This window comes from Micromonospora sp. LOL_025 (assembly GCF_048060285.1).
GTDB lineage: Bacteria > Actinomycetota > Actinomycetes > Mycobacteriales > Micromonosporaceae > Micromonospora.
Map to the genome: position 1 here is coordinate 1 of NZ_JBHMIR010000012.1, position 57,671 is coordinate 57,671.

The 57,671-nt window shown below is 75.2% G+C and carries 31 protein-coding genes (1 of these 31 running past the window's edge); 25 read left to right on the plus strand and 6 right to left on the minus strand.

Annotation, left to right across the window (positions count from 1 at the left end; genetic code table 11):
• Window positions 1–17: 17 nt before the first annotated feature.
• The 7 genes from ACFHW0_RS17085 (at window position 18) to ACFHW0_RS17115 (ending at window position 20,911) form a co-directional block, all read left to right on the plus strand.
• Entirely contained in the window at window positions 18–14,450 is a 14,433-nt protein-coding gene (locus ACFHW0_RS17085; protein ID WP_416608771.1) for an amino acid adenylation domain-containing protein, read from the plus strand.
• Window positions 14,450–15,433, plus strand: a complete 984-nt coding sequence (locus ACFHW0_RS17090) for an ornithine carbamoyltransferase (protein ID WP_416608773.1) — start codon at window positions 14,450–14,452, stop codon at window positions 15,431–15,433. The genes ACFHW0_RS17085 and ACFHW0_RS17090 overlap by 1 nt, the downstream gene beginning before the upstream one ends.
• Entirely contained in the window at window positions 15,430–16,830 is a 1,401-nt protein-coding gene (locus ACFHW0_RS17095; RefSeq protein WP_416608775.1) for an MFS transporter, read from the plus strand. The genes ACFHW0_RS17090 and ACFHW0_RS17095 overlap by 4 nt, the downstream gene beginning before the upstream one ends.
• 56 nt (window positions 16,831–16,886) lie before the next feature.
• A complete protein-coding gene (locus ACFHW0_RS17100; RefSeq protein WP_416608777.1) occupies window positions 16,887–17,822 on the plus strand; it encodes a TauD/TfdA family dioxygenase in 936 nt (311 codons plus the stop codon).
• Between the two features lie 26 nt (window positions 17,823–17,848).
• On the plus strand, window positions 17,849–18,655 hold the full coding sequence (locus ACFHW0_RS17105) for a thioesterase II family protein (protein WP_416608779.1): 807 nt from the start codon (window positions 17,849–17,851) through the stop codon (window positions 18,653–18,655).
• Between the two features lie 36 nt (window positions 18,656–18,691).
• Window positions 18,692–19,870: a class I SAM-dependent methyltransferase gene (locus tag ACFHW0_RS17110; RefSeq protein WP_416608781.1), complete on the plus strand. Its 1,179-nt coding sequence runs from the start codon at window positions 18,692–18,694 to the stop codon at window positions 19,868–19,870.
• A gap of 237 nt (window positions 19,871–20,107) precedes the next feature.
• Window positions 20,108–20,911 (plus strand): SGNH/GDSL hydrolase family protein, encoded by an 804-nt coding sequence (locus ACFHW0_RS17115; RefSeq protein ID WP_416608782.1) that lies wholly within the window; start codon window positions 20,108–20,110, stop codon window positions 20,909–20,911.
• 182 nt (window positions 20,912–21,093) lie between these two features.
• On the opposite strand, the gene ACFHW0_RS17120 is transcribed toward ACFHW0_RS17115, so the two are convergent.
• Window positions 21,094–21,483, minus strand: a complete 390-nt coding sequence (locus ACFHW0_RS17120; protein ID WP_416608784.1) for a hypothetical protein — start codon at window positions 21,481–21,483, stop codon at window positions 21,094–21,096.
• 586 nt (window positions 21,484–22,069) lie between these two features.
• On the opposite strand from ACFHW0_RS17120, the gene ACFHW0_RS17125 reads away from it, so the two are divergent.
• From ACFHW0_RS17125 to ACFHW0_RS17190, 14 genes are all read left to right on the plus strand, one after another.
• Entirely contained in the window at window positions 22,070–25,321 is a 3,252-nt protein-coding gene (locus tag ACFHW0_RS17125) for an amino acid adenylation domain-containing protein (protein ID WP_416608786.1), read from the plus strand.
• Window positions 25,314–26,381 (plus strand): TauD/TfdA family dioxygenase, encoded by a 1,068-nt coding sequence (locus tag ACFHW0_RS17130; protein WP_416608788.1) that lies wholly within the window; start codon window positions 25,314–25,316, stop codon window positions 26,379–26,381. Before ACFHW0_RS17125 ends, ACFHW0_RS17130 begins: the two co-directional genes overlap by 8 nt.
• On the plus strand, window positions 26,378–27,394 hold the full coding sequence (locus tag ACFHW0_RS17135; RefSeq protein ID WP_416608790.1) for a TauD/TfdA family dioxygenase: 1,017 nt from the start codon (window positions 26,378–26,380) through the stop codon (window positions 27,392–27,394). The genes ACFHW0_RS17130 and ACFHW0_RS17135 overlap by 4 nt, the downstream gene beginning before the upstream one ends.
• Window positions 27,391–32,718 carry an amino acid adenylation domain-containing protein gene (locus ACFHW0_RS17140; protein ID WP_416608791.1) on the plus strand — a complete coding sequence of 1,776 codons (5,328 nt, stop codon included), beginning with the start codon at window positions 27,391–27,393 and terminating at the stop codon, window positions 32,716–32,718. Before ACFHW0_RS17135 ends, ACFHW0_RS17140 begins: the two co-directional genes overlap by 4 nt.
• On the plus strand, window positions 32,711–33,463 hold the full coding sequence (locus tag ACFHW0_RS17145; protein ID WP_416608793.1) for a thioesterase II family protein: 753 nt from the start codon (window positions 32,711–32,713) through the stop codon (window positions 33,461–33,463). Before ACFHW0_RS17140 ends, ACFHW0_RS17145 begins: the two co-directional genes overlap by 8 nt.
• Window positions 33,460–34,164 (plus strand): thioesterase II family protein, encoded by a 705-nt coding sequence (locus tag ACFHW0_RS17150; protein WP_416608795.1) that lies wholly within the window; start codon window positions 33,460–33,462, stop codon window positions 34,162–34,164. Before ACFHW0_RS17145 ends, ACFHW0_RS17150 begins: the two co-directional genes overlap by 4 nt.
• Window positions 34,157–34,999, plus strand: a complete 843-nt coding sequence (locus ACFHW0_RS17155; protein ID WP_416608797.1) for an SDR family oxidoreductase — start codon at window positions 34,157–34,159, stop codon at window positions 34,997–34,999. The genes ACFHW0_RS17150 and ACFHW0_RS17155 overlap by 8 nt, the downstream gene beginning before the upstream one ends.
• Window positions 34,996–37,785 (plus strand): amino acid adenylation domain-containing protein, encoded by a 2,790-nt coding sequence (locus ACFHW0_RS17160; RefSeq protein ID WP_416608798.1) that lies wholly within the window; start codon window positions 34,996–34,998, stop codon window positions 37,783–37,785. The genes ACFHW0_RS17155 and ACFHW0_RS17160 overlap by 4 nt, the downstream gene beginning before the upstream one ends.
• The gene (locus tag ACFHW0_RS17165) at window positions 37,785–39,560 is read left to right on the plus strand and encodes a condensation domain-containing protein (protein ID WP_416608800.1); all 1,776 of its coding nucleotides are present in this window, start codon (window positions 37,785–37,787) and stop codon (window positions 39,558–39,560) included. Before ACFHW0_RS17160 ends, ACFHW0_RS17165 begins: the two co-directional genes overlap by 1 nt.
• A gap of 12 nt (window positions 39,561–39,572) precedes the next feature.
• Complete coding sequence (locus ACFHW0_RS17170; protein WP_416608802.1) at window positions 39,573–44,546, plus strand: amino acid adenylation domain-containing protein; 4,974 nt, start codon at window positions 39,573–39,575, stop codon at window positions 44,544–44,546.
• Complete coding sequence (locus tag ACFHW0_RS17175) at window positions 44,539–45,417, plus strand: AzlC family ABC transporter permease (protein ID WP_416608804.1); 879 nt, start codon at window positions 44,539–44,541, stop codon at window positions 45,415–45,417. Before ACFHW0_RS17170 ends, ACFHW0_RS17175 begins: the two co-directional genes overlap by 8 nt.
• Before the next feature lie 5 nt (window positions 45,418–45,422).
• A complete protein-coding gene (locus ACFHW0_RS17180; RefSeq protein ID WP_132238343.1) occupies window positions 45,423–45,752 on the plus strand; it encodes an AzlD domain-containing protein in 330 nt (109 codons plus the stop codon).
• A complete protein-coding gene (locus tag ACFHW0_RS17185; RefSeq protein ID WP_416608806.1) occupies window positions 45,734–46,594 on the plus strand; it encodes a carbon-nitrogen hydrolase family protein in 861 nt (286 codons plus the stop codon). The genes ACFHW0_RS17180 and ACFHW0_RS17185 overlap by 19 nt, the downstream gene beginning before the upstream one ends.
• Before the next feature lie 122 nt (window positions 46,595–46,716).
• Window positions 46,717–47,892: a trans-sulfuration enzyme family protein gene (locus ACFHW0_RS17190; RefSeq protein ID WP_416608808.1), complete on the plus strand. Its 1,176-nt coding sequence runs from the start codon at window positions 46,717–46,719 to the stop codon at window positions 47,890–47,892.
• 20 nt (window positions 47,893–47,912) lie between these two features.
• Here the strand turns inward: ACFHW0_RS17190 and ACFHW0_RS17195 are convergent, their stop codons facing one another.
• On the minus strand, window positions 47,913–48,842 hold the full coding sequence (locus ACFHW0_RS17195; protein WP_416608810.1) for a diacylglycerol/lipid kinase family protein: 930 nt from the start codon (window positions 48,840–48,842) through the stop codon (window positions 47,913–47,915).
• A gap of 122 nt (window positions 48,843–48,964) precedes the next feature.
• On the opposite strand from ACFHW0_RS17195, the gene ACFHW0_RS17200 reads away from it, so the two are divergent.
• Both ACFHW0_RS17200 and ACFHW0_RS17205 read left to right on the plus strand, forming a co-directional pair.
• On the plus strand, window positions 48,965–49,285 hold the full coding sequence (locus tag ACFHW0_RS17200) for a hypothetical protein (protein WP_416608812.1): 321 nt from the start codon (window positions 48,965–48,967) through the stop codon (window positions 49,283–49,285).
• Window positions 49,279–49,572, plus strand: a complete 294-nt coding sequence (locus tag ACFHW0_RS17205) for a hypothetical protein (RefSeq protein WP_416608814.1) — start codon at window positions 49,279–49,281, stop codon at window positions 49,570–49,572. Before ACFHW0_RS17200 ends, ACFHW0_RS17205 begins: the two co-directional genes overlap by 7 nt.
• Window positions 49,573–49,646: 74 nt before the next feature.
• On the opposite strand, the gene ACFHW0_RS17210 is transcribed toward ACFHW0_RS17205, so the two are convergent.
• The 4 genes from ACFHW0_RS17210 to ACFHW0_RS17225 form a co-directional block, all read right to left on the minus strand.
• Window positions 49,647–51,068, minus strand: coding sequence for a GH1 family beta-glucosidase (locus ACFHW0_RS17210; RefSeq protein ID WP_416608816.1), 1,422 nt, complete (start codon window positions 51,066–51,068; stop codon window positions 49,647–49,649).
• A 4-nt stretch (window positions 51,069–51,072) separates the two neighbouring features.
• Window positions 51,073–51,912, minus strand: coding sequence for a carbohydrate ABC transporter permease (locus tag ACFHW0_RS17215; RefSeq protein ID WP_416608818.1), 840 nt, complete (start codon window positions 51,910–51,912; stop codon window positions 51,073–51,075).
• Window positions 51,905–52,894 carry a carbohydrate ABC transporter permease gene (locus ACFHW0_RS17220; protein ID WP_416608820.1) on the minus strand — a complete coding sequence of 330 codons (990 nt, stop codon included), beginning with the start codon at window positions 52,892–52,894 and terminating at the stop codon, window positions 51,905–51,907. Before ACFHW0_RS17220 ends, ACFHW0_RS17215 begins: the two co-directional genes overlap by 8 nt.
• 66 nt (window positions 52,895–52,960) lie before the next feature.
• Window positions 52,961–54,259, minus strand: coding sequence for an ABC transporter substrate-binding protein (locus ACFHW0_RS17225; protein WP_416608822.1), 1,299 nt, complete (start codon window positions 54,257–54,259; stop codon window positions 52,961–52,963).
• Window positions 54,260–54,479: 220 nt separating this feature from the next.
• Here ACFHW0_RS17225 and ACFHW0_RS17230 point away from each other — a divergent pair, with 220 nt between their 5' ends.
• Both ACFHW0_RS17230 and ACFHW0_RS17235 read left to right on the plus strand, forming a co-directional pair.
• Window positions 54,480–55,718, plus strand: coding sequence for an ROK family transcriptional regulator (locus tag ACFHW0_RS17230; RefSeq protein WP_416608824.1), 1,239 nt, complete (start codon window positions 54,480–54,482; stop codon window positions 55,716–55,718).
• A gap of 174 nt (window positions 55,719–55,892) precedes the next feature.
• A protein-coding gene (locus ACFHW0_RS17235) for a discoidin domain-containing protein (protein ID WP_416608826.1) crosses the window boundary here: on the plus strand, window positions 55,893–57,671 show its 5' portion. The gene runs 846 nt beyond the window's last position; only the first 1,779 of its 2,625 coding nucleotides appear in the window; the start codon lies at window positions 55,893–55,895; the stop codon falls past the right edge of the window.

A 57,671-nucleotide genomic window follows, 5' to 3' on the forward strand; every position in this document is an offset into this window, starting at 1 on the left:
AGCTGTATGTCGGTGGTGTGGGTGTGGCCCGTGGCTACGCGGGTCAGCCGGCGCTGACGGCGGAGCGCTTCGTCCCGGACCCGTTCGGTGCGGCGGGTGCGCGGATGTATCGGACCGGGGACCTGGTGCGTTGGCTGCCCGACGGGGCGGTGGAGTTCGTCGGCCGGATCGACCATCAGGTGAAGATCCGGGGTTACCGGATCGAACTCGGCGAGATCGAGTCGGTCGTCGGGGGCACCGACGGCGTCGGCGACGCGGTCGCCCTGGTCTCGGGCTCGGCCGTCGAGGGCGACGCCCGCCTGGTGGCCTTCTACCGGCCGACCCTGCCGGCGACCCCCGGTCTGCTCGACCGGGTGCGGCAGCGGTGCGCGGAACACCTGCCGGAGTACATGATCCCGGCCGAGTTCGTCGCCGTGGAGGCGATCCCGCTCAACGCCAACGGCAAGGTCGACCGGGCCGCACTCTGGGACGCCGCGGTGCCCGTCGAGCGGGCGCACGTCGCCCCGGCCACCGAGCTGGAGGAGCGGCTGGCCGGCATCTGGGGCCAGGTGCTCAACCTCGAACAGGTCAGCACCCAGGACAGCTTCTTCGACCTCGGCGGCGACTCGCTGCGCGCGGTCGCCCTGGTCGGCGCACTGCGCGCGGCCGGCTTCGGGGTGGCCGTCCGGGACGTCTTCGTGCACCGCACGGTCGCCGCCCTGGCCGGGCACCTCGGCGCCAAGGACGCCGCCCCGGCGGCGCCGGCCTTCCAGGCTGTCGCGCCCTTCTCCCTGCTGACCGCCGCCGACCGGGGCGCCCTGCCCGCCGGCCTCGTGGACGCCTACCCGGCCGTGCAGGCGCAGGTCGGCATGGCGGTGGAGATCCAGAAGGACCCGGGCAAGTCGCTGTACCACATCGTCCGCTGCTTCCGGGTGCACAGTGGACGACCGTTCTCAGCCGACGCGCTGCGGGCGGCGGTGCGGGACGTGGTCGGCCGGCACGAGACCCTGCGTACCTCGTTCGACCTCACGAGCTATTCGGTGCCGATGCAGCTCGTGCACGCCGAGGCGCCTGTCGACGTGCGGGTGACGGAGCTGACCGGCGGGGACGTCGAGGCCCGGCTGCGGGCGTACGTGGACACTGAGCGGGCGCGCCCCTTCGAGCTGGACCAGCCGGCGCCGCTGCTGCGGGTCGCCGCGCACCGCACCGACGAGCGGGGCTGGTGGCTCACCGTCGCCGTCAGCCACCTGGTCACCGGCGGCTGGGACCTGAACACCCTCCTGGTCGAGCTGATCGGCTGCTACGAGCGACGCAGCGCCGGCATGGTGCCCGAGTCGCCGGAGCCCACCGCCGTCCGGTACGCCGACTTCGTCGCCGCCGAACTGGCGGCGCTGAAGGGCGGCGAGGACGAGGCGTACTGGCGGGGCGTCGTCGGCACCTACGCCGGCTTCACCATGCCGGACGGCTGGGGCCGCACCGACGGCCCACGGGAGAGCCTGCGTACCCGGGTCAGCTACCAGGACCTGGAGCCGAAGCTGCGCGCGCTCGCGTCGACCCTCGACGTGTCGCCCAAGTCGGTGCTGCACGCCGCGCACCTGAAGGTGATGAGCCAGCTCACCGACCAGGGACGGTTCTACACGGGCCTGGTGTGCGACGCGCGCCCGGAGGTGCGGGGCGCGGAGCGGGTGCACGGGATGTACATCAACGTGCTGCCGTTCGCGCACGCCCGGACGGCGGGGACGTGGCGGGAGCTGGTGCGGTCGGTCTTCGACCGGGAGGTGGAGCTGTGGCCGCACCGGCGGTACCCGTTGCCGGCGGTGCAGCGGATGGCCGGTGCGGGGTCCCGCCCGATCGACGTCGTCTTCGACTACACCGAGTTCCGCCGCGCGGGTGCCGTCGCCGACGAGTCCGTCGACTTCGAGGCCATCGCCGGGGAGGGCGGCACCGAGTTCGCCCTCCAGGTGACCGCCGCCGGCGGCTTCCTCGACCTGGTCGGCGACAGCCACGTCTTCGGTCCCGCCGCGCTGGCCCGGGTGGGGGCGATGTTCCGCCAGGTGCTGACGGCGATGGTGGCCGACCCCGAGGGCGACGCGGTCGCCGTCCGGCTGCCGGCCGCGGAGCGCGACGAGATCGCGGGCTGGTCGTCCGGCGGCACCGTCGAGGTCGGCGGGTACGCCCCGGCGGCGTTCGAGGCGCAGGCGGCGCGGCGGCCGGACGCGGTGGCGCTCACCTGCGACGGCACCCGCGTGAGCTACCGGGACCTGAACGGCCGGGCGAACCGGTTGGCGCACCACCTGCGCCAGTTGGGCGTGGGGCCGGAGGTCCTGGTCGGGGTGTGTGCGCACCGGTCGGTCGAGCAGGTCGTGGCGATGCTGGCGGTGCACAAGGCCGGCGGGGTGTACCTGCCGTTGGATCCGTCGTACCCGGCGGAGCGGTTGGCGTTCATGCTCGCCGACGCGGCGGCCCCGGTGCTGCTCACCACCGCCGGGCTGCGTGGCCAGCTCCCGGCGGCCGAGGCGGTCACCGTCCTGCTGGACGACCCGGACGCCTGGGCGGGCCAGCCGGCCACCGATCCCGAGCCGCGCACCCATGCCGACAGCGGCTGCTACGTCATCTACACCTCCGGCTCGACCGGCCAGCCCAAGGGCGTCCTCGTGCCGCACCGGGGGATGGTCAACCGCTCCGCGTACGCCGGCCGGCGGATCAACCGCCTCGACGAGAAGGCGGTGCTGCTCCAGAAGACCGAGATCGGCTTCGACGTCTCCCCGGCCGAGGTCTACGCGGCCCTGTCGGCGGGCGCCCGGATCGTGGTGGCCCGCCCCGGCGGGCACCGGGACCCGGCGTACCTGCGGGAGCTGATCGTCCGCGAGGGCGTCACCGCCGTCGAGCTGGTGCCGAGCATGCTGTCGGCGCTGCTGGCCGAGGGGATCGGCGCGTGCCGGTCGCTGCGGTCGGTGGCGGTGGGCGGCGAGGAGATCGCCGTCGACGTGGCGCGGGCGTTCCTGGCCGCGCTGCCCGGCTGCGAGCTGCACAACACGTACGGCCCGGCCGAGACCACCGTCGACGTCACCAGCTGGCTCTGCACCGCCGACGCCCTGCGCGGGCTGTCCCGGGTGCCGCTCGGCACCCCGTTCACCAACCTCACCGTCCGGGTGCTCGACGAGCACCTGCAACCGGTGCCGGTCGGGGTGCGCGGCGAGTTGTGCGTCGGCGGACTCGGGCTGGCCCGGGGCTACCTCGGGGCGCCGGGCACCACCGCGCAGCGCTTCGTGCCGGACCCGTACGGCCCGCCCGGGTCGCGGCTGTACCGTACCGGGGACGCGGCGGCGTGGCGGCCCGACGGGACCGTCGACTTCCTGGGCCGCATCGACTCGCAGGTCAAGCTGCACGGCGTACGCATCGAGCTGGGCGAGATCGAGACGGCCCTGCGGGCCTGCCCCGGGGTGACCGACGCGGTCGCCGCGGTCCGCGAGCAGGACGGCCGGCGCACCCTCGTCGGCTACCTCGTCGTCGACGGCGGATCCGCGCCCACCCCCGGTGAGCTGCGCGAGCGGCTGCTGGCGGAGCTGCCGGAGGCGATGGTCCCGGCCGCCTACGTCGCCATCGACGCCGTGCCGGTGGACCCGCACGGCAAGGTCGACCGGCGGCAACTGCCGGCACCGGACGCGCGGTCCTACGCCCGGGGCCGCTACGAGCGGCCCAACGGCCCGGTGGAGTCGGCGATGGCCGGCGTCTGGTCGTGGGTGCTCGACCTCGACCGGGTCAGCGTCACCGAGAGCTTCTTCGACCTGGGCGGCGACTCGATGACGGCGGTGACCCTGGTCGGGTCGCTGCGCGCGGCCGGCCACGACGTCACCGTGCGGGACATCTTCGCGCACCGCACGATCCGCCGCCTGGTCACGGCCCTCGCCGAGGCCGACACCGCCAAGGAGGGGGCCTTTCGCCCCGTCGAGCCGTACGCGCTGATCGGCGCCGCCGACCGGGCCAGGCTGCCCGGCGGGCTGGTCGACGCGTACCCGGCGACGCAGGCCCAGGTCGGCATGGCCGTGGAGATCCAGAAGGACCCCGACAGGCCGCTCTACCACATCGTGCAGTCGATCCGGGTCGACGACGGGTGGCCGTGCGACGCCGACGCGCTCCAGGCGACGGTCGACGCGCTGGTCGCCCGGCACGAGACGCTGCGTACCTCGGTCGACCTGACCGGCTATTCGGTGCCGATGCAACTGGTGCGCGCCAGCGCCGCCGTGCCGGTCGCCGTGCACCCGGCCGCCGGCCACTCCGCGCACCTGGCCGCCGAGCGGCGTACCCCCTTCGACCTGGAGTCGGACGCGCCGCTGCTGCGGGTCGCCGCGCACGCCGACGACGCCGGGGCCTGGTGGCTGACCCTCGCGGTGAGCCACCTCGTCACCGGCGGCTGGGACCTCAACGCCCTGCTCGCGGAGCTGCTCGGCGAGTACGCCCGGCGCAGCCGCGGCGAGGCGCCGACGCCGGTCGAGCCCCCCGCCGTCCGGTACGCCGACCACGTCGCCGGTGAGTTGGCGGCGCTGCGCTCGACGGAGACCGCCGAGCACTGGCGGGCGGTGGTGACCGGCCGGCCGAAGCTGACCCTCCCGGACGCGTTCGGCGACCGCTCCGGCGCGGCGGCGGTCTGCCGGTACACGGTGGACGTCGACGACCTGGACGCGGCGGTCCGACGCCTCGCCAGCGACACCGGCACCTCGGTCAAGGCGGTGCTGCACGCCGCGCACCTGAAGGTGATGAGCCAGCTCACCAGCGGGTCCGCCTTCTACACGGGCCTGGTGTGCGACGCGCGGCCGGAGGTGCGGGGCGCGGAGCGGGTGCACGGGATGTACATCAACGTGCTGCCGTTTCCGCACGCCCGGACGGCCGGGACGTGGCGGGAGCTGGTGCGGTCGGTCTTCGACCGCGAGGTGGAGCTGTGGCCGCACCGGCGGTACCCGCTGCCGGCCGTGGCGCGGATGGCCGACGCCGGGTCCCGCCCGATCGACGTCGTCTTCGGCTACGTCGAGACCCGGCAGGACGGCACCGGGGCGGCCGGGGCGTCCGCCGCCGGCACCGACCTCGTCGAGGTCGGCGGACCCGGGGCCACCGAGTTCGGCCTGTCGGTCGGGGCGGGCGGCGGCACCGTCCGCCTGGTCAGCGACAGCCGGACCGCCGACCCGGCCGCCCTGGTGCGGATCGGGGCGATGTTCCGCGAGGTGCTGGCGGCGATGGTGGCCGACCCGGACGGGGACGCGGCGACGCCGCGCCTGCCGGCCGCAGAGCGGACGGAGATCGACCGGTTCACCCCGGGCCGCGCCGTCGAGGTCGGCGGGTACCTGCCGGCGGCGTTCGAGGCGCAGGCGGCGCGGCGGCCGGACGCGGTGGCGATCACGGCCGAGGGCGTGTCGTTCTCGTACGGGCAGCTCAACGGCCGGGCGAACCGGCTGGCGCACCACCTGCGTGAGCTGGGGGTGGGGCCGGAGGTCCTGGTCGGGGTGTGTGCGCACCGGTCGGTCGAGCAGGTCGTGGCGATGCTGGCGGTGCACAAGGCCGGCGGGGTGTACCTGCCGTTGGATCCGTCGTACCCGGCGGAGCGGTTGGCGTTCATGCTCGCCGACGCGGCGGTCCCGGTGCTGCTCACCACCGCCGAGCTGCGGGCGCAGCTGCCGCCGGTCGAGGCCACGGTGGTGCTGCTGGACGACCCGGACGCCGGGGCCGACCAGCCGCCGTCCGACCCGGAGCCGCTCACCGGTCCCGACAACGGCAGCGTCGTCATCTACACCTCGGGCTCCACCGGCCGCCCCAAGGGCTCGCTGCTGTCGCACCGTGCCCTGGTCAACCGCACCGCGCACGTCGGCGCGCAGGTATACCGACTGGACTCCGACGCCGTCGTGCTCCAGAAGACCGAGATCGGCTTCGACGTCTCGCCGGGAGAGGTCTACGCGGCCCTGTCGGCGGGCGCCCGGATCGTGGTGGCCCGCCCCGGCGGGCACCGCGACCCCGCGTACCTGTGCGAGCTGATGGCCCGCGAGGGCGTCACCACCGTCCACTTCGTGCCGTCGATGCTCCCGGCGCTGCTCGCCGAGGGGCTGGCCGGGTGCCGGTCGCTGCGGTCGGTGGCCGTCGGCGGCGAGGAGATCGCCGTCGACGTGGCGCGGGCGTTCCTGGCCGCGCTGCCCGGCTGCGAGCTGCACAACACGTACGGGCCGGCCGAGGCGACCGTCGACGTGAGCAGCTGGCGGTGCACCGCCGACGCCCTGGCCGGGTCGTCCCGGGTGCCGCTCGGCACGCCCCACCCGAACCTGCGGCTGTACGTCCTCGACGAGCGGCTCGACCCGGTGCCGGTCGGCGTGCCCGGCGAGCTCTGTGTCGGCGGGACGGGGCTGGCCCGGGGCTACCTGGGCCGGCCGGGGCCGACCGGCGAGAGGTTCGTGCCCGACCCGTACGGCCCGCCCGGGTCGCGGCTCTACCGCACCGGCGACGCGGCGGCGTGGCGGCCGGACGGCACCGTGGACTTCCTGGGCCGGCTCGACTCGCAGGTCAAGCTGCACGGCGTACGGATCGAGCTGGGGGAGATCGAGACGGCCCTGCGGGCCTGCCCCGGCGTCGCCGACGCCCTCGCCGCCGTCCGCGAGCACGACGGCCGCCGCACCCTCGTCGGGTACGTGCTGCCCGCCACCGGCGACGCGCCGGCCCCGGCCCGGCTGCGGGAGCGGCTGCTCGCCGCGCTGCCCGAGGCGATGGTCCCGGCCGCCTACGTCACCGTCGACGCCATCCCCAAGGACCCGAACGGCAAGGTCGACCGGCGCCAGCTGCCGGCCCCCGACGCCGGCTCGTACGCCACCGGGGACTACCAGGCACCGGCCGGCGACGTGGAGGCGGAGATCGCCGGGATCTGGGCGCGGGTGCTCGGCGCGGCCCGCGTCGGCGTCACCGACAGCTTCTTCGACCTCGGCGGCGACTCGATGCTCGCGGTCACCCTGGTCGGCACGCTGCGCGCCGCCGGGCACCGCACCAGCGTGCGGGACGTCTTCGCGCACCGCACCGTACGCCGGCTGGCCGCCGCGCTGGGCGACGCCGGCACCGACGAGTTCCGCCCGGTCGCGCCGTACGCGCTGATCGACGCCGCCGACCGGGCCCGGCTGCCCGGCGGCCTGGTCGACGCCTACCCGGCGTCGCGCACCCAGCTCGGCATGCTGGTGGAGTCGGCCGTCAGCGGCGACCGCGCGGTCTACCACAGCGTCCTGGCCCACCAGGTCCGCGACGGGCGGCCGTTCGACACCGAGGCGCTGCGCGGCGCGGTCCGCGCCGTGGTCGCCCGGCACGAGATCCTGCGCACGTCGTTCGACCTGGTCGGCTACTCGGTGCCGATGCAGCTCGTGCACGCCCACGCCGAACCGGACGTGCGCGTCGAGGACGGCCGGCACGTCCCGGCCGAGCGGCACGCCGCGCTCTTCGCGGAGTTCGTCGCCGTCGAGCGGGCCCGCCCGTTCGACGTCTCCACCGCGCCGCTGCTGCGCGTCACGGCGCACCCGGACAGCGACGAGAGCTGGTGGTTCACCTTCACCATCAGCCACGTCGTCACCGAGGGCTGGAGCAGCGCGCGGCTGGTCACCGAGGTGCTCGACGCCTACGCCGAGCTGGTCGACGGCCGCCCCCCGGCCTCGGCCGACGTGCCGCCCGTGCGCTACGCCGACTTCATCGCCGCCGAGCTCGCCGCGCTGGAGTCGACCGCCGACCGGGAGCACTGGCGGTCCGTGTGGGACGGGCGCGCCCCGTTCACCCTGCCCACCGGCTGGGGCGCGCCGGACGCGCCGGACGCCACGGTCGACGCCGCGGTCGACTTCACCGACCTGGACGAGGCGCTGCGCGCCCTGGCCCGCGACACCGACGTGTCGGTGAAGGCGGTGCTGCACGCCGCGCACCTGAAGGTGCTCAGCCAGCTCACCGGCGAGCCGGGCTTCCACGCCGGCCTCGTCTGCGACGCCCGGCCCGAGGTGCTCGGCGCCGACCGGGTGCAGGGCATGTACCTCAACACGGTGCCGTTCCCGTACGACCGGTCCGCCCGCAGCTGGCGGGACCTCGTCGCCGAGGTGTTCGACCGGGAGGTCGCGCTGTGGCCGCACCGGCGGTTCCCGCTGGCCGAGATGCAGCGCGAGGCCGGTCACCGGCTGCTGCACGTCCTGTTCAACTACCAGGACTTCACCCGCGCGACGCAGGGCGGCGACGGCTCCGGCCCGGTGGTCACGGGCAACGCCGGCGAGGGCGCCACCGAGTTCGACCTCTCCTGCTTCGCCCAGCGGGGCCGCTACGCGCTGTCCGCGCGGGCGGGGCTGGTCAGCCGGGCCAACCTGGACCGGATCGCCGGCATGTACCGGGCGGTGCTGGAGGCGATGGTCGCCGACCCCGACGGCGACTGCCAGGCGGTCTGCGTGCCCGGGGGCGAGCGCGACCGGCTGCTCGGCGTCACCGACACCGGCGCGGACGAGCCGGTCACCGGCACCGTGGTAGAGCTGTTCCAGGCCCAGCTGGCCCGCGATCCGCAGGCCGTGGCGGTGGTGGCCGGCGCCGTCGAGCTGACGTACGCCCAGGTCGACGCCGCCGCCAACCGGCTGGCGCACCACCTGCGCGCGGCCGGCGCCGGCCGGGAGACCGTCGTCGGGGTCTGCCTCGACCGGGACGCGGACCTGGTGCCCGCGCTGCTCGGCGTGCTCAAGGCGGGGGCGGCGTACCTGCCGCTGGACCCGGCCCAGCCCGCCGAGCGGATCGGCTACATGCTGGCCGACGCCGGGGCGCGGACCGTCGTCACCACCTCCGCGCAGGCGGCGCCGCTCGCCGGCTTCGACGGGCGGCGGGTGCTGCTGGACGCCGGCGACCTGGCCGGGCAGCCGGAGACCGACCCGGGCGTCGCCCGCGACCCGGACGACCTGCTCTACGTCATCTACACCTCCGGCTCGACCGGCCGGCCCAAGGGCGTCTGCGTGAGCGACGCCAACGTGCTGCGCCTGCTCGACGCCGCGCAGGAGCACTACGCGGTGGACGAGACCGACGTGTGGGCGCTGTTCCACTCGTACGCCTTCGACGTCTCCGTCTGGGAGCTGTGGGGGGCGCTGCTGCACGGTAGCCGGCTGGTGCTGGTGCCCCGCGAGGTGGCCCGGGTGCCGCAGGACCTGCTGGACCTGCTGGTGACGCAGCGGGTCACCATGCTGGCGCAGACCCCGACGGCGTTGCGCGGGCTCGTCCGGCTCGCCGCCGAGGACGCCCCCGGCATCCGGGACCTGTCGCTGCGCGCGGTGGTGGTCGCGGGGGAGAAGCTCGACTTCGCCGACCTCGCGCCGTGGGCGGCGCGTCTCGGGCTGGCCCGGGTGGCGCTGGTCAACATGTACGGGATCACCGAGACCACCGTCTACTCCACCTACCACCGCGTCACCCGCGCCGACCTCGCGCCCGGGGTGGGCAGCCGGATCGGCCGGCCCCTGTCCGGGGTGCGGATGTACGTGCTCGACCAGTACGGCCACCCGGCGCCCATCGGGGTGCCCGGCGAGGTGTACCTGGCCGGGCACGGGGTGGCCCGCGGCTACCTCGGCCAGCCCGAGCTGACCGCCCGACGCTTCCTGCCCGACCCGTACGGCCCGCCCGGCAGCCGGATGTACCGCACCGGCGACCTGGCCACCCGGCTGCCCGACGGCAGCGTGGAGTTCCTCGGCCGCCTCGACGACCAGGTGAAGCTCCGGGGCTACCGGATCGAGCCGGGCGAGATCGAGGCGGCGCTGACCGGGCTGCCCGGTGTCGCGGAGGCGGTCGTCGTGCTCCGGGCGGACGACCCGGCCGACCCCCGGCTGACCGCGTACCTGGTGGCGGGCGACGGGCCCGCGCCGGAGGTCGCCTCGCTGCGCGCCTCGCTGGCGCGCGCCCTGCCGGAGTACATGGTCCCGTCGGCGTTCGTGCTGCTCGACGAGCTGCCGCGCAACAACAGCGGCAAGCTGGACCGGCGGGCGCTGCCCGCACCGACGGGCGGCGCGACGCTGGCGGGCCGGGACCTCGTCGCGCCGGCGGGGCAGTTGGAGGAGCGGGTGGCCGCCGTCTGGGCCGACGTGCTGGGCCTGCCGGTGGTCGGCGTCACCGACGGCTTCTTCGACCTCGGCGGGCACTCCATCACGGCGCTGGTGCTGGCCGGCACGATGCGCGCGGACGGGCTGGACGTGACGGTCGCGGACATCTTCCGGCACCCGAGTGTCCGGGCGCTCTGCGAGGTGCTGGCGAGCCGGGACGCGCCGGAGCCGACCGTACGCCCCGTCGAGCCCTTCGAGCTGGTCGCCCCCGCCGACCTGCCGCTGCTGCCAACCGGGCTGGACGACGCGTACCCGCTGTCGCGGGTGCAGCTGGGGATGCTGCTGGAGATGCTGGCGGACAACGGCCAGAACCACTACCACAACGTGGTCTCGTTCCTGATCCCCGACGACGAGCCGTTCGACCTGGCGACCCTGCGGGGTGCCGTCGACGAGGTGGTGGCCCGGCACGACGTGCTGCGTACCTCGGTGGACACCGGGAACTACTCGGTGCCCATGCAGTTGGTGCACCGCACGGTGGAGGTCCCGGTCCGCACCCGCGACCTGCGCGGGCTGGCCGAGGCGGACCGGACGGCCCTGGTGCGCCGGCTCGTCGGCGAGGAGTACCAGGAGCTGTTCGACGTCGAGCGGGCGCCGCTGCTGCGCTTCACCGTGTGCCCGGAGACCGACCGGAGCTGGCGGCTGGTGCTCACCATCTGCCACGTGGTCATCGAGGGCTGGAGCCTGCACGCCCTGGTGATGGAGATCCTGGACCGGTACCGCGCGCGACGGGCGGGCGCGGAGCCCGACGTCGCCGCCCCGCCCGGGGTGCGCTTCGCCGACTTCGTCGCCGGTGAGCTGCGCGCCCTGGCCTCGGAGACCGACCAGCGGTACTGGCAGGACGTGGTCCAGCGGCACCCGAGGTTCCTGCTGCCCGCCGCGTGGGCGCCGCCGGCGCCGGCCACCCGGGAGCCGTACACCGAGGTGGTGTCCTACGCGGACCTGGAGCCGCGGCTGCGGGCCCTGGCCTCGGCGGCCCGGGTGTCGCTCAAGGCGGTGCTGCACGCCGCGCACCTGAAGGTGCTCAGCCAGCTCACCGACGAGCCGGCCTTCTACAGCGGGCTGGTCTGCAACACCCGGCCCGACGTGGTGGGCAGCGAGCGGGTCTACGCCATGTCGCTGAACACCCTGCCGTTCCCGCACGACCGGCAGTCGACCAGCTGGCGGGAACTGGTCCAGCGGGTGCACGCCCGCGAGGCCGACCTGTGGCCGCACCGCCGTTACCCGGCGCCGGCCATCCGCACCCCCGGCCGCGGCGCCCGCCTCACCGACGTCTACTTCAGCTACCTCGACTTCACCGAGGTGGACGGCGGGCGCACCGCGCCCGTGGAGCGGATCGGCGCGAGCACCTCGGAGTTCGCGCTCGCCGTCGCCGCGGGCGCCGGCCGGCTCGAACTGAGCACCGACAGCCACGCCATGGGCCGGGCCGACGCCGCGCGGCTCGCCGGCATGTACCGGCTGGTGCTGGAGGCCATGGTGGCCGACCCCGACGGCGACCCCCGGGCGGCGTACCTGCCCGCCGGGGAGCGGCACGACGTGCTGGTGGGCTGGAACTCCTCGGCCGCGCCGGGCTGCGTCGACCTCGTCCCGGACCGGGTCGCGGCGCGGGCCGCGGCGACCCCCGACGCGGAGGCCGTCGACGGTACGACCTACGCCGGGCTGGACGCGGCGGCCAACCGGATCGGCCACCACCTGCGCGGGGTGGGGATCGGCCCGGAGCGGGTCGTGGGGGTGCTGCTGGACCGGGGCGCCGACCTCGTCGCCGCCCTGCTCGGGGTCTGGCGGGCCGGCGGCGCGTACCTGCCGATCGACCCGGGTCACCCGGCCGAGCGGGTCGCCGCGATGCTCGCCGACGCCGGGGCGACGGTGGTGGTGACCTCGACCGGCCACGCCGACCGGCTCACCGGAGTCGAGCTGGTGCTGCTCGACCGCGACGCCGAGCGGATCGCCGCGCTGCCCGCCGGCCCGCCGGCCGGCCGGCCCGACCCGGACCACCTCGCGTACGTCATCTTCACCTCCGGCTCGACCGGCCGGCCGAACGGGGTGCAGATCAGCCACCGCGGCCTCGCCAACTATCTCGGCTGGGCGGCCGAGGAACTCGTCGGGGACCGCACCGGCGGCGCCGCGCTCTTCTCGTCGGTCGCGTACGACATGGTGGTGACCAGCATCTGGGCGCCGCTGGTCAGCGGGCAGCGGCTGTGGCTGCTGCCGCCCGACGCCGGCCTGGACGAGTTGGGCCCGAGACTGGCCGACGCCGGCCCGTTCAGCTTCGTCAAGCTGACCCCCGGCCACCTCGACCTGCTGACCCGCCAGCTCGACGCGGACCGGGCCGCCGCCCTGACCCCGCTGCTGGTGGTGGGGGGCGAGGCGCTGACCCGGCAGGTCTGCGACCGCTGGCACGCGCTCGCGCCGGGCAGCGTGCTGCTCAACGAGTACGGGCCGACGGAGGCGACCGTGGCCGTCAGCCGGTACCCGGTCACCGGTCCGCTGCCGGTCGGCGTCGCGCCGATCGGCCGGCCGCTGGGCGGGATGCGGACCTACGTCCTCGACGCCGACCTGCAACCGGTGCCGGTGGGCGTGGTCGGCCACGTCCACCTCGGCGGCCCCGGTCTCGCCCGGGGCTACGCCGGCCGGCCGGCCCTGACCGCCGACCGGTTCGTGCCCGACCCGTTCGGCGCGGACGGCGGGCGGCTGTACCGGACCGGCGATCTGGGCCGCTGGCTGCCCGACGGGCAGCTGGACCTGCTCGGCCGGGTCGACGACCAGGTGAAGATCCGTGGCCACCGGGTGGAGCCCGGAGAGGTCAGGGCGGTGCTGGTCGCGCACCCGGGCGTGCGGGACGCGGTGGTGACCGTCGAGTCGACGGGCGCCGGCGGTCCCCGCCTGGTGGCCTACCACGTGGGCGACGCGCCGGACCTGGCCGCGCACTGTGCCCGGTGGCTGCCGGGCCAACTGGTGCCGAGCGTCTTCGTCCCGGTGCCGGCCATCCCGCTCAACGCCAACGGCAAGGTCGACCGCCGGGCGCTGCCCCCGGTGGACCTGGCCGGGGCGGCCGGGCACACCCCGCCCCGCCCGGGGCTGGAGCAGCTGATCGCCGACATCTGGGCCCGGGTCCTGGAGGTCGACCGGGTCGGCCGGCACGACCGCTTCTTCGCCCTGGGCGGGCACTCGCTGCTGGTCGTACCGGTGGTCACGGCGGCCCGGCAGGCCGGTGTCCCGCTGACGCTGCGGGCGGCGATGCTCGACCGGACCCTGGCCGAGCTGGCCGCCTCGCTCGCCCCGACCGGGGCGGCGGCGTCCGCCGATCCGGCGGATGCGGCGGTACGCTCCGGCGCGGCGCGGACCGCCGCGGTGCTGCCGGCCGTCGAGCCGCTGCTCGCCGCCCACCGGGTGCCCGGCGCCTCGGTGGCCCTGCTCGTGGACGGTGAGCTGGTGGAGGCCCGCGCCGCCGGGCACCGCACGGCCGGCGGCGCCCCGGTGACCCCGGCGACCATCTTCCAGGTCGGCTCGGTCAGCAAGTGGGTCACCGCGGTGGGCGCGCTGGTCCTCGTCGGGCGGGGGCAGCTCCAGCTCGACACGGACGTCAACGCGTACCTGAAGAGCTGGCAGCTGCCCGCCGACCGGCCGGTGAGTCTGCGGCAACTGCTGAGCCACGTCGCCGGGCTGACCCCGACCGGCAGCACCGGACACCCGCGTGGCGGGCCCGTGCCGACCCTGTCGGACGTGCTGCGCGGCCGGGGCGTGCCCACCGGCCCGGTCCGGGCGCTCGACGCGCCCGACCCGGTCGCGGTGGAGCGCAACAGCCACTTCGTGGTGGTGCAGCAGCTCATGGAGGACGTCGCCGCGACGCCCTTCGCCGACCTGATGGCCGAGCTGGTCTTCGGACCGGCGGGGATGACCGGCAGCAGCTTCGACCAGAGCTTCCCGGAGACGTCCGGCCGGCCGGTGGCCGTCGGGCACGACGACCGGGGCGAGCCGCTCCCGGGCGGCTGGCAGGTGCGTACCGACCTCGCGGCCGCCGGCCTCTGGAGCACCGCGACCGACCTGGCCCAGCTCGTCAGGGAGATCCACATCGCGCACCGGGGCGGCCCGGCCCTGCTGAGTCGGGAACTGGCGGTGACGCAACTGACCACCGGACCGGGCGGCGTCTTCGGGCTCGGGTGCATGGTGGACCGCATCGAGGGGGCCGCCGGAGCACGCGTCGAGTTCACCCACCGGGGCCGCATCCCCGGCTACCAGGCGCTCACCGCCGGCCGGGTGCCCGACGGGTCCGGGCTGGTGCTGCTGACCAACGGCGACCAGGGCCACGAGGTCGTGTCGCGGCTGGCGTCCGACATCGCACTGACGGAGGAAATGTGATGACGACCGTACCGAGCATCTCCGCAACGGTCACCGACCCACCGACCCGGCAGGTGCGGCACCTGGTGTCGATCCGCGACCTGACCGACGACGACCTCTTCTCGATCGTGGCGCGGGGGGCGAGGTTCGCCGCCGGCGAATCCGCCAGCCCGCTGGCCGACCGGGTGGTCGGCACCTACTTCGTGAAGACGTCGACCCGGACGCGGACCGCGTTCACCGTGGCCGCGCTGCGGCTCGGCGCGAAGACCATCCAGTACGGGCCGAACGACCTCCAGGTCAACACCGGGGAGTCCAGCGAGGACACCGGCCGGGTGCTGTCGGGCATGCTCGACGTGCTGGTGGCGCGGACCGCCGCCGACCCGGGGGAGATGCGCGACTGGTCGCGACAGCGCCGGATGGCCGTGATCAACGCGATGAGCGCCGAGGAGCACCCGACGCAGGCGCTGGCCGACCTGACCACCCTGCTGCGGCGCTTCGGCCGGATCGAACACCTGCGGCTGCTCTACCTGGGCGAGGCGAACAACACCGCGACCGCACTGGCCCTGGCGCTGACCCGCTTCCCCGGCGTCGAGCTGGAGCTGCGCACCCCGGCGGGGTACGGGCTGCCGGCGGAGATCGCGGCGGTCGCGCGGGCGCAGGCGGAGCGCTGCGGAGCCCACCTCGTCGAACGGCACCACATGGACGACCTGCCGGGTGACCTGGACGCCATCTACACCACCCGCTGGCAGACCACCGGCACCAGCAAGCCCGACCCGGACTGGCGGATGCGTTTCGCCCCGTTCCAGGTGGACCGGGAGCTGTGGCGGCGCAGCCCGCACGCGGTCCTCATGCACGACCTGCCGGCGCACCGGGGGGAGGAGGTGACCGCCGAGGTCCTGGACGGGCCGGCCAGCATCGCCTTCCAGCAGGCGGAGAACAAGCTCTACAGCGCGATGGCCGTGCTCGACTGGTGCCGGGCCGCCCCCGCCGGGTTCGCGTCGTGAGCGCGGTCGGGCACCCGGCGGCCACGTCCCGGCAGCCGGGCCGCCTGACCGGCAATCGTGACTTCCTGCTGCTCTGGGTCGGCTCCGGGGTCTCCGCGCTGGGCTCCCGGGCCACCTCGATCAGCTACACCCTGCTGGTCTTCTGGTCGACCGGATCGGCCACGGCGGCCAGCCTGGTCACCTTCGCCGCGCTCCTGCCCAACCTGGTCACCCAGTTGCCGGCCGGCGCGCTGGTCGACCGCTGGGACCGGCGCCGCACGATGGTCCTCTGCAACGTGGGGCGGATCGTCGCGATCGGCAGCGTCGCGGTCGCGGTCGCCCGCGACTCGGTGTGGCTGCCGCACCTGATGGCGGTCGCGTTCGTGGAGGCCAGCCTGGGCATCTGCTACGCCCTGGCCGAGCGCGCCGCCGTGTTCAACGTCGTCCCGGCCGACCGGTACGGCGCCGCGACGGCGGCCAACGAGTCGCGGGCCAACGCGGCCAGCATCCTCGGCCAGCCGGCCGGCACCCTGTTGTACGCGCTGACCCGCTGGGCGCCGTTCGGCTTCGCCGTGCTGATGCACCTGGTCTCGCTGGTGACCCTGCTGTTCGTCCGGCGGGAGCTACAGGCGCCGAAGGCGCGGGCGGACGAGCCCGGCGGGCTGCTGGCCCGGATGCGGGAGGGCTTCGTCTTCGTCTGGGGCCAGCTCTACCTGCGCCGTGCCCTGGGTCTCTTCGCGGCGAGCAACATCCTGTTCCAGGTGCTGGGGCTGGGCCTCGTGGTGATCGTGAAGGCCCGGGGCGGCTCGCCATTCACGGTCGGCATGCTGCTGGGGGTGAACAGCGTGCTCGGCATGGCCGGCGCGATGACCAGCAACTTCTATCTGAGCCGCTGGGGGATCCGGCGGATCATCATGGGGGTCAACATCGCCTGGGCGGTGCTGATGCCGCTCATCGGGCTGGCCCCGCACCTGGTCGTCCTCGGCGCGATCTTCGCGCTGATCCACTATGGCGCCGGCATCAGCAACGTGGCCGGGATGCTGTACGTGCTCCAGTCCGCGCCCGACCACCTGCGCGGGCGGGCCGGCTCGATCGTCATGCTGCTCAGCTCGGGGGCCAACTCCCTGGGGGCGCTGTTCGCGGGCTTCCTGCTCGACTCGACGGACATCACCACGGCCATGCTGATCGTGGGCGGGGCGATGGGGGTGATCGCGGTGCTCGCGGTGCTCGGCTTCGGCGGTCGGGCCCGGGCCGAGGCGGAGCGGGCCGAGGCCGCCGAGCGGGAGCGGGCGGAGGCCGAGCGGGCCGGGCCGGAGCCGGCGGACGCCGGGTCACCCGGGTCTCGGCCAATGGTGGGGCGGGGCGGCGGTCGGGCGGGCCGCGCGGCCCGGGATCGCGGCGATATGGACGGAATATAGCGGAGCGGCAGAGCCTGGGAGGGATCGCACGGCTTGGGACGGTGAGGAGCCCCGGAATGAACGAGCACGCGAGCTGGAAACCGTTGGAGATCACCCCGGAGAGCGCCGGCTGCGCGCCGAGCGCCGAGGGTCTGGTCGGCCACCTGCGCGAGCTGGACCTGGCGGCGGTGCTCACCGCGGAGAAGGCGCTCGTCTTCCGTGGCTTCGGCGTTCGACCGGAGACCCTGGACCCGGTGATGGACCTGCTGCTGCCGAGGCGACTGGCGTACGTGCACGGCAACTCGCCGCGCACGAAGGTGGGCCGCAACGTCTACACGTCCACCGAGTACCCGGCCCGCTACACGATCTCGATGCACAACGAGCTGTCGTACGCCGCCCGGTGGCCGGCCCGGCTGCTCTTCTTCTGCCAGATCGCCGCCGAGACCGGTGGCGCCACCCCGGTCGTCGACGCCGCGCTGTGGCTCGACTCGCTCGACCCGCAGCTGCGCGCGGACTTCGCCGGCGGCCTGCGCTACCAGCAGAACCTGCACGACGGGTTGGGGCTGGGCAAGAGCTGGCGGGAGACGTTCGAGACCGACAGCCGCGACGAGGTCGAGGAGTTCCTCGCCGACGCCGGCGCCACCTGGGAGTGGACCGCCGACGGGCTGCGGGTGATCCAGCTCCGGCCGGCCACGCTGCGGCACCCGGTCACCAGGGCCGAGGTGTGGTTCAACCAGGCGGACCAGTGGCACCCGGCCGGCCTGGACGACGACATCGCCAGGGTGATGACCCAGGTGATGGGCCCGGACGAGCTGCCCCAGTCGGTGACGTTCGCCGACGGCTCCCCGATCCCCGACGAGTACGTCACCCAGATCCGCGACCGGGGCCTGGAGGCCGCGGTCGACGTGGACTGGCGGGTCGGCGACCTGCTGCTGATCGACAACGTGCTGACCGCGCACGGCCGGCGCCCGTACACGGGGGACCGCCGGGTGCTGGTGGCGATGTCGGACTGACCGGCGCGACCGAGGAGATGCCCCAGATGTCCCTGCCCCGCCAGGCCGGCGGTGACCCCTGGCTGCGGGTGTTCCGGGGCGGCGCGCACGCGGGGCTGCGGTTGGTGTGCCTGCCGCACGCCGGCGGCTCGGCCGGTTTCTTCCAGACCTGGGCGGGTTCGCTGCCGGACTCCGTCGACCTGCTCGCCGTCCGGTACCCGGGTCGGCAGGACCGGCTCGCCGAGCCGTGCGTCGACCGGATGGATCTGCTCGCCGACCGGGTCACCGAATCGCTCGCCCCGTACCTGGACCGCCCCCTCGCCCTGTTCGGCCACAGCATGGGCGCCTCGGTCGCCTACGAGGTGGCCGTCCGGCTGGAGGAGCGGCTCGGCGTCGTGCCGACCAACCTGTTCGTCTCGGGGCACGGGGCACCGCACGTCACCCGCATCGACCAGCACCCCGACCACCTCGACGACGAGGAGTTCCTCGCCCGGATCGCCGCGCTCGGCGAGGTGGATCCGGTGGTCTTCCGTTCGCGGAAGCTGCGGGAGCTGGTCGTGCCGGCGCTCCGGGCCGACCTGCGGCTGATCCACGGCTACCTGCCGTGTCCGCCGCGGACGGTGTCCGCGCCGATCACGGCGTACCTCGGCACGGGGGACCCGGCCTGCGACCGGGGGTCGGTCTCCGCCTGGGCGGAGCTGACCACCGGTGGCTTCCGGCTGCGGGCGTTCCCCGGCGACCACTTCTATCTCGTACCGGCACGGGCGGAGCTGCTCGCGGACCTGACCGCGCAGCTCGGCGGCCGGCCGGGCGCACCCCGTGCCGCGGCATCCGTGGCCGCGCACCTGACCTGACCGGCACCGCCGGATCCGCACCGTGGAGGGCACATCGTGACCGCACCGGACGTCGAGGCGACGCCGCAGCCGCTCGTGGACGTGGACCAGGAACGCCATGCGCGCTTCCGTACCTCCTTCGAGGCGGTGACGGACTTCGGGCGACGGGTGCTGGCGGCCCGGTTGGCGGCCACCGGCGTCCTGCCCGCCCCCGGTGCCACCGCCGGCCGGGAGGCGATCCTGGCCCGGCTCGCGGTGGCTCCCGGGTACCAGCGGCTCGGCGACGCCCTGCTCGACCTGCTGGAACGCTCCGACCTGCTGCGTCGGCACGGCGACGGGCTCGCCGTCACCGAACGGGTCGCCGAGGCGGCCGGGTTCGCCGAGGACGACGCGGTCGACGCGTCGGCGGCGGCGCTGCGCGGGGAGCACCCGGAGGCCGCCGGATACGTGCCGCTGCTGGCCGCCTGCCAGAAGCAACTGGTCGAGGTGGTACGCGGCGACCGGCCGGCGAACGAGGTGCTCTTCCCGGGCGGCTCGGCCGACCTGGTCTCCGCGATCTACCGGGACAACGTCCAGCTGGACTTCTACAACCGGCTCTGCGCCGCAAAGGTACGGGAGCACGTCCGGCAGTTCCTCCGGCGCTATCCCCGGTCCTTCGCCCACGTCATGGAGGTGGGGGCCGGAACCGGCGGCACCACCGGGCCGGTGCTGGACGCCCTGGCGGACCGGCCGGAGCGGCTGCGGTACTTCTACACCGACGTGGGTCCCGCGTTCCTGCGGCTGGGGCGGCAGCGCTTCGGCGTCGGCCGGCCCCACGTCGACTTCGCCCGCTACAACGTGGAGGGCGCACCCGAGGACCAGGGCTTCGAACCCGGTTCGATGGACGTCGTCCTGGCCAGCAACGTCCTGCACGCCACCCTGCGGATCTCCGCCGCGCTGCGGCACTGCCACGCGCTGCTCAAGCCGGGCGGCATCCTGGTGGTCAACGAGATGACCAGCCGCCTCGACTACAACACGCTGACCTTCGGCCTGGCCGAGGGATGGTGGCGGCACGCGGAGGACGAGCCGCGGGTGCCGGCGTCCCCGCTGCTGGATGTGGCGGGCTGGCGGGCCGCGCTGGGCCGGGCCGGTTTTGTCGACGTGCAGGCGCACGCCGTGCCCGGGCTCGACGCCGCCGAGCAGGTGCAGACGATGTTCGTGGCGACGGCCACGGGGGCGTCCGGGTCGTCCCGCTGACGTTCCGTTCCGTCCGCGTACGCCCCGACCGGGGCCGCGTCCGCCGGGCCGCGCCTCGCGGTCACCGTGCGGTCGGGGCCCCGGTACGGGTGCGCGCGACCCCTGCCGGCGCACGAACCGGTACGGGAACCCGGTAGGTCCTTGCCGGCACCCCTAAAAGTTCCGGCAAGATCTTTCGTCCGCGAATATCCGGTGATATCAATCTCGCACTCGATTCCTCTACCCCCGGAGTGCGACGTGCGGAGAACCCGTCTCGTTTCCCTCGCCCTGAGCCTGGCCACGGCTCTCGGCGTCAGCCTCACCCTGGCCGCGCCCGCCCAGGCCGCGCCCGCCGACCGCTACGTGGCGCTCGGCGACTCGTACGCCTCGGGAGTGGGCGCCGGCAGCTACACCAGCGAGAGCGGTTCCTGCCAGCGCAGCACCAACGCCTACCCGGCCCTGTACGCCGCCAACATCAAGCCCGCGTCGTACCGCTCGGTCGCCTGCTCCGGCGCCACCACCACCAGCCTGATCAACACGCAGCTGTCGGCGCTCAGCTCCACCACCACCCTGGTCAGCGTCACGGTCGGCGGCAACGACGTCGGCTTCGCCAGCATCATGTCCACCTGCGTGCTCCAGGGCACCACGCAGTGCGTGGCCGCCGTGCAGGCCGCTCAGGACAAGGCCCGCGCCCAGCTGCCCGGCCTGCTGCGCAACGTCTACAACGGCATCAAGACCCGGGCGCCCTCGGCCCGGGTGGTGGTCGTCGGGTACCCGGTCTTCTACCAGCTCGGCACCGTCTGCGTCGGCCTGAGCGCCACCTCGCGGGCGAAGATCAACGAGGGCATCAACCTGGTGGACGACATCACCCGCACCGCCGCCGTCGCCGCCGGCTTCAAGTTCGCCGACGTGCGGTCGCAGTTCGTCGGGCACCAGCTGTGCAGCTACGGCGAGAAGTGGCTGCACGCCCTCAACTACGCCAACCTCGGCGTCTCCTACCACCCGACCGCGGCCGGCCAGTCCGGCGGCTACTACCCGGTCTTCCGCTCCGTCGCGGGCTGACCGGCGGCCTCTGGCGTCCGGGCGGTCCCGGTCCCGCCCCCCTCGGGGCCGGGAGCGCCCAGGGCGGAAGGACGGGGCACGGTCGCCCGCGCGGCGGCCGTGCCCCGTCCGACCATCCGTCGTTCCGGTCGACGGAACGCCGGACGGCCGGAGCGACCCCGGGCCTGCCGGGGCCGCCCCGGTCAGCACCGGACGATCGTGGAGTTGTTCAGTCCGACGTTGCTGATGGTCAGGTTGTCCGCGCAGGGGTTCTCCACGATCCGGCTGTTCACCAGGATGAAGATGCGCAGCGTGATGTCCCGGTTGCCGGGGAACTCGGTGCGCTCGGCCAGCCGTACCTCGCCGCCGCCGCTGATCGTGCCGCCGCCGGCCGCGATGTCCACCCCCTGGCAGTTCTCGATCAGGATCGCGTTGTTGCCGGTGCCGATGGTCAGCCCGTCCACGCCGTACGTCCCGGCCGCGTGCGAACTGGCGCCGGAGACGTACGCGCTGTCGATCCGGACGTTGCCGCTCCACTGGCTGGTGTCCCCGCGGTTGTCGATCCGGATCCCGAGCCCGCTGCGGAACCGCATGTCGATCCGGCCGAGGACGACGTCCGTGACGTTGCGCAGGAAGATCCCGTAGAGCGGGGTACCGGTGACGGTGAGGTGCCCGACCTCGACGTGGCGGGTGCCGCGGGAGTAGATGGGCGCCTGGTCTCCGCTGCCCGAGCCGATGACGTCGATGGTGCCATCCCATCGATGTCAAGGCAATGGTAAGCGCTTCCCCTCGGCGCCGCGAAGGTCGTCGCCGCGGCCGGTCGTCGGCGGCCGGGAGGTGCCCGATACCTGACAGTCGCCCCGCCGCCGAAGTGGATCCGTTGATCTCGCGGCGGGAAGTCTGCCGTGGTGGCGCCCGTCGGGGCGGCTTGATCGCCTGCGGGAACGGCCCGATCTGGGATTCCACACAGGCGCCACCGGCGTCCCGGATTCTGGGAGACATCTTGGCAGCGGAATCGGCGGTCGTGGACTCTCTCTGCGGAGAGCGATGGACCCGTGGCTCGTGGTCACGATGCGTCATGCTCTCCGGTCGTCGACCTGGCACAGGGCGCGCGGCCGATCACCATCAGTAGTGGGGGGAGTGCTCGGTGGGACGCGCCATGCCAGTTTGCGGTTCGAGGTGAGCGCACCCGCGCGCTCTGCCGGGCCGGTCCGTCGGTCCACCCCGTCCCGCCCCGACGCCCGACCGGCCGCCGTCGACGCCCTGCACCGGATGGTCGAGGCCCAGGTCGACCGGACGCCGGACGCCGACGCCGTGTGGTGCGACGGGCAGGTCCTCAGCTACGGCGAACTGGACCAGGCGGCCAACCGGCTGGCCGCGCTCCTCGTCGACCGGGGGGTACGTCGGGGGGACCGCGTCGGCGTCTGCCTGCCCCGCGGCCCGCGGCTCGTGGTCGCGCTGCTGGGCGTACTCAAGGCCGGTACCTGCTACGTGCCGCTGGACCCGGCCTATCCGGCCGCCCGGGTGGCCTTCATGACCGAGGACTCCGGGGCCCGGCTGGTGCTGACGGTGACCGACCTCGCCGACCGGTTCGCCGACGCCGCCCTCCGCCTCGACGACCTCGACCTCGACGCCCGGCCGGCGGCCCGGCCCGGCCTGCCCGCCGACCCGTCCGACCTGGCGTACGTCATCTACACCTCCGGCTCGACCGGCCGGCCCAAGGGCGTGGCCGTCGAGCACCGCTCGGCCTCCGTGCTCATGCACTGGACGCGGGACACCTTCACCGACGTCGAGCTGGGCGGCGTGCTCGCCGCCACGTCCGTCTGCTTCGACCTGTCCGTCTTCGAGCTCTTCGGCCCGCTCTGCTGGGGCGGGCGGGTGGTGCTCGTCCGCGACGCGCTGGCGCTGGCCGCGCCGGACGCCGACCGGCTGCCCGTCGCCCTGGTCAACACCGTGCCGTCGGCGATGAGCGAGCTGCTCGCGGCCGGCGCGCTGCCGGAATGCGTCCGCACCGTCTGCCTAGCGGGGGAGCCGTTGACCGCGGCGCTCGCCGCCCGGGTGCTCGCCCGGCCGCACGTACGCCGGCTCTGCAACCTCTACGGGCCGTCCGAGGACACGACCTACTCGACGTGGGCGGAGGTGCCGGCCGACGGGGGAGACCCGCCGATCGGCCGTCCCCTGCCGGGCACCCGCGTCTACCTGCTCGACGCGGCCGGCCGGCCGGTGCCGCCCGGAGAGCCGGGAGAGCTGTACCTGGCCGGCGCCGGGCTGGCCCGGGGCTACCTCAACCGGCCGGAGGAGACCCGCGCGCGCTTCCTGCCCGATCCGTTCCGCCCGGGGGAGCGGATGTACCGCACCGGCGACCGGGTCCGGCTGCGCCCGGACGGGCAGCTGCACTTCCTCGGCCGGATGGACGACCAGGTGAAGCTGCGCGGACACCGCATCGAGCTGGGCGAGGTGGCCGCGCGGCTGGCGGCCCTGCCCGGCGTCCGGGAGGCGACCGCCGCGGTGCGGACCGGGCCGAGCGGCGACCCGCTGCTCGTCGGCTACCTCGTCGGCGAGCGCCGCGACGACGTGCGGGATCTGCTGCGGGAGACGGTCCCCGCCCCGCTCGTGCCGTCCGCCGTCGTCTGGCTGGACCGCCTGCCGACCACCCCCAACGGCAAGGTGGACCGGGCGGCGCTGCCCGCCCCGGAGGTCGCCGTCGCCACGGTCGACGGCGACGGCGCGCCGCTGGCCGGCACCGCCGCCACGGTCGCCGCCGTCTGGCGGGAGGTGCTCGGCCTGCCGGTGGACGGGCCGGACGCCGACTTCCTCGCCCTCGGCGGCGACTCCCTCCTGGCCGTGCGCTGCGCCACCCGGCTCGCCGCCGCGACGGGCCTGCCGGTCGCCCCGGCGGCGCTGTTCGCGCACGCGACGGTGCAGGCGCTCGCCGAGCACCTCGACGACCTGCGCCGGACCGCCGGCACCGCCGGCACGGACACCGCCGGGACCGCCGGCACGGACACCACCCGGACCGCCGGAACCGCGCCCGGTGGCGGGCCGCAGCGCCCGGCGGCGGGCGGTACGCGGCCCGCCGCGCCCGTGGACACGGCCCCGCTCTCGGCCGCGCAGACCCGGCTGTGGTTCCTGCACCAGCTCGACCCGGCCGACACCTCCTACCTGGTGTCGTTCGCGATCCGGCTGCCGGCGGGGACCGACCCGGAGGCGCTCGGCCGGGCGCTGCGCCGCGTGGTGGCCCGGCATCCGGCGCTGCGTACCGTCTTCCCGTCCACTCCGGACGGCCCGGTGCAGCGGTTCCGGGACGACCTCGACGTCCCGCTGGTCGTCGCCCCGCCCCGTGCCGGGGTGCCGCTGGACGAGCAGCTCGACCAGCTCGCCGCCGCCGACGCGCGTACCCCCATGGATCTCGCCGCCGGTCCGCTGCTGCGCGCCCGACTGGTCGCCGCCGACGACGGGCGGGCGGCACTGCTCCTGGTCGCCCACCACATCGTCTGCGACGACTGGTCGTTCAGCGTCATCGTGCGGGACCTGGGCCGCGCCTGCGAGGCCGAGTCGGCGGGCGCCGGGGCGGGCCCGCCGTGGCCGGCCGGCCCGGCGACCGGCCCGGCGGAACTGGCCGTGGCCCAGCGGGACTGGCTGGCCGCGCCGGCCGGCCGGGAGGCCGTGGCCGCCGTGGTCGACGCGCTGCGCGGCGCGCCGACGGTCCTGGACCTGCCCGCCGCCGCCCCGCCCCGCGCGGACCGGTCCCCGGCCGGGGCCGCCCTGCGGACCCGCATCGACGACGGCACCGCCGCCGTGGTCCGGGACCTCGCCCGCGCCGGCCGGGCCAGCCTGCACATGGTCGGGCTGGCTGCCTTCGCCGCGCTGGTCGCCGCGGAGACCGGCCGCACCGACGTGCTGATCGGTGTCGCCTTCGCCGGCCGGACCAGCGTCGCCGCCGAGCAGAGCGTCGGCTGCTTCGTCAACACCATGCCCCTGCGCCTGCGACCCGGCCCGGACCGGTCCTTCGCCGACCTGCTGGACGAGGCGCGCCGGGTGACCCTCTTCGCCGCCGCCCACCAGGACGTGCCGTTCGACGTCGTCGTCGAGCGGCTCCGCCCGGACCGGCGGCCGGGCCGCAACCCGCTGGTCCAGGTCGCGTTCGGCGTGCAGAACGCCCCGGCGGCCCGGTACGTCGACGCCTCCGGCGGCGAGTTCGTCGGGGTGGAGCTGACCCCCGACACGGCCCGGCTCGACCTGACCCTCTGGCTCGACGAGCGCCGGCACGGGCTGGAGGCGCTCTGGACCTACCGCACCGACCGCTTCGACGGCGGCCTGGTCGCCGCGTGGCACCGCCGCTTCACCGCATTCCTGCGCGGCGCGGCCGCCGATCCCCGGCGCAGCCTCGCCCGATGTGCCCACACCCTGGGGGGAACGAGAGATGAGTGAGCAGACCCCGGTCGCGCCGGTGATCCCGCGCCGCAGCCGCGAACGGTCCCTGGTCGACGTACGCCCCGACTGGTCCGGCGGGCCCCTGCCGGCCCTCGTCCAGGCCAACGTGCCCGACGTGGACCTGGCCGCCTGGCTGGCCGGCAACCGGTCCAGTGTGGACGGGCTGGCCCGCCGCGCCGGCGCCGTGCTGTTCCGCGGCTTCGCGGTCGACGGCGCGGCCGACTTCCGCACCGTCATGGCCGCCCTCTCCGACGACGTGCTCAGCTACGGCGAGCGCTCGTCGCCGCGCAGCGAGGTGACCGAGGGGGTGTACACCTCCACCGAGCACCCGGCCGACCAGCCGATCGTGCTGCACAACGAGCAGTCGTACACGGTGAACTGGCCGCTGCGGATCGTCTTCCACTGCGAGACCGAGCCCGCCGCCGGTGGGCGCACCCCGCTGGCCGACAGCCGCCGGGTGCTCGACCGGCTGCGGCCGGAGACGGTCGCCGGGTTCGAGCGCCGGGGCGTGCTCTACCGGCGCAACTACCTGCCGGGGATCAGCCTGCCGTGGCAGACGGCCTTCCAGACCGACAGCCGGGCCGACGTCGAGGCGTACTGCGCCCGCGCGCTGATCGACGTCGAGTGGGTCGGCGAGCAGCAGCTACGCACCCGGCAGGTCCGCCCCGCCGTGCGGGAGCACCCGGTGACCGGGGAGCGGACCTGGTTCAACCACGCCCTGTTCTTCCACGTCACCTCGCTACCCGAGGAGGTCAGCGCCGGCCTGCGCGCGTCGCTGGCCGAGGAGGACCTGCCCTACCAGACCGCGTACGGCGACGGCACGCCCATCGGCGAGGACGTGCTCGCCGAGCTGCGCGCCGCGTACGCGGCCGAGACCCGGTCCTTCGCCTGGCGGCGCGGCGACGTGCTGCTGGTGGAGAACATGCTGGCCGCGCACGCCCGGGAGCCGTTCACCCCGCCCCGACGCATCCTGACCGCGATGTCCGACCCGGTCGCCGCGCCCGAGCTGACCGCCGCCACCGTCGCCCCCGCCGGCGCGGCCGGGGTGCGGTCGTGACGGGGCCGGCGCCGCGCCGGCGCGGCACCGGCGCGGTCACCTCGCCGGTGTCCCGCCGGGTGCTGGTCGACGGCACGTTCGTGCTGCTGGTGGAGGCCGCCGTGCCGGACCTCGACCTGGCCGGATGGCTGGCGGGGCGCCGCGACGAGCTGCTGCGCGACCTCGACGCCCACGGGGCGGTCTTCTTCCGGGGCTTCGAGGTGGCCACGGCCGACGACTTCAGCCGGGCCGCCCGCGCGGTCAGCCCGGACCTGCTCGGCTACCTGGAACGCGCCGCGCCCCGGCACGAGGTCGCGGAGAAGGTCTTCACCTCCACCGAGTTCAACGCCGAGCAGTGGATCCCGCTGCACCACGAGATGTCGTACTCGCACAACTGGCCCACCCACCTCTACTTCTGGTGCGCCCAGCCGGCCACCGGCAGCGGCGGCGCGACCCCGCTGGCCAGCGAGCGGGTGGTGAGCCCGCGCATTCCCGCCGAGGTGCGGGAGCGGTTCCTGCGGCACGGGGTCAGCTACGTGCGCAACTACGGCCCACATCTGGACCTGCCGTGGCAGGAGGCGTTCCAGACGACCGACCGCGCCGAGGTGGAGAAGTACTGCGCCGACTCGGCCACCGAGTACACCTGGCTCGACGGCGACGGGTTGCGGACCCGGGCCCGCCGGCAGGCGGTGGCGACCCACCCGCGCACCGGCGAGACGGTCTGGTTCAACCACGCGCACCTGTTCCACGTCTCCAACATGCCCGCCGAGGTCTCGGCCGCCCTGCTGCGCGAGTACGGGCCCGAGGGGCTGCCCCGCAACGCCTACTACGGCGACGGCGAGCCGATCCCCGACGAGGTGGTGGCCGGCATCCGGGACCTGTATCGGGAACACGCGGTGTCGGTTCCCTGGCAGCGCGGCGACGTGCTGGTGGTGGACAACTTCCTGGCGACCCACGGTCGTGAACCCTTCAGCGGCGACCGGCAGATCCTGGTCGCCATGTCCGACCTCTACCTCAACCGGAGCGTGGTGTGAACGGCTACCGTCTGTCCCCGATCCAGCGGCTGGCCTGGTCCGGGGCGCAGGACCTGGTCCGCGCCCGGGTGCTGCTCGACCGCCCGCTGGACCGGGCCCGGTTGCAGACCGCCGTGGACGCGGTGGTCGCCCGGCACGAGGCGCTGCGGCTGACGCTGGTGCACCACCCCGGGCTGCGGGTGCCGTTGCAGGACGTCGACGACGGCCGCATGGTCGTCGTCGGCGCCCAGGGCGAGCTGTCGGTGACCCTCACCGACGACGCCCTGGAGCTGGCCGCCACGCCGCTGATCGCCGACCCGGCGAGCCTGCGGCTCGTCCTCGCCGACCTGGCCCGCGCCTACGCCGACGGCCGGCTGGCCGACGACCCCGACGCCCTGCAGTTCCTCGACGTCACCGAGTGGCAGCTGTCGCAGCGGCAGGAGGCCGACCCGTTCGGCGCCCCCGCCGCGCCGGCCGCGCGGCTGGTCACCCCGCACGGCGACGACCCGGCCGAGGTCGGCACCGCGACCGTGCCCGCCGCGGCGCTGACCGCCGCCGCGCGGGAGGCCGGCGTCGGCGTCGCGAACCTGCTCTTCGCCGCCTGGGCGCTCGCGCTGTCCCGCCGGGCCGAGCCGCCCGCCGGAGTCGACGACGCGGACCTGGTGCTGGCCCGGTGGAGCGACGGGCGCCAGGCCACCGGCACGGCCGGCGTCGTCGGCCCGCTGGGCGGCTACGCGCCGGTCCGGCTGGGCCTGCCCCTGCCGGCCGCGCCCAAGGCGCTGCTCGACGAGGTACGCGCGGCCGAGTCCACCGCCGAGGAGGCGTTCCACCTTCTCGACCCGGTCGGCGAACACTCCGACGCGGTCGCCGGTTTCGCCGTCGTACCGGCCGGGGACCCGGCGGGCCTGGATGGCCTGGGCGCCACGGCCGTCGAGGTCTCCGCGCCACCCGCGCCGGCCGGCCCGCAGCTGACCGCCGTGACCGGCCACGACGAGGTGACCCTGCGGGTCGTCGGGGGCCGCTGGTTGCTGGAGGGCCTGCTGGCGATCCTGGGCACGCTGCCCCGGGCACTGGCCGACGGCACGCCGCTGCTGCTGACCGGCGAGGGGGAGGCCCGCTGGCTCGCCGACGCGGCCGGCGAGCCGTCCCGCGCCGCGGTGCGCACCATCGTCGAGCTGCTCGACGACGGGCTGGCCGGCGCCGACCAGGACAGCCCGGCGGTGGTCGCCGCCGACGGCACGTACACCGTCGGCGAGCTGCGGGACGTCGCGGCCCGGGTCGCCGCCGGGCTGGTCGAGCGGGGGCTGCACCGCGCACGGGTGGGCGTGCTCGCCACCCGGTCCCGGGACACCGTCGCCGCGTTCCTCGGCGTGCTGCGGGCCGGCGCGGTGTACGTACCGCTGGATCCGGCGGCCCCGGCGCAGCGGCTCGCCGCGCAGGTCCGCGCGGTGGACGCCGGGCTCGTCGTCGGCGCGGGCGGCCCGGCGGGGCTCGCCGGCGCCACCGTCGCCGAGCTGGCCGCCGGCACCGCGACGGCGGCCGTGCCCCCGGTGGCGCCGACCGATCCCGCCTACGTCATCTTCACCTCCGGCTCCACGGGCACGCCACGACCGGTCCAGGTCCCGCACGGCGCCGCAGCCCACCTGGCGTACGCGCTCGAGGAGACCGTGTACGCGGGCAGCCGGGCCGGGTTGCGGGTGGCGGTGAACGCCCCGCTCACCTTCGACGCCTCGGTCAAGCAGCTCGTGCAGCTGGCCCACGGCCGCAGCCTGTACCTGGTGCCGGAGGACGCCCGGCGCGACGGCGCCGCGCTGGCCGCCGCCCTCGCCGACAACCGGGTCGACGTGCTCGACCTGACCCCCTCCCAGCTGCGCATCCTGCTCGCCGGGGCCGGCGACACCCGGCTGCCGGAGCTGCTGCTGGTGGGTGGCGAGGCGATCCCGCCGGATCTCTGGGACACCCTCGGCGCCCTGCCCGGCGTCCGGGCGGTCAACCTGTACGGGCCCACCGAGTGCACCGTGGACAGCACCGCCGCCGAGATCCGCCCCGCGACGGCGCCGACCATCGGCCGTCCGCTGCCGGGCGTCGGCGTGTGGGTCCTCGACGGGCGGCTGCGGCCGGTGCCGCCCGGCGTGGCCGGCGAGCTCTGCGTCAGCGGGCCGCAGCTGGCCGACGGCTACCTCGGCGACCCGGAGACGACGGGCCGCCGGTTCGTCCGGGCCGCCCTGCCCAACGGTCGGACAGAGCGGGTCTACCGCACCGGCGACCGGGTGCGCTTCGACGCCGAGGGGCACCTGCGCTACCTGGCCCGGCTGGACGACCAGGTGAAGATCCACGGCTTCCGGGTGGAGCCGGGCGAGGTGGCCGCGACGCTGCGGGCCCACCCGGAGGTCGCCGACGCGGCGGTCGTGGCCCGCGACGACGACGGGCACGGCGACCGCCTCGTCGGCTACGTCCGCCCGGCCGCGCCGGCCGTCGACGTCGACCTGGACCGGGTCGCCGGGATCAACCCGCACGAGACCCGTTACCTGTACGACGAGATCTTCACGCAGCGGGTCTACCTGCGCGACGGCATCGTGCTGCGCCGGGGCGCGACGGTCTTCGACGTCGGCGCCAACATCGGCATGTTCTCGCTGTTCGTCCACGCGGTCTGCCCGGACGCGACCATCCACGCCTTCGAGCCGGTGCCGTCGGTGGTGGCGGCCCTGCGGCGCAACGTCGAGGAGTTCGGCGTGCCGGCCACCGTGCACCCGGTGGGCCTGTCCACCGCGCCGGGGCAGGTCTCCTTCACCTACTACCCGGGCTACTCGATGATGTCCGGCCAGGCCGCGTACGCCGACCCGGCGGCGGAGGTCGCCGTGATCAAGCGGTTCCTCGCCAACGAACGGGACCGGGGCGAGTCCGACCGGGACACCCTGCTGGAGCGGGTCGACGAACTGTTGGCGGAGCGCTTCGACGGCGCCGAGGTCACCGTCGACGTGCGCCCGCTGTCGGAGGTCATCGACGAGGTCGCGCCGGAGCGCATCGACCTGCTGAAGATTGACGTCCAGCGGGCCGAGGCCGACGTGCTCGCCGGCCTCGAGGAGCGGCACTGGCCGCTCGTCGCGCAGGTCGCCATGGAGGTGCACGACGCCGTCGGCACCGACACCGAGGGGCGCCTGGACGAGCTGATCGCCCTCTTCGAGGAGCGCGGGTTCGACGTCGTCACCCGCCAGGACGACCTGCTCACCGGCACCGACCGGCACACCCTGCACGCCGTGCGCCCCGAGTACGCCGCCGACCCGCGGCCCGCGGTGGCGGTCCCGGACGGCCCCGCCGCCGGCCCGCTGGAGGCCCGGTTGACCGACTGGCTCGCCCGGCGGCTGCCCGCCCACCTGGTCCCCGCGGCCGTGGTGCTCCTCGACGACCTGCCGCTGACCCGCAACGGCAAGCTCGACCGGGCCGCGCTGCCCGCGCCGGAGCTCGACCGGGCCCGGCGGGAGCCGGCCGTGGCGCCGGCCAACCGGGCCGAGGAGATCCTCGTCGAGGCGTGGCGCGAGGTCCTGGGCACGCAGTCGGTCGGGGTCACCGACAGCTTCTTCGCCCTCGGCGGCGACTCGATCCGCAGCATTCAGATGCAGGTCGCGGCCAACCGGCGCGGCCTGTCGTTCCGGCTCGGCGACATCTTCGTCCACCAGTCGATCCGGGAACTGGTCGCGCACGGCGAGATCACCCTCACCGGGACCGACGCCGACGCCGACGCCACCGACGCGGCCGGGGTGACGGAGCCGTTCGCCCTGGTCGCCGCCGCCGACCGGGACCGCCTGCCCGCCGGGCTGGCCGACGCCTACCCGATGACCGCGCTGCAACAGGGCATGGTCTACCACTGCGAGCTGACCGGCGACCCGGCGATGTACCACAACGTCACCGCGCACCGCGTCGACGCGCCGCTGGACGCGGAGGCGCTGCGCGCCGCGCTCGCCGACCTGGTCGCGCGGCACCCGGTGCTGCGTACGGGCTTCTCCCTCGGCGCCTACACCGAGCCGCTGCAACTGGTGCACGCCGAGGTGCCGGTCGAGGTGCCGGTGACGGAGCTGGCGGACGCCGAGGAGGCCACCCGCCGGGCCCGCGTCGACGAGCTGGTCTCCGCCGAGCGGGTGCGGCCCTTCGACTGGGACCGGCCGCCGCTGCTGCGGCTGCACGCCGTCCGCGACGACGCCGACACCTTCACCCTGATCGTGGCGGAGTGCCACGCGATTCTCGACGGCTGGAGCCTGCACCTCTTCCTCGGCGAGCTGCTGGCGGCGTACGACCGGCGCCGCGCCGGGCTGCCCGTGCCGCACCGGCCGACGTTGCCCTTCCGCGCCTACGTGGCGGCCGAACGTGAGGCCGCGGCGGACCCGGGATCGCGCCGGTTCTGGCTGGAGGGTGCGGGCGGCGTGCCGCCGCTGCTGCTCGGCGGGGCCGAGCCACGGATCACCACCACCCGGCGGGTGCCGCTTCGGGCGCCCACCACCGACGCCGTCACCGAGGCCGCCCGTGCCGCCGGTGTGCCGGCCAAGTCCTGGCTGCTCGCGGTCCACCTGCGGGTGGTCGGGGAGGCCGCCGGGCGGGACGAGGTGGTCACCGGGCTGGTCGTCGGCGCCCGCCCCGAGGCCGAGGGGAGCGACGCCACGCTCGGGCTGTTCCTCAACACCCTGCCGGTGAGCGCCGTGCTGGGCACCCGGTCGCTGGCCGAGCTGGCCGTCGACGCCTGGCAGGCGGAACGGTCGCTGATGGGCCACCACCGGTTCCCGCTCGCCGAGATCGTCCGGGCGGGCGGGGCGGGGCCCCGGTTCGACCACTTCTTCAACTGGACCCACTTCCACGGCGGCGCCGACGAGGGCGAGGGCAGCCGGATCGTCGACAGCCGGGGCATCACGGTCGACGTGGCGTTCAGCCTCGCCGTCGACGTGGAGGTGGACCCGGCGACCGGCCAGCTCGCCCTGACCCTCCAGTACGACGCCCGGCACGTCGACGAGGCGCGGGCCGACCGGCTGGCCGAGGCGTACCGCCGGCTGCTGGCGACCGACCCGACGGCGCCGCTGCCCGCCGTCGGACGGTCGGGTCCCGTCGTGCCCGCCCCGCGCGACGGGGACGCCCGGGACCGCTGGGCGGCCCGCGTGGCGTCGGTCTGGCAGGAGGTCGTCGGCGTGGCGCCGCGCGGCGAGCGGGCGGAGTTCCTGGCCGCGGGCGGCGACTCGCTGCGCGCGCTGCGCCTGGTCACCGCGCTGCGGCAGCGCCACGGCAGCACCATCACCCTGCCGGAGTTCGTCGCGCTGGGCAGCTACGGCGCCGTGGTGGAGCGGGTGAGCCGCGATGGCTGAGAACCCGTGGCTGGTGGTCCGGGCGCCGGTCGCCCGGCCCGCCCTGCGCCTGTTCTGCCTGCCCTACGCGGGCGGCAACGCCGGGGCCTTCGAGACCTGGCGGGCCGGGCTGCCGCGCGCGGTCGAGGTGAACGCGGTGCAGTACCCGGGCCGCCGCGAGCGGGCCGCCGATCCCGCGCCCCGGCGGATGACGCCGCTGGTGCAGGCCCTCGAGGCGGCCCTGGCGCCGCACCTCGACCGGCCCTACGCGGTCTACGGCGACTGCCTCGGCGCGTACGTCGCGTTCGAGCTGGTCCGCCGGCTGGAGCGGCGCGGGCACCGCCCGGCCGAGCTGTTGGTGGTCTCCTCGGCCGTCGCCCCGCACCGGGCGGAGGTCGAACCGGACCACTCCGGCGCCGACGACGCCACGTTCCTCGCCGAACTGGTCGCGTTGGGCACGATGCCGGCGGCCGTCGCCGCGCATCCGGAGCTGGCCGCCGCCGCGCTGCCGGCGGCCCGCGCCGACTTCGAACTCGGCCGCACCTACCGCTACCGCGACGCCGGCCCGGTCGGCGTCCCGGTCACCGCGATCCGCGGCGACGCCGACCCGCACGTCGGCGACGTCGGGGTGGCGGCGTGGGCCGACCTCACCACCGCCGGCTGCGCCACCGTCACCGTCCCGGGCGGGCACGACCTGCTCGCCCGGGCCGACCCCGGACTGCTCGGCGCCGTCCGGTCCGCCCTCCTCGGCAAGGAGCCGTCTTGACCGTCACGTCACTGCTCTGCTTCCCGTACGCCGGCGCGGGCGCCTCGGTGTACCAACCGTGGCAGCGTGTCGCACCGCCCGACCTGGAGATCCTTCCGGTGCAGTTGCCGGGCCGGGAGAAGCGCTTCGTCGAGGAGCCGTACCGCCGGATGGAGCAGGCCGTCGACGGGCTCCTCGACGAGGTGCTCGAACTGGTGGCCGGCCGCGACCGGGTGGCGCTGTTCGGCCACAGCATGGGCGCGGTGCTCGCGTACGAGATGGCCGGCCGGCTGGCCCAGGCCGCGGGGGTGCGGCTGGCGCACCTGTTCGTCAGCGGCTCGCCGGACCCGTGGTCGGGCCGCGACCACACGGCCGCCGACCTGCCCGACGACGAGTTCGTGGCGCGCGTCGAGGAGTTCGCCGGCTACACGCACCCGGCGCTGGCCGACCCCGACATGCGGGAGCTGCTGCTGCCGACCCTGCGCGCCGACGTGGAGCTGCACGAGGGCTACCGGCCGGGCGGCGACAAGCGGCTCGACGTGCCGGTGACCGCGCTGCGCGGCGCCGACGACACCCTGGTGGCCGCCTCCGCGCTGGCCGGCTGGGACCGGGTCACCAGCGCCGGGTTCGCCTCCCTCACCGTCGAGGGTGGACACATGTACCTCGCCGACGACCCGGCCGAGCTGCTGGCGCTGGTGCGGCGGAGGCTGGCCGGTGCCTGAGTCGACGCCGGGCCGGCTGGCCGGCCGGACCGCGATCATCACGGGTGCCGCGCGGGGGCTGGGCCGGGCCTGCGCGACCGCCTTCGCGGCGCAGGGCGCCGACCTGGTCCTGGTGGACGTGGCCCACGACCTGCCCGACGTGCCGTACCCGCTCGGCTCGGCCAGCCAGCTCGCGCACACCGCCAAGCTCTGCGCGGAGCACGGTGTGGCCGCGTACCCGGTCGAGGCCGACGTCCGGGACCTGGACGCGGTCCGGGCCGCCGTCGCGCTCTGCCTGGACCGGTTCGGCCGGATCGACGTCCTGGTGAACAACGCCGGGATCGCGGCGCCCTCCGGCAAGCCGGTGCACGAGATCAGCGAGGCCGAGTGGCAGCTCATGCTCGACGTGGACCTCTCCGGCCCGTGGCGGATGGTCAGCGCGGTCGGCGCGGTGATGTGCCGGCAGCGGGCCGGGAGCATCGTCAACGTGGCGTCGACCGCCGGCCTGGTCGGCTACCGGCACTTCGCCGGGTACGTCGCCGCCAAGCACGGCCTGGTCGGCCTGACCCGGGCCGCGGCGCTGGACTACGCGCCGCTGAAGGTGCGGGTCAACGCCCTGTGCCCCGGCTCGGTGCGCGACGACCCGTACGTCGAGGGTCGGATGCTGGCCGAGATCGCCCGGTCGCTGGAGGTGCCGGTCGCCGAGCACGAGGAGACGTTCGTCCAGGCCCAGCCGATGAACGCGCTGATCGAGCCCGACTCGGTGGCCCAGGCCGCCCTCTGGTTGGCCTCCGACGAGTCGTCGCAGGTCACCGGCTCGGTCATCACCGTCGACGGAGGATTCACCACCCGATGAGCAGCCGTCCACAGCCCACCAGACCGCAGCCCGACCCGGGCCGCTCCTGCCACGCGGCGGCGGTGGCCGTCGCCGGCGACCCCGACGAGGTCGCCGCCCGGTTCGCCGCCGCGCTGGCGCGTCGGGGCCTCGACGCCGCCCGGCTCTGGGTGGACCGGGTGCCCGCGTCGGTGGCCGCCGTGCGCCGCGCCGCCGAACTGGCGCGACCGCTGCCCGCCGACGGGCCGCCGGTGCGGGCGGTGCTGCTGCGCCACGACGACGGCGCCGACCTGGTGCTCGTCGCCCGGCGCGGCCCGCTCACCGGCCGCGCGCTGGGCGAACTGGCCGTCGAGGCGGCCGGGACCGCGCCGCCGCCCGGAGCGGCGCCGGCCACCGAAGGTGTCGCGCCGGAGCCGGCCGGGCAGTCGGAGCCGCCGGGGACCGCCGCCGGGGACGCGGCGGGGACCGGGGCCGCGGACGACGGGGAGCACGAGGGGGACACCGCCTGGCGGGGCGGGAACCCCCGCGCCGACCGGACCGCGTCGTACGCCTTCGCCGTGCCCGTCGGAACCGACCGGCCGGCGCTGACCGGCGCGGTCGGCGCGGTGCTGGCCCGCTTCGGCGGCGTGCGCCGGGTGCGGGTGGGCACGCTCCTCGACGAGGGGCCGGCGGTCGTCACGGTGGCGGTGGACGACACCCTGCGCGCCCTCACGGCCCGGCCCGCCGACCCGGCCCCGTGGCCCGTCCCCGGGCGGTCGCCCGACGCCGCGCCGCCGCAGGCCGTGGTCGGCGTGCTGGCCGGCGACAGCCCCGCCGACACCTACCTGCCCAGCCTGGCGCCGCCGTGGCCGCTCACCCTGACGCTGCGCGCGACGGCCGTCACCTGCGACTTCCGCACCGGCGTGTGGTCCGGCGAGGTGGTGGCGGCAGTGGCCCGGTACGTCGGCCACGTCCTCGGCCAACTCCTGGCCGACGGCGACCGGACGCTGGGCGACTGCGACCTGTTCGACGAGGCCGAGCGGGACCGGGTGGCGGCGCTCGGCGGCGCGGCCGTCGACCTGCCCGAGCCGACCGGCGGCATCCACGAGCGGGTGGCCGGTTGGGCGCGGGCCACCCCGGACGCCCCGGCGGTGTCCTACGGGGACGACCGGCTCACGTACGCCCAGCTCGACGCGCGGGCCGGGCGGATCGCGGCGGCGCTGCGGGCGCGGGGCTGCGGGCCGGGCACCCGGGTCGGCGTCTGTCTGGAACGGTCGGTGGACCTGGTGGCGGCGCTGCTCGGGGTGCTCAAGGCCGGCGCCGCCTACGTCCCGATCGACCCCACCTACCCGGCCGAGCGCATCCGCTACACCGTCGAGGACTCCCGCGTGACCCTGCTCGTCGGCGCCGACGGCGTGAAGGTCGACGAGCTGCTCGCCGACGACACCGACGACGCGGCGGGCGCCGGGGCGGCGGCGGTCGGCCCGGACGACCCCGCGTACGTCATCTACACCTCGGGCTCCACCGGCCGGCCGAAGGGGGTCCAGGTCCCGCACCGCAACGTGTCGGCCCTGATCGCGGCGACCCGGGACGACTTCGGGCTCGGCCCGGCGGACACCTGGACGATGTTCCACTCCAGCGCGTTCGACTTCTCCGTCTGGGAGATCTGGGGCTGCCTGCTCACCGGCGGGCATTTGGTCGTCGTCCCGCATCTGGTGGTCCGCGACCCGGCCGAGTTCCACGCCCTGCTGCGTGCGGAACGGGTGACCGTGCTCAACCAGACCCCGTCGGCGTTCGCGCAGCTCGTCGACGCCGACCGGCGGGCCGCGCACCGGCTGGGGCTGCGCCTGGTGGTGTTCGGCGGCGAGCCGCTGGACGCCGGCATGCTGACCGGCTGGTTCGACCGGTACCCGGAGCGCGCCTGCCGGATGGTCAACATGTTCGGGATCACCGAGACCACCGTGCACGTCACCGCGCAGACCGTCGACCGGGGCCTGGCCCTGGCCGGCACCCGCTCCGTGGGCCGCCCGCTGCCCGGCTGGTACGTCCACGTGCTCGACCCGGCGGGGCGGCTGCTGCCGCCCGGCGCCGCCGGCGAGATCCACGTCGGCGGTGCCGGGGTGGCCGACGGCTACCTGCACCGCGACGAGCTGACCGCCCAGCGCTTCCTGCCCGACCCGTGGCGGGGCGGGCGGATGTACCGCAGCGGCGACCGGGGCCGGCTGCTGCCGGACGGGCGGCTGGAGCACCTGGGCCGGCTCGACAACCAGGTCAAGATCCGTGGCTACCGCATCGAGCTGGACGAGATCCGCCAGGTGCTGCTCGACGACCCGGACGTGCTGGCCGTGGCGGTCGCCGTGGACACCGGCGCGGACGCCGCCGACGCCCGGCTGCACGCGTACGTGGTGCTCGCCGACGGGGCCGACCCGCCCGCCGAGCTGCGCCGCCGGGTGGCCCGGATCCTGCCCGAGTACATGGTGCCGGCCACGGTGACGCCGCTGTCCGCGCTGCCGCTCACCGCGAACGGCAAGCTCGACGCCGCCCGGCTGCCCGCGCCGGCCGCCCGGCCCCTGCCCGCTGCCCGGGAGCCCGCCGACACCGGGGCGGGAGCCGGCCGCGCCGAGCGGATCCGGGTGGTCTGGGAGCGGGTGCTCGGCGCCGAGGTGGGGCCGGAGGACAACTTCTTCGACCTCGGCGGCAACTCCCTGCTCGCGTTGCGGCTGCTGCGTGAACTGCGCGCGCAGGGCCTCGGCGAGTTCACCCCCCGCCACCTGTACGTGCACCCCACGGTGCGCGCCCTGGTCGGCGCGACCGGGACGGAGCGGTGATGGCCGACGTCGACACGCTGACCCGCCTCTGGCCCCAGGTGCGGGAGGTGGCCGTCAAGGGCGGCTGCGCGTACGTGGTGGCCGACGACTACCTCGACCCGCTGCACCTGCGCGGTCTGCTCGCCCGGGAACTGTCCGACGCCGACCTGCCCCGGCACATCGTGCAGGTCGACTCCCTCGACCCCGCCGACCTCGTCGAGCCGGACGACCGGTTCGGGGCGTACCTGCCGCCGCGCGACGACACCGAGCGCGTCCTGGTGCGGATCGCGGAACGCCTGCTCGGCGTGCCGAAGCTGGGCGTGCTCGACGACTTCTACGCCGCCGGCGGCGACTCGCTGGCCGCGACCGGACTGGCCGTGGAGGCGCAGCGGGCCCTCGGGGTGGGCGTCTCCCTCGCCGCGGTGCTGCGCCACCCGACGGTGGCCGGCCTCGCCGAGGAGATCGGCCGGGCGCGGGCGGCCGTGCCGCTGCCCCGCGCCGAGGCGGCGGAGGCCTACCCGCTCTCCCCGCAGCAGTGCCGCGTCTTCCTCGCCCAGTCCCGCGACCCCGCCTCGGTGACCTACAACCTGCCGCTGCTGGTGCCGCTGCCGGGGGACGTCGACCGCGCCCGCCTGGCGGACGCGTTCCGCGCCGTCATCGCCCGGCACGACATCCTCCGGACCGCCTTCGGCACCGAGGCGGGCCGGCCGGTGCAGCGGGTGCTGCCGGCCGTCCCGTTCGACCTGCCGGAGACCCACGGCACCGGGACGCTGCCGGTGGAGCCGTTCGACCTGGCCGCCCCGCCGCTGCTGCGGGCCGGCCTGCGGCGTACCGACGCCGGGCCGGTGCTGGCGCTGGACATGCACCACATCGTCACCGACGGCCTCTCCCTGGCGTTGCTGCTGCGCGAGGTCGACACCGTCCACCGGGGCGGCGAATTACCGCCGGTGCCCGCCCAGTACGCCGACTACGCGGTGTGGGCCACGACCGGGGAGCCGCCCGGGGGCGACTACTGGCGGCGGCGCTTCGCCGAGCCGCCGACGCCCCTGCGGCTGCCCACCGACGCGGCGCGGCTGGCCGGCCGGCCGGCGACGGCGCGGGCCGGCACGGTCGAGTTCGACGTCGGGGCGGAGCGGACCGCCGCGCTGCGGGCGCTGGCCCGGCGCGAGGGGGTGACCCTGTTCCAGGTGCTGCTCGCCGGCTACGCGACCTTCCTCGCCGCGGCGACCGGCGGGACCGACGTCACGGTGGGTACCCCGGTCGCCGGTCGCGGCGCCCCGGGCCTGGAGGCGACCATGGGGATGCTGGTCAACACGGTCTGCCTGCGGCACCGGGTGCGGCCGGAGGCCACCTTCCGGGAGTTGCTGACCGAGGTGGCGCACGACACGCTCGACGCCTTCGCGCACCAGGACTACCCGTTCGACACGCTGGTCGCCGAGGTGCTGCCGGTCCGCGACCAGGACCGGCATCCGCTCTTCGACACGCTGTTCGCGATGCAGCACGCCGAGGTGGCCGCCGCCGACTTCCTGGGGCGGCGGGTCGAGCTGGCCGTCGCGCCCACCGGCCAGGCCATGTTCGACCTGGACATGCAGGTCTACGAGCGCGCCGACTCGCTGCGCGTGCACTGGGCGTACGACGCCGGGCTGTTCCTGCCCGCGACGGTGCGGTCCTTCGCCGACCTCTGGCTGGAGATCGTCGACGCCGTCCTGGCCGATCCCGGGGTGCCGGTCGGCGAGCTGACCGGGGCCCGCCCGGTCGCCGCCGGGGCACCCTCCACCATCGACATCGAGTTGTGAGCCGGAGAGATCATGCAGTCGCTGATGACGCGGGGCCAGCTCAAGATCGCCGCGGCGCGCCGCCCGGAGCACGCCCGCCACTGGCGTGCCGTGCTCGGCTCCGGCGCCGAACCGGTCGGCTTCCCCGCCGACCGCGCACCGGCGCCCGGCGCCCCGCCCGAGCCGGCGGCCGTCACCGTCCCGCTCGACGAGGCGGCGGTGGACCGGCTCGCCCGGGCCGGCCGGGGCGGCGAGGACGCCCGCCAGGTCCTGGTGACGGCCGCGGTCGCCGCCCTGCTGCGCCGCTACACCGGCGCCGACGACATGCTGGTCGGCCGCCCGGGCGAGCCGGGGCAGCTGGCCGGGATGCTGCCGTTGCGGGTGTGCTGCGCGCCGGAGACCAGCTACCGCGACCTGGTCGGGCAACTGCGCGCGGCGGTGCCCGAGGCGGCCCGCCACGCCGACTACCCGGTCGAGCTGCTCGCCGAGGAACTGGCGGCGGCCGGTGGTGCGGGCCCGCACCCGCTCGTCGACGTGGCGGTGGGGGGCGGCGCCCCGGACGGCGCCGGGGTCGGGGTGTTCTTCGCCCTCGGTGCCGCCGAGGTGACGGTCCACCACGACGCCCGCCGCTACAACGGCGCCACGGCCGAGCGGATCGGCGCCCACCTGGCGCTGCTGCTCGGCCGGGCGCTGGCGGAGCCGGACGCGCCGGTGGCGGACCTGAGCCTGCTGACCGACGGTGACCGGGACGTGCTCCGGGAGGTCAACGACACCGGCGTCGGCCAGGAGCCGGCCGGCCGGCCGGACGAGTGGGTCGCCCGGTGGGCCGCCGCCCGGCCGGACGCCGTCGCCGTCCGCACCGCCGCCGGCAGCTGGACGTACGCGCAACTGGAGGCCCGGGTGGCCGCGTACGCCGAGCGGCTGCGCGGCGCCGGGGTGGGCGCGGAGTCGATCGTCGCCGTGCTCGCCGAGCGCTCCCGCGAGCAGCTGGTGGCGATCCTGGCCACCCTGCGCGCCGGCGGCGCCTACCTGCCGGTCGACCCCGGTTACCCGGCGGCGCGCGTGGCCTACCTGCTCGACGACAGCGGGGCCGCCGTGGTGCTCGCCGCCGACCCGGCGCGGGTCCCGGACGGCGTGCCGGTGCTCCCGCTGCCGATTGCCGACCCGGCGCCCGCCGCCGCGTCGCCCGGCCCCGACGCACCGCGCGACGGGCGGGACCTCGCGTACGTCATCTACACCTCCGGCTCGACGGGCGCCCCGAAGGGCGCGATGGTCGAGCACCGCTCGCTGGCCAACCGGCTGGCCTGGATGCAGCGGCTGTACCCGATCGGCCCCGCCGACGTGATCCTGCACAAGACCCCCACCACCTTCGACGTGTCGGTGTGGGAGCTGTTCTGGTGGGCCCGCGAGGGCGCCTCCGTCTGCCTGCTCCCCGCCGGCGCGGAGCGCGACCCGGAGGCCATCATCGCGGCGGTCGAGGCGCACGGCGTCACCACCGTGCACTTCGTGCCGTCGATGCTGGGCGCGTTCCTCGACTACCTCGGCACCGTCGACACCGCCCGGCTGGCGAGCCTGCGGCAGGTCTTCGCCAGCGGCGAGGCGCTGGGCCCCCGGCAGGTGGACCGGCTCGCGGAGCTGCTGCCCGGCGCGACGCTGGTCAACCTCTACGGGCCCACCGAGGCCACCGTCGACGTCTCCCACCACCGCTGCCGGCCCGGTCGGGAGCGGGTGCCGATCGGCCGGCCGGTGGACAACACCCGCCTGTACGTGCTCGACGAGCGGCTGCGCCCCCAGCCGGTGGGGGTGCCGGGGGAGTTGTGCATCGCGGGGGTGCAGCTCGCCCGGGGCTACCTGAACCGGCCGGAGCTGACCCGGGACCGCTTCGTCGCCGCGCCGGAGGTGGGCGAGGAGCGGGTGTACCGCACGGGCGACCTGGCCCGGCTGCTGCCCGACGGCACGCTCGACTACCTCGGCCGCCTCGACCACCAGGTGAAGGTGCGCGGCTACCGCGTCGAGCTGGGCGAGGTGGAGGAGGCGCTGCGCGGGCACCCGGGCGTCAAGGACGCCGTCGTGGTGGCCCGGGACGGCAACCTGGTCGGCTACGTGGTCGCCGACGAGCCGGTGGGCGAGGCGACGCTCACCGCCCACCTGGGTGCCCTGCTGCCGAGCTACCTGGTCCCCGCCCGGGTGGTCGAGCTGGCGGAGTTTCCGCTGTCGGGCAGCGGCAAGCTGGACCGGCGGGCGCTGCCCGAGCCGGCCGCGCCGCAGCGGTCGTACGTCGCGCCGCGCACCGGGCCCGAGCGGATCCTCGCCGACATCTGGGCCGAGGTGCTGGGGCTCGACCGGGTCGGCGTGACGGACAACTTCTTCGCCGTCGGCGGCAACTCGATCCACTTCGTCACCGTGCTGGCCCGGGCGCACGCGGCCGGCGTGGACCTCACGTTCCAGCAGCTGTTCCGCCACCCGACGATCGCGGCGCTGCTCGCGGCCGGCCCGCCCGGTGGGGAGCGGGCGGTGACGCATCCGCCGTTCGCCCTGCTCGACGAGGCCGACCGGGCCCTGCTGCCCGCCGGGGTGGTCGACGCGTACCCGCTCGGACAGCTCCAGGCGGGGCTGATCTACGAGAACGAGCTGTCCCGGGGCGCCGCCCAGTACCACGACATCATCAGCTTCCTGATCAACGCGCCGTTCGACGGGGCGACGTTCGCCGAGGCGGTGCGGATCCTCGTCGCGCGCCACCCGATCTTCCGGACCAGCTACCACCTGACCGGCTTCGGCGAGTACCTGCAACTCGTGCACGCCGACGCGCCGAGCCCGCTGTGGGTGGTGGACCTGCGCGACCGCGACCCGGCCGAGCAGGAGCGCTGGCACGCCGACTGGCACGCGCGCGAGCAGTCGTACCGGTTCCGGTGGCAGGAGCCGGGCCTGGTCCGCATCCACGTGCACGTCCTCGGCGACGAGCTCTACCGGTACAGCGTCAGCCAGCACAACTCGGCGTTGGACGGCTGGAGCATCACCCTGCTGCACACTCAGCTCTTCGACACCTACTACCGGCTGCTGGCCGGGGACCGGCCGGACGAGGGGCCGGCCGAGAACCACTTCCGCGACTACATCGGCCTGGAACGACGGGCGCTGGAGTCGGCGGCGGACCGCGACTTCTGGCGCGGCGTCCTCGCCGCGGGCGGGGTGACCGAGCTGCCCCGGTGGCAGCCGCCGGCCGTCCCGGCCGAGCGGCCGGTGGTCTTCCACGAGGTGGAGATCGACGACGCGCTCTCCGAGCGGCTGCTGCGCGCGGCCGACCGGTTGGCGGTGCCGCTGAAGACCGTGCTGCTCGCCGCGCACGTCAAGGTGGTCGGCGCGCTCGCCGGGGACACCGAGGTGGTCACCGGGTACGAGCAGAGCGGGCGGCCCGAGGCGGAGGGCGCCACCGGGGCGCTCGGGCTGTTCCTCAACACCGTGCCGATGCGGGTGGACCTCGGCGACGGCTCCTGGGCCGACCTGGTCCGGGCGGTGTACCGCGCGGAGGCGGACCTGCTGCCCCACCGGCGCTACCCGATGGCGCAGATGAAGGCGGACGCCGGCACCACCGACCTGCTGTTCGAGACCGTCTTCAACTACACCCACTTCTACCTGCTCAAGCAGCTGCGCGAGTTGCCCGGCTTCGACCTGCTCGACGTCCAGGTGAGCACGGAGACGGAGTTCGCGCTGCGCGCCGAGTTCATGCGGGACTTCTTCACCGACCGGGTTCGGCTGAGCCTGCACTACCATTCGGCGGCCTTCACGCCGGAGCAGGCGGCGGGGATCGGGGAGGTGTACCGGCGGGTGCTGGCGGAGCTGGCGACCGACCCGGAGCGCGTCCACGACGGGCTGCGGCCCGGCCTGCCCGAGCCCCGGATCACGCCGGTCCGGCGCCGCTTCGACCGGGCCGCCCCGGCGACGCGCCGGCCCGGGGCGCCGGCCGGGCGGACCGCGCCGGGCACGCCCGTCGCCCGCCGGATCGCCGAGGCGTGGGCGCGGGCGCTCGACGTGCCGGTGGCCGGGATCGCCGAGGAGGACAACTTCTTCGACCTGGGCGGCAACTCGCTCGCGGCGATGCGGGTGATCGCCGCGCTGCGGCCCCTGGTCACCCTGCGGCAGCTGATGACCACCTCCACGCTCGGCCCGCTGGCCCGGGCCGTCGAGGCGGACGCCCCGCCGGAGGACCGGCTGCTGCAACCGCTGTCCGCGCCGGACGCCGGGCACGACCGGGTCCTGGTCTGCTTCCCGTACGCGGCGGGCAGCCCGCTCGCCTTCCGGCCGCTGGCCGAGGCGTTGGCCCCGCACCGGATCGCGGTGCACGCCGTGGCGCTGCCGGGGCACGACGTCAGCCGGCCCGAGCCGCTGCTGGACCTGCCGGAGCTGACCCGCCGGGTGGCCGCCGAGATCGGGGCGCTGGGCGGCCGGCCGGTGCTGGTCTGGGGGCACTGCGTCGGCGCGGCGGCGGCGATCGAGGTCACCCGGCTGCTCGCCGCCGCCGGCCGGCCACCCGAGCGGCTGTTCCTCGGCGGCAAGCTGCTGCGCGGGCCGGAGGAGATCGACGCCAGCATCGCGGAGGTCACCGAGATGGCGGCGGCGGACGTGGTGGGCTGGCTGGTGGACCAGACCGGCTTCACCGAGCTGGACGGCCTGGACGCCGGGCACGTCGACGCCCTGGTCGCCGCCTTCCGGCACGACGCCGTCGGCTCGCACCGCTACCTGCGGGACGGGGCGGGGGAGCCGCTGTCGGTGCCGGTCACCGTGGTCGTGGCCGCCGACGACCCGTTGACGGCCGGGCCCGGCGCGGCGCACGAGGCGTGGCGGCGGATCGCCGCCGACGTGGAGTTGAGGGAGATCGACGGGGGCGGGCACTACTTCTGCCGCACCCGGGCGGCCGACGTGGCCGCTATCGTCGGCGCGACGGGACGGGGCGCGCCGCCGGCGGCCTCCGCCGTTCCGTCCGCCCGCCGTCCTGGGGAGGATCATGTCTGACCGTACGCCGACCGCGCGGGGCGAGTTCGTCGCCGGAGCCCGCTCGATGGTGCCGTTCCTGCTCTCCGCCTTTCCGCTGGGCGTGATCGGCGGCACCCTCGGCCTGGCCGCCGGGCTGTCCTACCTGGAGACGTTCGGCCTGGCCATGGTGGTCAACTCCGGGACGGCCCAGTTCATCGGCTTCAAGCTGATCTCGGAGGGCGCGGCCTGGCCGGTCATCGTCCTGACGACGCTGATCCTCAGCCTGCGGATGCTGATCTACTCCACGCTGCTCGCGCCGCACGTGCGGGAGCTGCCGCAGCGGTGGCGGCTGCTGCTGGGCTTCGGCCTGATCGACGCGGTGTTCTTCGTGGCCTTCGACCGGATCAAGGGCGACGAGCCGGCCCGGCGCAAGAGCATGTTCTACTTCGGCGCCTCCGCCGTCATGTACGTCAACTGGGCGATCGCCACCGTGGTCGGCATGATCGCGGGGCACCTGCTGCCGGAGCGGCTGCGCTCCGGCCTGGACTTCCCGATGACCGCGGTCTTCCTGGTGGTGCTCGCCTCGGCGCTGGTCGGCTGGAAGGTCTGGACGACGGCGGTCTCCGCCGGCGCGCTGGCCCTGCTCCTGCTCGGGCTGCCCTACAACCTCGGCCTGATCGTGGCGGCGTTCGGCGGCGCGTTCATCGGCATGGCCTGCGAGGTGGTGGAACGGCGGTGGTTCCCGCCGAAGCCGACGGAGGAACCGGCGGAGTCGGGTGTGCCGGGGGAGACAGCGGCGGAGCCGGGCGAGCCGGGGCGGCAACCGCGAACGCCGGAGCCGCGAACCGCCGGGGCGGCGGCCGGGGAACGCCGGGCCGTCGAGACGGCCCGTGACACGGACGGAAGGTGACCGGAATGTCCATGCTGCTGCTCATCCTCGGGATGGGACTCGCCACCTTCGCGCCCCGGTACCTGCCGCTGCTGGTCTTCCGGGACCGCGTGCTTCCCGACGACGTCAAGGTCTTCCTCGGCTACCTCCCGCCGGCGCTGCTGGCGGCCATCGCCGTCCCGTCGGTGATCGCCCCGGTGGACAACCGGATCGAGATCACCGTCGTCACCGTGCCGTACCTGGTGGCGGGCCTGGTCACGCTGGTGACCGGCCTCTTCGTCGAGCGTTTCATGATCGTCTGGACGGTGGGCCTGGTGGTCTTCTTCGGCCTGCGCTGGTGGCTGGGGGCCGCGTGACGGCCGCGCAGCCCGCCGGTCGCGCCCCGCTGCGGGTCGCGGCCGCCCAGGTCACCGCCGTCCCCGGCGACCTGGCCGGCAACGCGCGGACCGCGGCGGAGAGCATCGCCGAGGCGGCGGCCCGTGGGGCCCACCTCGTCGTCTTCCCCGAGCTGTCGCTCTGCGGCTACGACGTCGGCCTGCTGCGCGACGACATCGCGCGGTGCGCCGTCGAGCCGGGCGGTGACCCGCTCGACGTCGTCGCCGAGGCCTGCCGCACCCACCGGGTGGCGGCGGTCGTCGGCGGCTGCCGGCGACGCGCCGACGGCTGGGCGATCGGCGCCCTGGTGGTCGGCGCGGACGGCCGGCCCGCCGCCGGGTACGACAAGCGCCACCTCGACGGCCACGAGCGGGAGCTGTTCGTCCCGGGCCGCGCCGACTCCCTGGTCGAGGTGCGCGGCTGGCGGCTCGGCCTGGGGATCTGCTACGACGCGAGCTTCCCCGAACACGCTCGCGCGCTGGCCCTCGCCGGCGCCGACGCCTACCTGTGCCCGAGCGCGTTCACCACGGGCGACTCCGACCACCGGCGCGGCGTGTACTTCCCGGCCCGCGCCCTGGAGAACACCTGCTACGTGCTGTTCGCCAACTTCGCGGGATCGCACGGCGGCTGGGAGTTCGCCGGTCGCAGCGCCGTGTACGCTCCCGACGGTCGGGTCCTCGCCGACGCCGGCACGGGCCCCGGGCTCGCCGTCGCCGACCTGGACGACGCGGCCCTGCGTCGGCACCGCGACGCGCTGCGGATGCTCACCGACCGGGCCGCGCCCGCGCCGTCCCCGGCGGTCGTGCCCGTCCCGGCCGGGTGACCGCCCGTCCGCCGGAAGCGTCCACACCGGACGAGCGTCGCCGGGCCACGGCCGCCCGGGCGACGCCCGCACCTGTCCGACCCGCCGTCCCGGCGGGCGGCCCACCCACGTGAGGAGAACCTGTGACCGGCACCGGCACGATCGCTGTCCACGGCGACGACGGGTTGAGCCCGGGCGGGGCGGTGTCGCCGCCGATCGTGCAGAGCGCCACCTTCAGCGCCGAGTCCGACGAGCAGTTCGCCGCCGTCGCCACCGAGACCCGGGGCCACGCCTTCTACACGCGCTACGGCAACCCGAACCACGCGCAGGTCGCCGCCGTGGTCGCCCAGCTGGAGGGCGCCGAGGCGGGCCTGGTCACCGCCTCCGGGATGGGCGCGATCAGCACGATCGCCCTGGCCCTGCTCTCCGCCGGGGACCACGTCATCGTGCAGCGCAGCACGTACGGCGGCACGACGTCCCTGGTCACCGGCCTGCTGGCCCGCTTCGGGGTGGCCTTCACCCAGGTGGACCAGACCGACACCGGGGCCTTCGTCCGGGCGCTGCGCCCGCAGACCCGGCTGGTCCTGGTGGAGACCCCGAGCAATCCCCTGCTCGAACTGACCGACCTGGCCGCCGTCGTCGAGCTGGCGCACGCCAACGGCGCGCTGGTCGCGGTCGACAACACCTTCGCCACCCCGGTCAACCAGCGGCCGGCGGAGTTCGGCGCCGACCTGGTGTGGCACAGCGGGACGAAGTACCTCGGCGGGCACTCCGACGTCTCGGCCGGGGTGATCGTCGGCGCCGCCGACCTGGTCGACCGGGTGTGGCAGACCGCCATCGTCACCGGCAGCACCCTCGGCCCCATCGACGCCTGGCTGCTGCTGCGGGGCATCCGCACCCTGTCGCTGCGGGTGGACCGGCACAACGCCAACGCGCTGGCCCTGGCCCGGGCGGTCGAGGGCCACCCGGCCGTGCGGCAGGTGCGCTATCCGGGGCTGCCGACGCATCCCCAGCACGAGCTGGCCGGCCGGCAGATGACCGGCTTCGGCGGGGTGCTCAGCGTCGAGCTGCGCGACGCGCGGGCGGCGGCCGGGCTGCTCGACGGCCTCCGGCTGGCCAAGCGGGCGGCCAGCCTGGGCAGCGTCAGCACCCTCGTGGTGCACCCGCGCTCGATGTGGGCCGGGATCGTGGACGCCGATCAGTTGGCTGCCACGGGCATCGGCGAGGGTCTCGTCCGGGTCTCCACCGGTATCGAGGACACCGAGGACCTCGTCGCGGACTTCCTGGCGGCCCTCGACGCGGCGGACCGGGCGGAGTAGCGCCCCGGCCGGCCGCGCGGTCAGCGGTCCGGGCTCCCGGCCGGCGCCATCACGCGCAGCGCGTTGGCGTCCAGGCCGATCCGGATCGGCGTACGGCCACACAGCTCGCCGTCGACCTCGACGCGCGCCGGCCGGTCGGTCTCCAGCCACAGCTCCCCGACGGCGAGGAACGGCTCGTCGCCGACGGAGCGCCGGTGCCCGGTCGCCGCGTTGCGGGCGGTGTCGCGCACCAGCCCCCGCCGGTTCGCGCCGCCGACCGGGTACGCGACCAGCAGCCGGTCGTCGGCGTCGGCGTCGGCGGCGATCGGGCGCCCGGCGTGGAAGCCGCCGTTGGCCACGTACACCTGGTGGGTGAGGAACTCGTGCCGGGCGTCCCCGGCGCGGACGGTGACCCGCAGCGGGCGGTGCCGGGCCAGCAGGGCCAGGGCGGTGAGCGGGTACGCCAGCCGGCCGGTGGCCCGCTTCAGGCGCGGCGGCGTGCGCAGCATGATGTCGGCGGAGAGGCCGACGCCGACGTGGTTGGTGAACCGCATGTCGCCGGCGAGGCCCAGGTCGACGTCGATCACCGTGCCGCCGGCCAGCACGTCGACGGCCCGGTCGAGTTCCAGCGGCACGCCGACGGTCCGGGCGAAGTTGTTGGTGGTGCCCAGCGGCAGCAGGCCGAGCGCCATGTCGCGGTGGGCGAGCGCCCGCGCGGCGGCGCTGAGGGTGCCGTCCCCGCCGCCGGCCACCAGCAGGTCCGGCCCCAGGTCGACGGCCGCGGCGAGGGCGCGTTCGAGCTGGCCGGGCTGCTCGACGGGGTGGTCGCCGAGCAGGTGGAAGCCGGCCGCCGCCAGCCGTGCCCGGGCCTGTTCGTGCAGTTGGCGGCCCCGGCGGGAGTGGGCGTTGACGACGAGGACGGCCCGCCGGTCCCGCCGGATGGCCGCGCCCAGTTCCTGCTTCGTCCGCATGGGGCCCGACCCTATCGGCATCCGGGACGCCGACACGAGGACGACCGGGATCGCAGACATAGAAGGTTTTCGACGCAATGGTTAGGGTGTCGGGAAGGAAGGTTCCCACCCCGGAGGTGTTGATGCGAACACAGGTGATCCGCGCGGTCGGCGTCCTGACGGCGGGAGGGGCCCTGGTGGCGCTCGGCGCCACCGGCGCGCAGGCCGGCCCGGTCGTGCCGCGGCACGCCGTGGTCGTCTGCCAGAGCGCCAGCTTCTACGCCAACTACGACTCCGCGAGCGGCCCGCACGGGTTCAAGCGCACGCTGGCGTACGGCAACAAGATCGGCCACACGCCCGGCGCACATCCCGTCTACAACGGCTGGGCCGCCACCTTCGACTTCGGGCCCAACGACTGGGGCTACGTGCGCAGCGAGTGCATCGGGGGGTACGACTCGTGGTGAGCAAGGCAGTGCCGCGCCGGCTCGGCGCGTTGCTGGCGACCGTCTGCGCCGTGCTGGCGCTCACGCCGTCGGCCGGGCACGCCGCGAACGGGACGATCGGGCAACGGGAGACGGTGTGCGCCGAGGACCTCTTCGTCCGCACCGCCCCGGTCGGCGCGTGGATGGGCACCCTCTACCGGGGCCAGACGTTCCTCGTCGAGGGTCCGCGCAGCGGCGGTTACGTCTACGGCTTCGCCTACGGGAACGTCAACCGGCGTGGGTGGGTGCAGGACGGCTGGTTCTGCTGACCTCGCCCTGCGCGTGACGCACGGAGCCCCGGGCGGTGCCCGGGGCTCCGTGGAGCCCGGCGAATCGTCCCGGCTCACCGGGACGGCGTCAGCCGCCCGGTACGCCGCCGGTGGGCGCGGATCAGGTCGGCGTAGCGCAGGCCGCTCGCCTTGACCGTCCGGCGCTGGGTGGGGTAGTCGACGTGCACCAGCCCGAAGCGCTTGTCGTATCCGTACGCCCACTCGAAGTTGTCGAGCAGCGACCAGACGAAGTAGCCGGCCAGCGGCACGCCCCGGTCGACCGCCGCCGCGCACGCCGCCAGGTGCCGCTCCAGGTGGTCGGTGCGCTCCCGGTCCTCGACGGTGCCGTCGGCACCGACCTCGTCCCGCCACGCCGACCCGCTCTCGGTGACGATCACCCGCGCCGGGGCGTACTCCTCGGTCACCGCGACCAGCAGCTGTTCCAGCCCGGCCGGGTACGCCTCCCAGCCCATCGCCGTGCAGACCGCGCCCGGCACCGGCAGCTGCCGGGCGTACGGCGGCGGTCCCGCCGGGTCGTCGGCCACCACCTGGCGGAAGTAGTAGTTCAGGCCGAGGTAGTCGGTGGGCGTGGCGATGACGGCCAGGTCGTCGCCGCGGACCGGCGGCTCGACGCCGTACGTGGCGAGCATGTCGGTCGGATAGCCGCGTCCGTGCAGCGGGTCGAGCCACCACCGGTTGACGTGGCCGTCCATCCGCCGGGCGGCGGCCACGTCTTCGGGCCGGTCGCTCGCCGGCTCGCAGGGGCTGGGGTTGAGCACGATCCCGACGGAGGCGGGCCGCGCGGCGGCGGCCCGGATCGCCCGGGTGGCCAGCCCGTGCCCGAGCAGGACGTGGTGCGAGGCGCGCACCGCCCTGGCCAGGTCCCGCTCGCCGGGTGCCATCCGGCCCTCCAGGTGCCCGATCCAGGACACGCAGAGCGGCTCGTTGACGGTGGTCCAGTCGGCGACCCGGTCGCCGAGGCGGGCGGCCACGACGGCGGCGTAGTCGGCGAACGCCTCGGCGGTGCCGCGCTCCGGCCAGCCGCCCCGGTCCTGCAACGCCTGCGGCAGGTCCCAGTGGTAGAGCGTCACGAACGGTCGGATCCCCGCCGTCAGCAGGGCGTCGACCAGCCGGTCGTAGAAGTCCAGGCCCTTGGGGTTGACCCGGCCGACGCCGTCGGGCCGCACCCGGGGCCAGGCCACCGAGAACCGGTACGCGTCCACCCCGAGCTGCCGCATGAGCGCCACGTCCTGCGGCCACCGGTGGTAGTGGTCGCAGGCCACCGAGCCGGTGTCGCCGTTGTCGACGGCGCCCGGCACGTCGCAGAAGGTGTCCCAGATGGACGGCGTGCGGCCGTCGGCGCGGACGGCCCCCTCGATCTGGTACGCGGCGGTGGCGACCCCCCAGAGGAAGTCGGGCGGCAGCGTGGACAGGTCCGGCACGGGTGGGCTCTCCTTCGGATGTGCGGCCGACATGGCCTCGTGTGCGGCCGTCATGGCCTCACCTGACCGCGCCGGCGGTGAGGCCGGCGACGAAGTAGCGCTGCAACGCCAGGAAGCCGGCCACCACCGGGACGCTGACCACCAGCGACGCGGCCATCACCTGGTTCCAGTAGACGTTGAACTGGGTGGAGTAGCCCTGGAGGCCGACGGCGAGGGTGCGGCTGCCCCCGTCGGTCATCACCGAGGCGAAGAGCACCTCGCCCCAGGCGGTCATGAAGGCGTAGACGGCGACCGCGACGACGCCCGGCACCGCCGTCGGCAGGATGACCCGGAACAACGTCCGGAGCGGGCCGGCGCCGTCGACCTGCGCCGCCTCGTCGAGGCCGCGGGGGATCGAGTCGAAGTAGCCGACCAGCATCCAGATCGAGAACGGCAGGGAGAACGTCAGGTAGGTGATGATCAGCCCGGTGCGGCTGGCGTACAGCTGGATGCCGGTGGCGGTGCCGAGGTTGACGTAGATCAGGAACAGCGGCAGCAGGAAGAGGATCCCGGGGAACATCTGGGTGGAGAGCACGGTCACCGAGAACAGCCCCCGGCCCCGGAAGCGGTACCGGCTGACGGCGTACGCCGCGAAGATCGCCACGGTGACGGAGAAGACCGCCGCCACGGTCGAGACGACCAGGCTGTTGACCAGGTAGCGGCCCAGCGGCACGGTCGACCACATGTCGACGAAGGCCTGCGCGGTCGGGCGCCGGGGCCACCAGGTGAAGCTGCCCTGCACGTCCTGCAACGGCTTGAGCGCCGAGCTGAGCATGACGTAGAGCGGGACGAGCACGAAGAGCGCGAGCAGGGTCAGCACGATCCGGCGGGCCCAGCGCTCGGCGGGGGTCTCACGCATCGTTCCTCCGGCGGTTGGTGACCAGCAGGTACCCGGCGGTGACCAGCAGCAGGAACAGCAGCAGCGCCACGGACATCGCCGAGCCCGCGCCGAAGTCCCAGGTCTTGAAGGAGCTGCGGTAGATGTGCAGGGAGATCAGGTTCGCCTGCTCCGGCGCCGAGCCGCCGAAGAGCACGTACGGGGTGTTGAAGTCGTTGAAGGTCCAGAGGAACAGCACCAGCACCAGCACCAGGTTGACCGGGCGCAGCATGGGCAGCGTCACCGAGCGCAGCCGCCGCCAGAACCCGGCCCCGTCCATGGCGGCGGCCTCGTACAGCTCGCCGGGGATGTTCTGCAGGCCGGCCATCAGGCAGAGGAAGGCGAACGGCCAGGACCGCCAGACCGAGACGGTCAGCAGCGCGACGAAGCTGTTCTCCCCGATCAGCCAGAACGGCCGGTCGTCGAGGAGGTGGAGCTGGTCGACCAGCACGTGGTTGACCAGGCCGGTGTCCCGCTGGAAGAGGAAGCTCCAGGTGATCACGGCGGTGTAGACGGGCAGCGCGTACGGGGTGAGGAAGAGCGCGCGCAGCACGCCACGGCCGCGGAAGGGGCGTTGCAGCAGCACGGCGGCGGTGGCGCCGAGCACCCAGGAGAGCCCGACCGAGGCCACCGTGTAGCCGACGGTCACCCCGAACGAGTGCAGCAGCCCGGCCCCGACCGCCGAGTCGACGTCGAGCACCACGCGGTAGTTCTCCCAGCCCACGAAGGGCGCGGTGGACCAGTCGCGGATGTGGAACTGGGTCAGCTCGCGCAGGCTCATCCACGCCCCGACGAGCATCGGGACCACGTGGATCGCCAGCTCCAGCACGACGGCCGGGGCGAGCAGCAGGTACGGCAGCAGCGACCGGCGGCGGCCGGGTGACCGCCGCTCCGTCGAGGTCGCCGCGCGGCGGGCGGGCCGCTGCGGTGCGGCGACGTCCCGGGAGGGCGTGGTGGTGGACATCGTGGTCCTCTCGCTGGGTGGCCGTGGGAGGGTCGGCGTCCCTCCCACGGCCACCGGTCCGGCGGGTCAGCGCATCTGCTGCTGGGCCCGGGTCAGCTTCTGCCGGACGCTCTCCTCGGTGATCGGTCTGCCGCCGGCGGCGTCGGCGAAGAGTTCCTTGATGGCGGTGCCGACGAGGGTCTCGAAGGTGCTCTCGTCGGGCACCTGCGGCAGCGGCGCCGCCGTGGTGGCGAGGGTCTGCTGGAGCACCTTCTGCTCCGGGGCGGCGAACGCCGGGTCGTTCGCCACGGTGGAGACGGCGGGCAGCGAGCCGTACGTCTTGTTCAGCGCCACCTGCTCGGCGTCGCTGGTCATGAACTTGACGAACTCCAGCGCGGCGTCGGTGTTCTTCGTGTGCTTGAACACCGCGAGGTTGATCCCCGCGACCATGCTGTTGACCTTCTTGCCGCCCGCCGGCGGGGTGGCCGGGAACGGCACCGGGGCGATCCCGTACGCGTCGGGGGCCATGTTCTGCGACTTGAGGTTGGACCCGGCGGCCTGCCAGAGCAGCATGGCGGCCTTGCCGTTGGCGAAGTCGGAGACCGACTGGTTCTGCGCGTACTCGGCGTTGCTCGGGTTGACGATCTTGTCGACGGCCATCAGGTCGACGTACCGCTTGACGGCGGCGACGTTCTGCGGGGTGTCGAAGGTCGGCTTGCCGGCGGAGTCGAACCACTCGCCGCCGTACTGCTGGCTGAAGGTGAAGGCGTGGTGGGCGTTCTCCGACGGGTTGGCCCCCTCGACGGCGAGGCCCCACCGGCCGCCGCCGGTCAGCTTGCGGCCGACCTCGGCCACCTGCTCCCAGGTGGTGGGCGGGCTGGTGACGCCGGCGTCGGCGAACGCCTTCTTGTTGTAGTAGAGGGCGTAGGCGAGGCTGTAGAGCGGCACCGCGGCCGGCGGCTTGCCGGGCGCGCCGGCGGCGGCCAGGGCCGCGGGCACGAACCGGTCCTTCCCGCCGACCTTGGCGAGGGTGGCGTCGTCGAACTCGACCAGCGCGCCGGTGGCCTGCAACGACGCCGACCAGGTGTTGCCGATGTTGACCACGTCCGGGCCCTGGCCGGAGGTGGCGGCGGTGAGCAGCCGGTTGAGCAGGTCCGACCAGGGCACCACCTCGACGTTGACCTTGATGCCGGTCTGCTGCTCGAACTTGTCCAGTTCCGGCTGGAGGGTCTGCTTGTCGGCCTCCAGGCTGGCGCCCTGGTTGCTGGCCCAGTAGGTGAGGGTCTTCCCGGCCGCGCCGGAGGAGTCGCCGGAGTCGCCGCAGCCGGTCAGCGTGGTGGCGGCCAGCACGGCCGCCGTGAGTATCGCGAGGTGTCGTCTCGACACGTTCGGCCCTTCCGTTGCACGTGGTGGGGGTCGCCGGCGTCGCGTCGGGGAACGGGGGTGACGGGCGGCGGCGGGCGGTGGGCGGGGCGCGCCGGCGGGGCCGCGCTCCAGAAGTTCCATCACGACTTAATGAATGTGGTCATTAAAGTGGTTGGTCGAGGGGCCGTCAAGCACGGGGTCGTACAGTCGCTCCGGACGGCCGAGGGGATCGAGGTGGCAGGTGGAGCTGGCGCGCGCGACGAACCGGGGCGTCCGGCTGCGAAACCGGTCCGCCCTGCTGTCGAAGGTCTTCCTGGACGGCCCGCTCACCCGGCAGGACCTGGTCCGTAGCACGGGGCTGAGCCAGCCGGCGGTCAGCAACGTGGTCGCCGACCTGATCGACGAGGGGCTGATCGCCGAGGCGGGCGCCGCCGAGTCCGACGGCGGCCGGCCCAGCATGATGCTGCGGGTCGCGCCGCGGTTCGCGTTCGTCGTCGGGGTGGACGTCGGGGAGACCCGGGTCCGGGTGGAGCTGTTCGACTTCGCGATGACCCAGCTGGCCAGCGTCGCGTACCCGCTCGATCCGCGGCGGACGGAGCCGGCGGAGGTGGCCGGGCACGTGCTGGCCGGCATCGACGCGGTCACCGCCCGGGCCGGGGTGGCCGTCGACGAGGTGCTCGGCGCCGGCATCGGCGTCTCCGGGGTGGTCGAGCAGGGCCGGGAGGCCGTGGTGCACGCCCAGTCGCTCGGCTGGGACCGGGTGCCGTTGGAGCGGCTGATCGCGGCGGGCACCGACCTGCCGCTGCACATCGACAACGGGGCGAAGACGCTCGGCCAGGCGGAGATGTGGTTCGGCGCGGGCCGGGGGGCCCGGCACGCCGTCTTCGCGCTGGTCGGGTCGGGGATCGGCACCGCCGTGGTGACCAACGGGGTGACCTACCGGGGCGCCTCCAGCAGCGCGGGGGAGTGGGGGCACACCACCCTGGTCTACGGCGGGCGGCCCTGCCGCTGCGGAGCCCGCGGGTGCCTGGAGGCGTACGTCGGCGCGGAGGCCGTCATCGACCGCTACCGGGAGGCCCGCGGCGGGCACCCGGTCCCGGGCGGGGACGAGGAGTCCCAGCTGGCGGCCCTGATCGACGCGGCCGGCACCTCGCCCGCCGCCCGGCAGGTGCTGGACGAGACGGCGGAGTACCTCGGCGCCGGGGTGGCCAACCTGATCAACCTGTTCAACCCGGAGCGGGTCGTGCTCGGGGGTTGGGCCGGCATGGCGCTGGGCGGCCTGCTGCCGGCCGTCCGGGAGGCCGCCGGCCGCCAGGCGCTGCGGCAGCCGTACGAGCAGGCCTCGATCGAGCTGGGCCTGCTGGGCGTCGACGCGGTGGCGCTCGGCGCGGCGACGCTCCCGATCGCCCGGCTGCTCACGGCGGGCGGGGTGCGGTCGGCGAATCGGCGGGTTACCGAACAAATCGAACTTCACGGATAAATAACAGCGTTATTTATCGATGTCTTGACGGCTGCGCAACGGCGCCGCAACACTCGGACGAGAGCGCTCTCTCTCATCCCGGCGTCGGCCGGCGTACGCCACCCGCATCGCTGCGGTCCCCTTCGTCATCCCGTCACGCCCGAGGTCAGCGACCCTCTATCGACAGGCGAAGTCATGACATCTCGCGCTACATCCGTACGCCCGACGCCGCCGCCGGGGCGACCCGCCCGGCGGTTGCTCATCGGTCTCGCGCTGCTCCTCGTCGCGGCGCTCACCCCCGCCGCCGCGACGCCCCCGGCGCAGGCCGCCCCGAGCCTGCTGTCCCAGGGGCGGCCCGCGACCGCCTCGTCGACGGAGAACGCCGGCACCCCGGCGGCCGCCGCGGTCGACGGCGACGCCGGCACCCGCTGGGCCAGCGCCTTCAGCGACCCGCAGTGGATCCAGGTCGACCTCGGCGCCCGGGCCAACCTCAGCCAGGTGGTCCTGTCCTGGGAGGGCGCCTACGGCCGGGCCTTCACGATCCAGACCTCCGACGACGGCGCGGCCTGGACGACCGTGCACAGCACCAGCGCCGGCACCGGCGGCACCCAGACCCTGAACGTCGCGGGCGCCGGCCGGTACGTCCGGATGCACGGCACCGCGCGCGGCACCGGCTACGGCTACTCCCTCTGGGAGTTCCAGGTCTACGGGGAGGCCGGCGGCACCGCGCCCACCTGCGGCAGCGCCAACGTCGCCCAGGGCCGGCCGGCCACCGCGTCGTCGGTCGAGAACGCCGGCCTCCCCGCCTCGGCGGCGGTCGACGGCAACCCCGCCACCCGCTGGGCCAGCGCCGCCGCGGACCCCCAGTGGCTGCGGGTGGACCTGGGCTCCGTGCGGTCGATCTGCCGCGTGGTGCTGACCTGGGAGGCAGCCCACGCGCGGGCGTTCCAGCTCCAGACGTCGGTCGACGGCAGCGCCTGGACCACCGTGTACGGCACCACCACCGGCACCGGAGGCAGCCAGTCGCTCGCCGTCACCGGCAGCGGCCGGTACCTGCGGGTGTACGGCACGGCGCGAGCCACCACCTACGGCTACTCGCTCTGGGAACTGGCGGTGAACGTGCCGGGCGACGACGCCCCGCCGGTGGAGCCCACCGACCCCCGCAACCCGAACTTCGGGCCGAACACCTTCGTCTTCGACCCGTCCACCCCGACCGCCACGATCCAGAGCCGGCTGAACACGATCTTCACGCAGCAGGAGCGCAACCAGTTCGGCCCCGAGCGCTACGCCGTGCTGTTCAAGCCCGGCACCTACACCGCCGACGTCAACCTCGGCTTCTTCACCCAGGTCGCCGGCCTCGGCATGAGCCCGGACGACGTCAACCTCAACGGCCACGTACGCGCCGAGGCGTTCTGGATGGGCGGCAACGCCACGCAGAACTTCTGGCGGGCCGCCGAGAACCTCTCGGTGACCCTGCCGGCCGGGGTGACCGTGGAGCGGTGGGCGGTCTCGCAGGCCGCGCCGTACCGACGGATGCACCTGCGTGGCGCGCAGAACCAGATCCAGCTGTGGAACGGCGGCGACGGCTGGTCCAGCGGCGGACTGATGGCCGACACCAAGATCGACGGCCTGGTCGTCTCCGGGTCGCAGCAGCAGTGGTACTCGCGCAACAGCGAGTTCGGCGGCTGGACCGGCTCGGTGTGGAACATGGTCTTCCAGGGCGTCACCGGCGCCCCGCCGCCGCACTTCCCCAACCCCTCGCACACCGTCATCCCGCAGACCCCCCAGGTGCGGGAGAAGCCCTTCCTCTACGTCGACGGCACCGGCGAGTACCGCGTCTTCGTGCCCGCGCTGCGCACCAACTCCACCGGCACCAGCTGGTACGGCAGGACCCCGGCCGGCTCCTCGATCTCCCTGAGCCAGTTCTACGTCGTGCGGCCGGGCACCGGCGCGGCCACCATCAACGCCGCGCTC

Coding starts and splice junctions, on each gene's coding strand:
- ACFHW0_RS17180 (WP_132238343.1), top strand. CDS start 45,423: ATGTCCATGCTGCTGCTCATCCTCGGGATGGGACTCGCCACCTTCGCG.
- ACFHW0_RS17220 (WP_416608820.1), bottom strand. CDS start 52,894: ATGTCCACCACCACGCCCTCCCGGGACGTCGCCGCACCGCAGCGGCCC.
- ACFHW0_RS17145 (WP_416608793.1), top strand. CDS start 32,711: ATGGCTGAGAACCCGTGGCTGGTGGTCCGGGCGCCGGTCGCCCGGCCC.
- ACFHW0_RS17195 (WP_416608810.1), bottom strand. CDS start 48,842: ATGCGGACGAAGCAGGAACTGGGCGCGGCCATCCGGCGGGACCGGCGG.
- ACFHW0_RS17200 (WP_416608812.1), top strand. CDS start 48,965: ATGCGAACACAGGTGATCCGCGCGGTCGGCGTCCTGACGGCGGGAGGG.
- ACFHW0_RS17160 (WP_416608798.1), top strand. CDS start 34,996: ATGAGCAGCCGTCCACAGCCCACCAGACCGCAGCCCGACCCGGGCCGC.
- ACFHW0_RS17090 (WP_416608773.1), top strand. CDS start 14,450: ATGACGACCGTACCGAGCATCTCCGCAACGGTCACCGACCCACCGACC.
- ACFHW0_RS17165 (WP_416608800.1), top strand. CDS start 37,785: ATGGCCGACGTCGACACGCTGACCCGCCTCTGGCCCCAGGTGCGGGAG.
- ACFHW0_RS17210 (WP_416608816.1), bottom strand. CDS start 51,068: ATGACGGCCGCACACGAGGCCATGTCGGCCGCACATCCGAAGGAGAGC.
- ACFHW0_RS17100 (WP_416608777.1), top strand. CDS start 16,887: ATGAACGAGCACGCGAGCTGGAAACCGTTGGAGATCACCCCGGAGAGC.
- ACFHW0_RS17170 (WP_416608802.1), top strand. CDS start 39,573: ATGCAGTCGCTGATGACGCGGGGCCAGCTCAAGATCGCCGCGGCGCGC.
- ACFHW0_RS17175 (WP_416608804.1), top strand. CDS start 44,539: ATGTCTGACCGTACGCCGACCGCGCGGGGCGAGTTCGTCGCCGGAGCC.
- ACFHW0_RS17215 (WP_416608818.1), bottom strand. CDS start 51,912: ATGCGTGAGACCCCCGCCGAGCGCTGGGCCCGCCGGATCGTGCTGACC.
- ACFHW0_RS17105 (WP_416608779.1), top strand. CDS start 17,849: ATGTCCCTGCCCCGCCAGGCCGGCGGTGACCCCTGGCTGCGGGTGTTC.
- ACFHW0_RS17120 (WP_416608784.1), bottom strand. CDS start 21,483: ATGCGGTTCCGCAGCGGGCTCGGGATCCGGATCGACAACCGCGGGGAC.
- ACFHW0_RS17130 (WP_416608788.1), top strand. CDS start 25,314: ATGAGTGAGCAGACCCCGGTCGCGCCGGTGATCCCGCGCCGCAGCCGC.